This is a genomic window from Romboutsia sp., assembly GCF_056995035.1.
Genome location: NZ_JBXKIW010000083.1, coordinates 1 through 57,671, shown reverse-complemented (window position 1 = coordinate 57,671; position 57,671 = coordinate 1). Strand labels below are relative to the sequence as shown.

Sequence of the window (57,671 nt, the reverse complement as noted above, 5' to 3'; positions counted from 1 at the left end):
ACTTTTTTGTTCATATATAATTTAAACCTCCAAAACGAGTCTATTTTTATTCTTTATCTTTTTCAACAGTTTTTATAAACTCTTCTATATCTTTAATAACATTTCCTTTTGCAAATTTGATTCCTTGATTTATAGCATTTTTTATAGCTCTTGAGTCAGAAGTTCCATGTGCCTTTATAACACCACCATTAACTCCTAAAAGTGGTGCGCCTCCATATTCTGCATAATCCATAAAGCTTTTTAACTTTCTCAAATCATTTTTCAAAAGCATTGCTCCTATTTTTCCTTTTGTGCTAGCTAAAAATGCTTCTTTTAGCAAGCTCATAACAGACATTGCTACACCTTCTGCAGATTTTAATAATATATTCCCTGTAAATCCGTCACAAACAATTATATCTGTATATGCATTTATTACATCTCTTGCTTCTACATTTCCTATAAAATTCAAATCTATATTTTTAAGCTCTTCATAAGCTTTTTTTACTAAATCGTTTCCTTTACCTTCTTCTATGCCCACATTCGCTAATGCTACTTTTGGACTATCTATATTTAAAACTTTTTTTGCATATATATTACTCATAGCTGCAAATTCTACTAGATTTCTAGATTTACAATCTGCATTAGCTCCACCATCTGCTATAAGAGTCATCCCTCTTTCTACATTAGGTATAGCAGGACATAAACAAGGTCTATCTATACCTTTTATTCTACCTACTACAAATAATCCTCCTGCAAGTAATGCTCCTGTGTTACCAGCTGATATAATTGCATCTGCCTTACCTTCTTTTACAAGTTTTAAAGCGACAACCATAGATGAATCTTTTTTAGATCTAATAGCTTTCACAGGCTTATCTTCATTTTCTATAATTTCGGTAGTATGAACTATTTCTAACTTATTTCTATCAAATTCATAATTAGAAAATTCCTTTTCTAACATATATTTATCTCCAGTGATTATTAAATCAACATTGTATTCTTTTATGGCACTTATAGCACCCTCTACGTTAGATTTAGGTGCATTATCTCCACCCATACCATCTATTACTATTTTCATAATTCTTCCTCCTAATCTAATTCTTCAAATATAAATTTTCCTCTAAATATCTGTTCTTGTGCTTTATTATTAATAACAACTTTTATATAATGCTTCTTGTCAGCTTTTTTGTAAATTTCAGCCTTTGCTATAAGCCTATCTCTTTGTTCTATTAATTTCAAGCATTTTAAATTTGCAACTCTCATAATTACCTTTGGCGCATCTATTATAGCCATAGCTAATGAGTCTGCTAGAGAAAATATATATGTATCCTTTAAAGTATTAGTTTTAGAGTAAAGCATATCCTCTGTAATTTCTAACATAGATATTCCTAGTTGCCCTACTGATAAGTCAATTATTTCTCCTATAATTTCCTTAGCTCCTAAAGTTTTAACTTTTGAACTTTCTGTCTCTGCGATTGATTTAACTCTTTCTCTCAGTTCCGGTATATTTAAACTCATCCTATCTAATCTTATTGTCTGTATACTCACTTCAAACAAACTAGATAGTTCTTCATCTGTATAGAAAGGGTCAGCCTGTAGCATTTCAATAAGTTCTTTTTGTCTTTGGGCTTTGCTTTTCTTTCCCATATTACCTCCAAGTTTTTATAGCTGTAATTAGCACCAGCTACTAATACCAGTATATAATATTGCAATAAAATTATCAACACTTTTATTATTATTTTTTAGAATTGATATTTTATGAAACATTTTATTTAATTTAGATTTCTTTTAATATTAACTATATTTCTTTTTTAAACCAAAAAAACATGTAGATTACTCTACATGTTTTAGAAGCTATTAGTTAGATACAACTTCTTTACCTTTATAATATCCACAGTCTGGACATATTCTATGTGGTAATTTTGGCTCATGACATTGTGGGCAACTTACTATTCCAGTTGCTACCATTTTTGAGTTAGCTGCTCTTCTCATTTTTGTTTTTGATTTAGATGTTTTACGCTTTGGTACTGCCATTTACGCCACCTCCTTAGTCGTTTTTAAATATATCTTTTAATTTAGCAAAACGGGAATCTATAATCTCCTCGTCGTTCGCGATTTTATTGCAAGAACAATCTTGTTTATTTAAGTCTGCTCCGCATCCTGCGCAAAGGCCTTTGCAGTTTTCATTACAAAGAACTCTTGCTGGTACTTTGAAGTCTAATGTCTGTTCTATTATACTTGTAAGATTTATATATTCTCCATCATAAATAAACGCATCATCATCTTCAAAACTATTTTCGTCAAAGTCTTCTTTAACTAAAAAACCTTGTATAGAATATTCTATTGGTACTTCTACCTCTTCTAAACATCTTGAACAAGGATCAAGAAGTGTAAATTCTACTTCTACATCTAAGTAGAAACCACTTTTAGTAGTTGAGATTTTACCGTTTATACTTATTGGTGAAGCTAATTTGTAATTCTCATCACAATAATTAATAGTATCAACTTTTTGACAAAAATTCAAGTCTATTTCTTCAGTTTCTCTTCTAATTAATCTATCTAGACTTATTTGCATTAAATTCACCTCAATACATTACCAACTAATTATACAAATTTGTGGTTTATTTGTCAAGTATTTTTACTTGATAGATATTTTTGAAATAAAACCCAATATATATATTGGACATAATTCAAGGTAGGTTTTACCCTACCTCAATATATTATATCCATTTATAATTATTTTACTAAGCCTAATGTATCTCTAGCTATAACTAATTCTTCGTTAGTTGGTATTAATAATATCTTAACTTTAGAGTCTTCTGTAGATATTACTCTTTCCTTACCTCTAACCTTATTAGCATCTTCATCTATCTTCATTCCTAAGAATTCCATGTTAGAAGATATATCAGCTCTAATACCTATTCCATTTTCACCTACACCAGCAGTGAATACAACAGCGTCAACACCGTTCATTTCTGCAGCATAAGATCCTATATATTTCTTAACTTTTTGAACATATGCTACTAAAGCTACTTGTGCTAATTCATTTCCAGCAGCAGCTCCATCTTCTATATCTCTGAAGTCACTTGATATACCAGTCATTCCGTATACACCTGACTTTTTGTTCATTAAATCGCTTAATCCTTTAGCATCTAATCCTTCTTTTTCCATTAAGAATGGTAATATAGCAGCATCTATATCTCCACATCTAGTACCCATTATTAATCCTTCTAATGGAGTGAATCCCATAGATGTATCTACACACTTACCACCTTTTATTGCAGCTATAGAAGCTCCATTTCCTAAGTGACAAGTTATTATTTTAGTATCTTCTATATTTTTTCCTAACATCTCAGCAGCTCTTTGAGACACATACTTGTGAGAAGTTCCGTGGAATCCGTATCTTCTTACACCGTATTTAGTGTATAACTCATGAGGTAAACCATATAAGTAAGATTCTTTAGGCATTGTTTGATGGAAAGCAGTATCAAATACTCCTACCATTGGAACACCTGGAAGTATAGCTTCACAAGCTTCTATTCCCATTATGTTAGCTGGATTGTGAAGTGGCGCTAATTCAACACACTCTTGTAGTGCAGCCTTAACTTCATTAGTTATTACAACTGATCCTGCGAACTTTTCACCACCATGAACAACTCTGTGTCCTACAGCTTCTACTTCACTTATTTCTTTAACTCCACCAAACTTAGCATCAACAACAGCGTCTAATACTAACTTTATAGCATCTTGATGATTTTTCATTGGTTGTTCTACAACTAACTTACCTTCAACACCATCTTTTTCTTGCTTAAGTATAGAACCATCTATACCTATTCTTTCAACTAATCCTATACATAAAACTTCCTCATTTGACATATCGATTAATTGATATTTTAATGAAGAACTACCACAGTTTAATACTAATATTTTCATTAGTATACCTCCTTAAAATTGTATGAATAATATGTAACAAGCCTATTAGGCTTAATATTGTATACAGTAGACATTGTTTAACATAAATTAATATACCATTTTTTTTTATAAAAGTACAGTACTTATATATGTTTATTTAATTATATTGTTTAATGATCTATATTACTAAAAAAATAATATATTTTCCTTAACATAGATTATTTTTCTCTATTTGTTATAATATTATAATATAATTATTTAAATTTATTAATTATATTTTGTTAGAATATGTAGTTAGATTTCTATGTATATTTAATAAAACCTCTATTTTCGAATAAACCAAAGGAGAATTTTTATGAACATACTAGGATTAATAGTTGAATACAATCCTTTTCATAATGGTCACTTGTACCATTTAACTAAGTCTTTAGAAATAACTAATGCTACTCATAGTGTAGCTATAATGAGTGGTAACTTTCTACAAAGAGGTGAACCTGCTTTATTTGATAAATATACACGTGCTGAAATAGCTGTAAAAAATGGTGTTGATTTAGTTATAGAGTTACCAACTATGTTTGCATGTCAAAGTGCTGAACTTTTTGCTCATGGTGCTGTAACTACTCTTAACTCATTAAATTGTATAAATTCTATTTGTTTTGGTAGTGAAGAGGGCAATATTGACATTCTTTATACAATTTCAAAGATATTAGTTGATGAACCTGATGAATTTAAAGTTTTTTTAAGAAGTTACTTAGATGAAGGTATGCTTTATCCTACTGCTCGTAGTTTAGCTCTGTTTGATTATATTTATAAGCATGATTTATTAGATATTTCAAAGGAAAAACTTTTATCCATATTAAATTCATCTAATAACATTTTAGGCCTAGAGTATATAAAATGTCTACTAAAATTACAAAGTAATATAAAACCTTTTACAATTTCTAGAATATCAGCTTCTTATAACTCTGAGAATATAGATAGTAATATCTGTTCTGCAACAGCTATAAGAAAGTCATTAAAAGATTATAATGATTTATCTATTATACATAACGTAGTTCCTAAGACTACATATAATAGACTAGAATCTAGATTGAATGATAACTTTTCACCTATGTTTGATGATGAATATTTTAATCTAATTAATTCTATAGTACTCAGAGATATAAATATTTTAAATAAATACTTTGAGGTTAATGAAGGAATAGAAAATAAAATATATCAAAACGTTTTTACTGCTAGCACTCTTAGTGATTTACAGTTATCTATAAAATCTAAAAGGTACACATTAACTAAAATTAAGCGAACTCTTAATAATATCCTCTTGGGAATAACTAAAGCTAATATGGAAAAAGTTAAAAATATAAACCCTATACCTTATGTAAGGATTTTAGCTTTTAATGATAAAGGACGTGAAATTTTAAAAGCCATCAAAAATAATTCTGAAATAAGTATAGTCAACAAGTTTTCGAATGTATCTTTTGCTATGGATGATGATGATAAATTTAAGACAATGATTGATTACGATATAAAAGCTAGCAATATGTATAATATGATTTATTATAAAAATAATAAACATTTATTAAAAGGTCCTATGGACTATTATACATCCCCTATTTATGTTAGGAATACTAGTAGTATGGAATAATATGATTATCGTCTATTAGTTTAAACATATAAGTAGAGCGCAATTTTAAAGATGCGCTCTATTTTCATTATATAATTAGCATATCTTACCAGGATTCAAAATATTTTTAGGATCAAAAGCAACCTTTATATTTTTTATCAAATCCATATAAGACTCGCTTTGAGATTCATGTAAATACCCTTTTTTAGCATATCCTATCCCATGTTCTCCTGAAACCTGACCTCTAAGTTCTCTTGATTTTCTATACATATGATCAAAACTTTCTTTTAATTTTATTTCCCATGTTTCATCATTCATATCATCTCTTAATGTATATACATGTAGATTTCCGTCTCCTGCATGACCAAAACTTTTTATTCTTACATTTAATTTTTTTTGAAGGTCATGAGTATATCTTATAAACTCAGCAACCTTATCCCTAGGCACAACAACGTCACATTCATCCATTTCTGTTGTAGATGCTTTTATAGCTTCTAAGAATGCTCCTCTAGCTGACCATATAGATTCATTTCTTTCTTGTGTATCTGATATAAATACATCATACGCTCCATTTTCTAAACAAAGATGTGCTACATTTTCATATTCTTTTTCAATCTCTTCTTTACTATTTCCATCAAATTTCAATAAAAGATATGCATCTGATGTATTATCAGGGAATTTTTTACCTAAAAATTCTTCTGCTGCAAGTATTACGTCTCTCTCCATAAATTCTATAGCAGTTGGTATAGATTTTGATTTTATTATTTTAGGTACAGTTTCTATAGCCCCTGATAAATCGGGGAAAGGTATTAATAAACTTATATCCTTTTTAGGAAGTGGTAATAGTCTAAGTATTGCTTTAGTTACTATACCTAATGTACCTTCAGAACCTACTATTAAATCTTTTATACTATAACCAGAACTATTCTTAACTACTTTCCCTCCTATATTTACAATTTCGCCATTAGGAAGTACTACTTCTAATCCCCTTACATAATCTCTAGTTACCCCGTATTTTACAGCTCTCATACCACCTGCATTGGTATTTATGTTACCAGCTATTGTAGCACTTTTTTCACCTGGGTCTGGCGGATAAAATAAGTCTCTTTCTTGAACATATTGGCCTATTGTCATAAGTAGTACTCCTGGTTCTACTGTTAATGTTAAGTTTTCTTCATCTAGTTCTAATATTCTGTTCATTTTGCTTAAATTCATCATTATTCCACCATGTATTGCTACTGATGCGCCAACTAAACCTGTTCCTTGACCTCTTGGCGTTACTGGTATGTTATTTTCATGAGCATATTTCATTATTTTAGATATTTGATTTGTTTCATTAACAGTAACAAGCACTTCTGGATATTTTTCTACTCCTCCTAATTCATCATGTGAAAAATCTTCACTTATATCTTTACCTGTAAATATATTTTCTTCCCCACATACACTTATTAAAAAATCTATATCATTTTTATCTATTAACTTATACATAATTATCCCCCCTATTCTTCTACTGTTAGTGCTGTTTCTAATTGTTTTTGCTCTATCTTCTCTATTAGTTTAGGAATTATTTCATAAATATCGCCTACTAAAGCTACATGAGCAACATCAAATATCGGAGCTTTTTCATCTTGATTTATAGCCACTATATAATCAGAACCTTGCATACCTGCAACAAATTGAACAGCTCCAGATACACCACAAGTTATTATAAGTTTTGGTTTTACAGTTCTTCCACTAAGGCCTATTTGTTTTCTTGGGTCTATCCATCCTGCTTCTATTAACGGTCTTGTTCCTGCTACTTGTGCACCTAATGCATCTGCTAATTTATAAATCAGGTCCATATCATCTTGTGTTTTGATTGCTCTACTTGCAACTATTATAACTTCCGCATCTTCAAGGCCAACTTCTTTAGTTTTTGGTTTTATATCTAAAACTTTTATTTTAGAAGTTAATTCTTGTTTTTCAATATTACATAAAGTAACTTTTCCAGTTGGATCTTCAATCTGCTCAGGTGCTGAGAATATTTTATATCTAACTGTAGCAAATTGCGGTCTATTATTTGGTGTATGTATATGAGCCATTATATTACCGCCAAATGCCGGTCTAATTTGGTCTAAATCAGTATTCTCTTGTATATCAAGTATCGTACAATCTGCGGTAAGACCTGTTTTGAATCTTGCTGCAAGTCTTGGTGCAAGAGATCTTCCTAAAGTAGTTCCTCCAACTAGCATGATTGTAGGTTTTATGTTTTCTATAAAGTTTTCTACTGCTTTAGCATATGGTTCTATTCTAAAATTTTCAAATTCTATATCATCGTAAACAAATATTTCATCTACTCCATAAGATAACAATTTGTCACATTTATCTTTTATATCACTACCAACAAATACACAATAAACTGGATGATTTATTTTATCTGCCATTTCACGAGCTTTACCTATAAGTTCATAAGTTACAGGATGTATTTCACCTTCATGATGATCTACATATACTGTTATTCCTCTCCACTCATCTTTGTTTATTTCTTGTTTTACATCTTCTATAAATTCAAACACATCTTTTGGACCTTTTTTAACACATAACTTACACATTTTACATCCAGCATTTATTTCTAATTTATTGTTAACTACTTCTATTGCATTAAATGGACATACTTCCATAGCTTCTTTAAAATCTTTTACTTTTTCATGATTTATAACTATTTTAGACATTTGTTATTCCCCCCTTACACTAATTTTAATCCTTTCAATTTACCTACCAAAATATCAGTTACTTCTTCTGCACTTCCTCTTAGAACTTCTTTCTCGTTATTTGAAGTAGGAGGGAAGATCCTTAAAACTTGTGTTGGTGAACCATTCAACCCATAATTATCTTCATTTTTATCTTCAAAATCCGCTAGGCTATACATGGGTATTTCTCTATTCTTTGTTTTTAATCTCAATTTAAATGAAGGTAGTCTTGGTTGGAATATATCTTTTTCAACTGTTATTAAGCATGGATATTCTACCTCACACACTTCTAATGTATTTGGCATATCAACTTCTATTACTATACTTTTGTCTTTAACTTCTATTATTTTAGTTACATTAGTAACATGAGGTATATTTAAGAACTCTGCTATTTCTGGACCAACCTGAGCTGTATCCCCATCTGTAGTTTGCTTTCCACATATTATTAAATCAGGATTCCCTATTTTTTTAATTCCTTGTGATAATGTATATGATGTTGCAAGTACATCAGCTCCGGCAAACTTTCTATCACTTACTATGGCACCTTCATCTACTCCCATCATAAAACTTTCCTCTATTATTTGCTTAGCTTGCGGAGGCCCCATAGTTATTACTTTTAGAGTTGCTCCTTTTTCCTTTTTTATTCTTAGAGCTGTTTCTAGTGCATATAAATCATACGGATTCATTTTAGAATCTACACCATCTCTTTTTAATACACCTGTCTTTTCATCAACTTCTACTTCACTAGTTCCTGGAACTTGTTTAATACATGTTAAAATTTCCATAGATTCTCCCCCTTTATCTATTTAACTATTACAGATACTCCATCTGGAATAACTACTATTTTTGAATCATTACCTTTTATATCTAGTGCCATTTTTAAAGCCTCATTAAAGTTCGATGCATGCTTCATATGCATATTTTTTATTATGTCTGGATCACATTGATCTGTAACCATTATTACTGTATATTTTTCTAATATTCTAGCTAATATTTGAAATTCCCATTGATCCGGTGCAGTTTCACTTCTACTAACTTTCCTTACTGTCTCTAGTACTTGTGTGGGAGAATTCGCATAGGCTATATTATCATAAAAAGATTGACCACCATGACCATCATTACATGCAGCAATCATTATTATTACTCCACCTTCATTACAAGTAGCTTCTGCTGCTGTCATACCTTTTACAGCTTGATATATATTTTGATCTAATGGATAACCTCCATTAGTACTTACAACTATATCTGCTTTATGAGAATCTATCTTAGATAAACTTGTTACAAATTCACACCCTTTAGTATGTGCATCCTCCACATCTCCTGCAAAAGAAGCTATAACCTTTTTATCTTGGTCTATTACAACATTTACTATAAATGCTAAGTTAGCGACTTTAGCAGCATAAACCATATCTTCATGTATAGGATTATTCTTTAAATTCCCTGTTCTTGCATTTTTACTATCTATAAAGTCACTACAATGGTTATACATTATAGTTTTTGATGATGCTATTCCTGGTAATATACTTTTTCTTCCTCCTGAAAAACCAGCAAAGAAGTGAGGCTCTATAAAGCCTTCTGCTATTAAAATATCTGCTTCATATGCAAGCTTATTTAAATAAAAATCTCCTCCTGATGGTAATACTCCTGCCTTTACCATTTGAGATTCATCAGTAGATATATGCATTAATATCTCTTCATTGTTTACTATCTCTTCACCCATTTTATAAATTAATTCTTCTCTTGTGCTTGGTCTATGAAATCCAGTTGCTACTAAAATTTTTATATTTATATCGGGTTCTAATTTTCTTAATCTTCTTAAAATTATAGGCATTGTAACTTTGCTCGGTACGGGTCTAGTATGGTCACTTGTTATTATTACTACGCTTTTTTTATTTTTAACTAATTCTTCTAACTTTTGTGAACCTATCGGATTATCAATAGACTCCTCTACTATTTCTTCTTGGGTTTTATTTACTACATAATCATGCGCTTTTGATTGTAATATCTTTGAGAAATTTTCATCTGGAATATCTAAAATCATTCCATTCTTTGAATATGGTACAGTTAAAATAGGCATATTTTCCTCCCTAATACGTTCGTTTGATTAAAATGCAATAAATCTTCCAAAGTAAACTAGTATTCCTAATATGATTACATATCCTAAACAAAACTTAAGTGTTGCACTAAATATCTTACCTTCTTTTCCAATAAGACCTGTAGCCGATGCAGCTATGGCAATACTCTGAGGCGAAATCATTTTTCCAGCCGTAGCACCTGCAGTATTCGCTGCCGCTATCCAATATGGGTCTATGCCCAAAGATATCGCTGCTTCTGCTTGCAATCCTCCAAATAATATATTGGCTGATGTATCACTACCCGTTACAAATGTTCCTATTGAACCTAATAGTGGGGATATTAGAGGATAAAATGAACCTGTTATTGCGGTTATCCCAAAAGATATAGAACTTGTCATTCCACTATGGGACATAAGTTTTGATATTGCTACTATAGACGTTATTGTTATAAATGATTTACTTAATTGCTTGACTGTTCTTTTAAGGACATTTACCATTGTTGAAATTTTTACTTTCTGAATTAATCCTGCCACAAAAGTAGATATTATGATTACCATACCAGGTGTGTTTATCCATGTGAATGATGTTGGTGAAGCTCCTTCACCTGTATAGATTTGAATTTTACTACTAAAATTAGCTAAAAATTGATTTATTGATGGGAATAATGGGCTAGCGGCTAATATTAATATACATAAAAGCATATATGGAAGCCAAGCTAATACTCCTTCTTTAGTTGTAACTTTACTTTGAGATAATACTGATTGATCTTGTGATTGTTCATTATGTATTTCTTCATTGTTTATTTCTCCTGTATTTTTTCTTTTCATCGCTTTTGCCATAATAATTGTAACTAACATACTACATAAACTTCCTACAAGTGCTGGTAATTCAGCTCCTAAATATTTTGCTATAAATATTTGTGGAATAGCAAAAGCTACTCCTGATGCCAAAGTTATCCAAAATACTCCTTTTACTGCTTTTAAGCTTTTCTTAGTCAATATTACTAATGCGAAAGGTACTATTATTATGAATGGTGCTAGTTGAAGTGCTGTTAAATAACTTAGTCTCATTACGTCTAGTCCTGTGACTGCGGCTAATGTAGTCACTGGTATACCTATAGCTCCAAATGCTGTAGGTACAGTGTTTGCTATAAGACATATTATAGCCGCAAACACTGGATTGAATCCAATTGAAGCAAGTATACTTGCTGGAATAGCAACTGCCGTTCCATAACCTGCTACTGCTTCTAAAAATCCTCCAAATCCCCACGCTAGTATAAGCACTTGGATTCTGTCATCGGTAGTTATACTAGATAGCATAGTTTTCATAGTATCCATACTTTTGGTTTCAACTGCTAAATTATAAGTAAATAAAGCTGCCACTATAACTAAAAGTATAGGCCATAGCGCAATTGCAATTCCTTCTATAGATGCTGTAACCGCATCCATAAATGGCATCTTCCAGAATATAAGAGTTATTATAAATGTTAAAACAGCAGTAAAAAGACATGTTTTATGAGCTGGTAGTTTTATAACTCCTAAGGATACTATTAGCCATATAATTGGTATTACGGCTATTAAAAATAATACATATTCATTCATCAAGCTTCCCCCCTTCTTATTTTTTTATGATGGTCACTTGAATGATGGTAAGTGGTATTACCACTTATATCTAAATAATATTAGATACCATTATATTTATCAACTATTGTCTGAAAATTAACAATCTTCTTTCAATTTTATTTCTAAATAACTTTTTCTTATAGTATCCATATGGTCTTTCATTTTTTCATAAGCTAAATCTGGATTTTTATCTTTTATAGCTTCATATATATCATTATGCTTTTCAAATAATACTTCTTTACTCCAATATGTACTTATTATTTTTTCTCTAGCTTCTTCTATAAATACTTCAAATAATTTAGATGACATAGTAAAAAGACTCTCAATTAAATAGTTACTACTTATATTTGCTAATTTATTGTGAAATTTTTGATCTAATAAAACTATCGCTTTACTGTTATAAGTAACATTTGTTTCTTCTTTCATTTCATCTATTATATTTTTCAATTCCATACATTCTTTTTCTGTAGCTCTTATAGCTGCAATCTTTACTGTTTGCAGTTCTAATAATTCTCTGAATTCTAATATATTTTGCCAAGTTCCATCATTTAACTTAAATATCATAGATAAAGGCTCTATTAATGATTTTTCTATATTTGTACAAATAAAATTACCTTCGCCTTGCTTACTTTCAATAACACCCATAGTCTCTAATACCCTTATAGCTTCTCTTATAGATGTTCTACTAACATTCATTTGTTCTGATAGTTCTCTTTCTGATGGTAACTTATCACCTTTTTTAATTTCTCCATTTAATATTCTTTCTTGTATTTGCTCAATAACCTGTTCATAAACTTTTTTGCTTGAAATACTATTAAACATTTTATTTTCCTCCCAATAAAACTTTGTTACCTATGTATATTATATATCCTAATAATTTTTATTCATATATATTTTATAAAGTTAATATATTTATCTTATACTATATATTTTATTAGGTGGTAATATGAAAAAAAGTAAATTAGTGATTTTTTTTACACCTGTATTCATTGTTCTATTTTTAATCTTAGGGATAATAATATTTCCTAATGAGTCTATATCAGCTGCAAAAGAAGGTTTAAATATTTGGACTACCGTTTTAATCCCTTCTCTTTTGCCCTTTATAATTGGTGCCAACTTAATTGTAGATTTAAAAATAGTAGATATAATAGGTTTTATAATAAATCCTATTACAAGATTTATTTTCAATGTTTCAGGTAAAAGTGCTTTAGTTTTTGTAATATCAACATTTTCAGGCTATCCTGTTGGCGCAAAATTTGCTTCAGAACTTAGATATAACTCTCAAATATCTAAATCTGAAGCTCAAAGACTCGTATCATTTTGCTCTACCTCTGGCCCACTTTTTATAATAGGGGCAGTAGCAACAGGCATGTTTCAAAATTCATCCTTAGGTTATTTAATGATTACTTGCCATTACTTGGGTGCCATATCCGTTGGATTATTTTTTAGAAATTATGGTAAAGAAGTTATTCCTAAGTCGTCTAACTCATTAAGAACAAATATTCAAAATGTAATAAATACTAGACATTCTAGCGGTCAAGGATTCTTCGCTTTATTTGGAAATGCTGTTTTTAATGGTGTAAATACTCTACTTATGGTTGGTGGTTTTGTAATTATTTTTTCAGTTGTTTTTAAAATTTTATCTTTATTCAACATTGTTTCTTTAATGTCAAATATATTATATATTCCTTTATCTTTATTTGGTGTGACAAAAGAACTCTGTTATGCATTTATTAGTGGTTTATTTGAAATAACTATAGGTTGTAACAAAATAGCTAGCGTTACCTCTACCCCTGAGGTTCTAAGAGCTACTTTGGCAAGTTTCTTAATAGGATTCAGTGGTTTATCCATCTTAGCTCAATGTTGTGATTTTTTAGCTAAAACAGATATAAATATTGGCCTGTATATATTCAGTAAATTTTTACATGGTACTTTAGCGAGTATATTTACATTTTTATTATATCCACTGTTTAAATCAACAGCTTTTGTATCTAATTTTTCTAGTGTATATAATGTCTTTTACAACAACTCAGGTTGGAACTATTATATGTCAAACTATAAAATAATACTTCCTATACTCATAATAATTTACATATTAGTATCATTGGTATTTATAGAAAAAACAAGTTGCAAAACAAAAAAAGAAAGCTAATGCTTTCTTTTTTTGTTTTGCAACTTGTTTAAAATTATAACTTACTTATCTTTTTGGATTTAATTCTGCTTTATCCCTTGCAACTTCTTCTAATACACTTTTTAAATTATATTCAACACTTGAAAGTATATTCTCTGCATACTCTATAGAACCTATTCTAATTTCATTTGCTACTCTTTCAGCTTTATCAATTATAGCCTTGGCTTGTTGCTCCGCTTGTACTACCGGCTCACTAGCTTCTATCCATGCTTTAACAATATCATCGGAGTTTTTCTTTAATTCTTCTCTATTGTTGTTGTATTCTTCTCTTACTCTCTCAGACTCTTTATTAGCTTGTTCTACTAATTCCGATGCTTCTTGCTTTGCATCATTTATTATTTTATGTCTTTCTTTGTTTATCCAAGTAGCTTGTTTAACTTCTTCTGGAATCAATACTTTTATTTCACCTATAATTCCTAAAATTTCATTTTTATCTATACCTGATTTTTGAGAAAAAGGTATTGAGGAAGCGTTATTTATTATACTTTCTAATTCTTCAAATAACTCAATCATTTCTAAGTCTACATACATTTTTTATTCCCCCTATCTGCTTTTCTTTTTAATTCTTCTAAAACGACCTTTGGTACTAGATTTTTTATATCTGCATCAAAATTTAATACTTCTTTAATTAAAGATGAGCTTATAAATGAATACTTAGTAGCTGTAGGTAGTATAATTGTTTCTATATTTGGATTTAATTCTTTGTTCATATGAGCCATCTGTAACTCATATTCAACATCTGCCCCACTTCTTATCCCTCTTACTAAAGTGTCTACTCCATTTTCTTGACAATAATTTACTAGAAGCCCATCAAAACTTACCACCTTGATGTTATTTAAATGGCTAGTACACTCTTTTATAAGATGTACTCTTTCTTCAAAATTAAACATACCCTTTTTATTCGGATTATAAAGTACCCCAATTTGTAGTTCATCAAATATTTTTGACGATCTACAAATTATATCTAAATGTCCGTTTGTTATTGGATCAAAACTACCTGCAAACATAGCTTTTCTTATTTTCTTTTCCATTTCGTCTTATGGCCTCCACTTTATAAAGTTCGCTTAACTCATAATGTCAACAACTTTGTCCATTACTTAAAATTCACTTTACTCATACCATTAACAACTTTGCCCATTGCTCAGAATTTACTTTTCTTATATCATCAATGGCTCTGTTTGTTTATGTAGCATCTATGAATTTAAAAACTATAATTTGTAAAATGTTAAAGTTGTACTTCCATATTTTTTAGCTTTAGATTTATCTAATCGACCTATATTTTCAGGGAATTCATCCTTGCTATCATGCTCTATAATTATTATCCCATCTTCATCTAATAAATCTGCATCATCTATTTTTTCTAACGCGTCTATAAACATATTTTTATAATATGGTGGGTCCATAAATATAATATCAAATTTACTTTTTTGTATTTTAAGTTTACTTATAGCATCTTTAAAGTCTAAATTTAAAACTATGCTTTCATTTTCAACTCTTGCTTTTTTTATATTTGATTTTGCTATTGCTATACTATCTTTGCTTATATCTACAAAAACACATTTTTGTGCTCCTCTAGATAAACACTCTATACCTAAAGATCCAGTTCCTGCAAATAAATCTAGGACACTGCTTTCCATTATGTATGGGCTTATCATATTGAATAAAGATTCTTTAACTCTATCTGTAGTAGGTCTTACATCTTCATTTTGAGGAGTATTTAACTTTAATCCTCTTACTTTTCCTGATATTACTCTCAACGTGTCTTCACCTCATTGTATATTTTAACATAATTTTAAATTAATTTAACGAAATTTCTTTTACTAAGTACTCAAATTTATTTATAATTTCTTTTTTTAGCATTTGATTCTCAAAATTTTGTAATTTATAATCTTCACATACTATATATCTAGCTTCTTGTTGAGCTAATTTTAATATCTTCATATGCTTAAATATATTAGCTACTTTTAATTCTGGTAAGCCATGTTGCCTTGTTCCAAAGAATTCTCCTGGTCCTCTTATTTGTAAATCTTTCTCTGATATTTTAAAGCCATCATTGGTTTCCTCCATTATAGACATTCTTTGTCTACAAACCTCCGACTTAGATGCATAGATTAATATGCAGTATGATTTATGTTTTCCTCTTCCTACCCTTCCTCTTAACTGATGAAGTTGTGCTAGTCCAAATCTTTCCGCATTTTCTATTATCATAAGAGTTGCGTTAGGAACATTTACACCTACTTCTATAACAGTTGTAGATACTAGTATATCAATTTCTTTATTTTTAAAACTTTTCATAATAGTATCTTTTTCACTAGCTTTCATCTTTCCATGTAAAAGTCCTACTCTAAGATCGCTAAAGTATTCTAATTTTAATTCTTCTACTAATTCCACTGCAGCCTTTGCTTCTATTGCTTCACTCTCTTCTACTAACGGACATACTATATAAACTTGTCTACCTTGTTCAACTTCTTTTCTTACTAATGAATTATAAGCTCTATCTCTTTTTCCTTTATCAACAGCAATAGTTTCTATTGGCTGTCTTCCTGGTGGAAGTTCATCTATTATAGAAATATCTAAGTCTCCATATAGTATTAATGCTAAAGTCCTTGGTATAGGCGTAGCTGTCATTACTAGTATATCTGGATTATCTCCTTTTTCAGATAACTTACTTCTTTGTCTAACTCCAAATCTATGTTGTTCATCTGTTATTACTAATCCTAAATTATTAAATTCAACTTTGTCTTCAATTAAAGCATGAGTCCCTATTAATATATCTATTTCTTTGTTTTTGACTCTTTCTAATACCTTTTCTTTTTGTTTTTTAGTAAGACTACCTACTAATAGGTCAACATTCATACCAAAGGGCTCTAGAGTCTCTGTAAGAGATATGTAATGCTGTTCTGCAAGTATTTCAGTCGGAGCCATTAATGCTCCTTGATAACCATTTAAAACACAATCTGCAAGTGCTAAAAGAGCTACAACAGTTTTGCCAGACCCAACGTCCCCTTGAACTAAACGATTCATAGCTTTTTCAGATTCCATATTCTTAATAATTTCATTTAATGCTCTATCCTGAGCTCCTGTTAATTTAAATGGTAGTGATTTTAATACATCATCTAGTTTTTTATTTTCTTTAAACTTTATACCTTCTACTTCAGATACTCCGTTTTTAAACATAAATAAACCTAACTGCAGTATTAAGAATTCTTCAAATATAATTCTGTATAAAGCAATTTTTAAAACTTCTTTGCTACTCGGAGCATGAATGTTTCTTACAGCATAATCTATACTACATAAATGATATTTTTCTATAATTCTTTGTGGAAGATACTCTTTTATTTTTAATTCCTTATCAGCAAGTACTGTCTTTATTATGCTTATAATCTCTTTATTAGTTATTCCATATGTAAGTGGATATATAGGCATAACTTTACAAGTATTTTTAGGAGAATTGGTAAGGTGCTCGACTTCACAAGAACTTAATTCTATATTTTTAAACTCTTTTTTTATCTTACCAAAAACTAATATTGTATCTCCACATTTAAATGTGTTTTTTACATATGGTTGATTAAAAAATACTAATTTTGCGTATCCCGTTTCATCCCTCACATCCACCTTAGTTATATCCATTCCTTTTCTTGGGCTAGATGTGCTTACTCCTACTATTACTACTTTTATCGTAGCTTTTTCATCATTTTCTAACTGCATTATTTTCTTTAGATTGTTTCTATCTTCAAATTGTCTAGGAAAATAATATAATAAATCTCTTAATGTAAATATGTCTAATTTATTAAGCTTTGTAGCTTTTTTAGGACCTATACCTTTTACATACTGTATATCTTTTTCTAAATCTATCATTTTAATCACCTATTAAACAAAAGTCCTGCATAATCACCCCTAAAAAGTAGTAAGATTATACAGGACTTTTAAAATTTACTTATATTTATATTATCTAATAAATAAAGCTAGACTATTACCCATTATCTATAAATATATTATTCAACTGAAATTAAATAATAATAAAGAGGTTGACCTCCGTAGTATAGTTCTACGTCAATATCTTCAAACTTTTCTTCTAATTTATCACGAAGTTTATTTGCATCTTCTTCACTTACATCTTCTCCATAGAATAACGTTACTATTGCGCTATCTTCATCCACTAGCTTTTCAACAAGATTCGAAGTTATCTCATCAACTCCATCTCCTGCTCCTAATAATTTTCCTTCTGCTATTCCTATTATATTGCCTTCTTTAACTTCAACGTCATTCATAACTGTATCTCTAACAGCAAAAGTTACTTGACCTGATTTTACTAGTCCTAAAGAATTCATCATAGCTTCTTCATTTTCTTCTACAGTCGTATCTCCATTAAAGTTTACTAAAGCAGTAAATCCTTGAGGAGTATTCTTTGTAGGTATGACAATTATATTCTTTTCACTTAATTCTTTTGCTTGATTTGCAGCCATTATTATATTGCTGTTATTCGGGAATATGAATATATTTTTAGCATGAATCGTTTCTATAGCCTTAATGAAATCTTCTGTACTTGGATTCATAGTTTGACCACCTTCTATTATGTGATCAACTCCAAAATCTTTAAAGATTTGTGCAAGCCCATCACCCATAGAAGTTGCTATAAATCCAAATTCTTTTTCTTCAACTGAAGAAGCAGCTTCATCTTTAGCTTCTATTACTAAATTTTCATGTTGAACTTTCATATTTTCTATCTTTATAGTTACTAATTGTCCATATTTTAAAGCATCTTGTAATACTAGACCTGGATCATTAGTATGTACATGTACTTTTATTATACCTTCATCTCCTACTACAGCTAAACTATCTCCATATTTCATCATCATATCTCTTATTTGAGCATCATCTATAGCCTTGCTCTCTAATATAAATTCTGTACAGTAACTGAATTTTATATCATCTGTGTTTATTGGATTAGTTGATACCTCTACATTTGATACATCAACTGAACTAGGGTCTTTTATTTGTATAGGATTACCTTTTAATGCAGCATACATCCCTTCATAAATTAAAACTAGCCCTTTTCCTCCTGAGTCTACAACACCAGCCTCTTTTAATACTTTTAAAAGTTGTGGAGTTCTATTTAAAGATTCATTAGCTTCTTTTATTACCTTTTGGAAAAAGTTAGCTAAATCATTTTCTTTTTTATAAGCTTGTACAGCATATTCTCCACTTTCTCTAACAACTGTAAGTATTGTACCCTCTATCGGTTTTATAACAGCCTTGTATGCTGTGTCAGATCCATTTTTAAGAGCTTTAGCTAAGTCTTCTGTAGATATCTTATCTTTACCTTCTATAGACTTTGTAAACCCTCTTATTATCTGTGATAATATAACACCTGAATTTCCTCTTGCACCCATTAAAGATCCTTTTGATAATGCTTTACCTATATCTGTTATAACATCAGTTTCTACTTTAGATAATTCTTTCATTGCATAAGATATAGTAAGAGACATATTTGTCCCTGTATCTCCATCGGGAACTGGGAATACATTTAGTTTATCAACTAAATCTTTATGATTTTGAAGATTATTTGCACCTGATACAAACATCTCTCTTAATTGTTTTCCATGTATATATTGAATCATTTTTTTCCTCCTAATTACTTAACTCTAATTCCTTGCACATTAATATCTATCTTGCTTACTTTTATAGTTGTCATATTCTCAACTGTATATTTTACTTTATCAATTATATTATTTGCAACTGTAGATATGTTTGTTCCATACTGTAATATAACATATAACTCTATAGCTATAGTGTTATTTTCTAATTCTTCTACTAAAACACCTTTAAATGCGTTATCACCTTTTAATAGCTCTACTATTCCTTTAGATTTGTATGCTAAGCCTACTAATCCATAACTTTCTTTAGCCGCTCTACATGCTATTTGTGATATAACTTGCTTATCTATTTCTATACTTCCATATTGATTGTTTACTCTCGCACTCATGATTGACCCCCTTAAGTTCATTTTTTTATTATTTTTATTTTGCTCAAAAAAGGATAAAACTTTCTATTCTTTATATTATAGAAATTTATATATCCTATAATACTATAAATATGGTATAATTTAAACCTGCTCAAATTTATTTCAGTAAATATTTTGTAAAATTGGATGATTTAAAAAAAGAAACTATTAACATTTCTTTTTTTAATATTTACTTTATACAAAATTATATATATAATTTTATATGATAACAAGACATTCTTCAATACGTGTAAAGCAAATATATATTTCTATTGCACGTTTTTAATATTTATGTTAATATAAATATGTTTTTAGTCTTTAATTATAGTTATCATTTAAGGAGGTGTACGTAATGGCAAAAATATGTAGCGTATGTGGTAAAGGTAAGGTTGCAGGAAACCAAGTATCACATTCAAATAGACACAGCAGAAGAACGTGGTCAGCGAACTTAAGAAGCGTTAGAGCTATAATCGATGGTACTCCTAAGAGAGTAAAGATTTGTACTAGATGTTTACGTTCTGGTAAAATAGAAAGAGCTTAATTGCTTTTTTAAAAGCCTACTTTTCAAGTAGGCTTTTATTTTTATGATTTTTTATTTTTTCATGAAGCGTAAAACTATATTAGAAATCCACTTTGGTAGTTTTATTGTTATCATCTTCATAATCTATTCCCCCTATAATTTTATTTTTATTTCTAATGATACAGTATATTTTTTTATAGCTAAAAAAATCATTTTTACTTATTAGAATTTTAATTAATTATTGACTCCTATTAAATTCTACTCAATATAAAAAAAATAATACCCCACATCCAATAAGGACTAATGCCGTAAGTGCTGTCCATATCCAGCTAGGCAGTATCATAGATAAAATTACAGCACTCCCTGTTGCTAGGCATAAAATACCTAATAATCCTTTAGAATTGTTTCTCATTAAAAACACCTCCCTGTGTGCTTTTATTAGCCTACTCGTTACTTCTATACTTTAAATTTATGCAAAATAAGATATATTTAGACCTGTCCTACTTTTTTTATTTAAAATTAGCTTCACTTACATTGCTTAAGTGATTTAACCACATACGTCTCAAAATACCTATAAAAAATATTAGTTGCTAAAACTTATCTGTTAAAACTAAAAAAAGATGCATCATAGACACATCTTTTTTGTATACTACACACTCTCTACTAATATATCAATAGCTTTTTTATCACATAAATCTACTGATTGTTTAAATCCTTCTAATATTATTTTATCATCTTCGGTTAAATCTCTAATACTTTTTTCTGAAATACTCTTTTTCAATCCTTTCATTAATAACTTATCAATTAAATTTAATTGTCCATAATCAAATGCACCCCTAAAACTAAACAAACCTATATTATTTATTAATTCTTCATCAAAATTTTTATCTATAATTTTTTTATTTAAGTCATTATTTTCCGATTCCATGCCCACTGAAAATACTATAACTTTTTTATTTTTAATTCTGTCATAGTTCTTAGTTAAAAATTTTAATCCATTTATATTTCCAATGTATAGTCCTCCTCCATATATTATGGTATCATATTCATCTAAGTCCCTTGACCTTATATCACTTACCTCATATAAATCAGCGTCTAATCTAAGTGCTATCCATCCAGCATAACGTTTAGTACTTCCATATTTAGATTTATATATAACTGCTATATCTTTACTCATAAATACCCTCCTTATTTGAAATTTATCTTAGCTCATGCTCCAATAATCTGTATTCTAAATTCATTACATACACTTATGAATTCAATTCAAAAATTCTTATATTATATCTATATGACTAATACATTAACTTTCCCTTTTACATTTTTTGATTATGAGTAAAATAACTAAAAAATTTTATTTATTTCACTCATAGTTTCCATTAAAAAAAGATGGCTAATCGCCATCTTCTATATGTTTCTTATTATAATTATACTTCCATTTTCTACTTTTAGTTTACATTCTTTATTTAACATAACATTTGAAATGCCTATAGGTAAATAAAATTTCATATCATAATTATTAAGTGGATACTCTAGGTTAGTGAGTGTTATCCCTCTAGCATCTCCATTTATAGGTATAACAGAAATTACATCCCCCTCATTTCCATATATTGTAATTTCTTCATTTGTAGCTATGTATACTTGCTCTTTCTCTGAAAAGATTTTAGGCACTATATTCATTTGCCTTACATAATAAAGTAAATTAATATTGGCAATAGTATGATCGATTCTTCCTCCTAAGGCTCCTATAAAATGAATTTCCTCAGCTTTTAATTTATCTGCTAAATAAATACATAACTCTGTATCTGTTTCATTTTTCTTACTTGGAAATTTCTCAAATCGAACTCCACAATTTTCATAATAATTAACTATTTCAACCTGTACAGAATCTAAATCTCCTATTATATAATCAGGAACAATATTCATATTATATGTATGATTAGCTCCTCCATCAGCACATATTATGTAGTCATATTGTTCTTTTATTAACATGCTCTTTATAGCCTTGTACTCTTTTATTTCTCCATTTAAAATAATGCAAACCTTCATAATAGTAATCTCCTACAAAGATGCGTTCTTTCTAAATAAATTTACTGTTGTTTGTATATCATCACTATTAAATATTGCCGACCCTGCAACTATTATATTCGCACCTGCTTTAACAACTTTTTCTACATTATCTGGCTTTATACCACCATCTACTTGTATATCTACACTAAGATTTTGGCTATCTATAAGCCCTTTTAACTCTTCTATCTTAGGTATCATACCTTCTATAAATGATTGACCACCAAATCCTGGATTTACAGTCATTATAAGCACCATATCAACATCTTGTAATACATGCTTAATTGTTTCTATAGATGTAGCAGGATTTAATGCCACTCCAGCCTTTATACCATAAGACTTTATATTTTGTATTGTTCTGTGTAAATGCCTACACGCTTCTTGATGAACTACTATTAAATCACACCCTGCATCTACAAAATCTTTTATATATTGGTCTGGATTTTCTATCATAAGATGTGCATCAAATACCATATTAACGTCTTTTCTTAATGATTTTACAATTCCAGGACCTAGAGTTATATTAGGAACAAAGTTTCCATCCATAACATCTATATGTAAATATTCACATCCTGCCTTTTCTACTTTTTCTACATCTTCTAATAATCTTGCAAAATCTGCAGATAGTATTGATGGTGCTAATTTAATCATTTTAGTATCTCCTTTTCCCTTGTCTTATTTCATTTAATAGCTGTAGATAACTTTTGTATCTTTCCTTTGATATTTCCCCATTTTCTACAGCATCTTTTACAGCACAACTCGGCTCTTTTTCATGTATACATCTTGATCCAAATCTACAATCATCAAACTCATCAAATTCTATAAAGTATTTTTTAAGCTCACTTTCTAGTACATCATTAAGCGTTAAAGAACTAAATCCTGGAGTATCGGCTACCATACCTCCACATTCTAGTTTTAGAAGTTCAGCATGACGAGTAGTATGTTTACCTCTTTGTATCTTCTCACTAACCTCACCTGTCTGTAGTTTGAAGTTTTTATCTATTTCATTTAATAAGCTAGATTTTCCTGCTCCTGATGGTCCTGCAAATACTACCACATTACTTCTTAGTTCGTCTTTTATTCTTTCTATATTTAATTTTGTTTTGTTACTTACTGGAATTACCTTGTATCCACTAAGCTCATATATTTTTTTTAATTCTTCTAATTTATTATCTTCATCTAAATCTGCTTTAGTAAGTACTATAACTATTTCTAAATTCTCTTTTTCTGCTAATACTATAAATCTATCTAATAGGGATAAATTAGGGTTAGGATTTTTTATCGCAAATACTATTAGTGCTTTATCTACGTTTGCTATAGGAGGTCTCACAAGCTCTGTATCCCTGTTCTCAATAGTTTCAACAACGCCCTTTTTAGTTTCTTCATCAACTACACTTATACTAACTCTATCTCCAACTAAAGGTGTTACTTTTTGTTTTCTAAATATTCCTCTAGCTCTACACTCATAAAGTCCATTTTCTGTATCTACGTAGTAAAATCCCCCTATCCCTTTTATAATTTGTCCATTTAACATTTATTACCTCCTCTAAATTTTTACTGATATAAATATTGTATCCTATTTTTATATAATATCATAATAAGTTTATAATTTATCATAATTTATTTTCATTATACAAAAAGCCCACCTAATCTAATTAAGTTGGGCTTTCATACTATTCTTGAACTTGTGGAGTTTCTGGTGTTGGTTCTGGTGTTGGTTCTGGTGTTGGTGTTGGTTCTGGCGTTGGTTCTGGTGTTGGTGTTGGTTCTGGTGTTGGCTTTGGTTCTGGTGTTGGTTTTGGTGTCGGTACCACTTCCGGTGCTTCCTTTTCTTCCACAGGAGGCGCTACAGCCTTTGGACCTTTGCTTACTACTACAGCTATTCTATCTGCTTCTTCTACACTTCCTAATCCTGATTTAGGATCTTGTCTTAATACTATGCCTTGTTTAAAAGAGTCACTAAATTCATAAGTTATAGTCCCTAACTTTAATTTATTTTCTTTTAGTATATTTTCTGCTTCTCCTAAGCTAATTCCAACTACATTAGGTACTTCAGCTTCTCTTGATCCTTTACTTATCGTTATACTTATCGAATCTCCTGCTTTAACTTCAGTTCCTGCTACCGGTGCCTGAGATATTACATAGTTTTTTTCTATATCAGAATTAAATTCTTCCCTTAAAGTAACTTTTAAACCTAATTTTTCAATTTGTTTTTGTGCATCATATAAAGAAATATTTTGTACATCAGGCGTAACCACCGACTCTATATTATCTTTATTACCGCTAGCGAAGAATTTAACTGCTAAATAAAATTGTGTACTAAGTACTACTATTAATATAACCAATGCAGCTATCCATAATTTTTTTGCTGTAGGGCTATCTTCTTTAGCCTGGTTTTTTTTATTTTTCTTTCTATCACGTCTTTTAGGTTTTTCTTCTGGCTCTTCATAGTCATCGTCGTCTTCTACATTTGTAACAATAGAAGCTTTCCTTGTAGGCTTATTTAATTCTTTCTCGTCTATTTTTTGCGTTGCATAGTTATCGTATTCTTTTATAAAATCTAAATCTATATTTTTCTCTATATATTCTATATCCTCTATTAACTCTTCTGCACTTTGATATCTCTCAATACTTGATTTTTCAGTTAATTTTTTTATTATAGTCCTTACGCTCTGTGGTATACTTACTTTCTCATCAGGTGTAAATTCTATATCATCATTTATATGTTGAAGAGCTATAGATATAGGACTATCCCCTCTAAAAGGCACCTTACCTATTAACATCTCGTATAAAACTATTCCTAGAGAATAAAGGTCTGCATTACTAGTTACAAATTTTCCCTTTGCTTGTTCTGGCGAAAAATAATGTACAGAACCTATTATACTTCCAATATTAGTCATAGTCGAATTTGATACAGCTTTAGCTATACCAAAATCTGCAACCTTAACTATTCTACCTTCATTGGATATAAGTATATTATGTGGCTTTATATCTCTATGCACAATTCCTTTTTTATGTGCTGCACTAAGAGCCATAGCTATTTGCTTTGCTATATCAAGAGCCGTATACTCATCTAATGTTCCTTCATTTTTTATTATTTCCTTTAGATTTTGTCCATCAATAAATTCCATAACTATATAATGAACTTTTCCATCTTCTCCTACATCATATACATTTACTATATTAGGGTGAGAAAGACTAGCTACCGCTTCTGCTTCTCTCTTAAATTTGCCTAAAAATTCTTCATCATCTACAAACTCCGGTCTAAGAACTTTAACTGCTACAGTTCTGTTTAATAACCTATCTTTGGCTTCATATACGAAAGCCATTCCTCCATCACCAATTTTTCTGATGATTTCATATCTATTTCCTAAAACAGTATCTCCCACTTTATCACCATCCTATTTATCCTCTATTAGTATAACTGAAATATTATCTCTTCCAGCTATATCATTAGCTATATTTATTAATTTCTTAGTTAAATTTACAAGGGGTTCACACCCTATTATTATTTCTTTTATAGTCTTATCTTCAACAAAACTTGTTAATCCATCACTTGCTAGAAGTACCCTATTACCTCTATTTATCTTATGCTTAAATATATCTACTATAACTATTTCATCTGTTCCCATTGCTCTAGTTATATGATTTCTTCTAGGATGCGTTTTTGCTTCTTGCTCCGTAATAACATTAGCTCTAATAAGTTCTTCTACTACAGAATGATCTATTGTAACTCTAGAAAGATTATTTTCATTTAATAAATAACATCTACTATCTCCAACATTCGCTACATATAAATTATCCTTGTATAATATAGCGGTTGTTAATGTAGTTCCCATACCTTCACACTCTTTATCCTTAGTTGATTTATCATAAATAATAGTATTAACACTGTTGTAAGCTTGTTTAATTATATCATCCACATAATCTATCTTTATATTGTTACTTTGTAATAAATTCTCTTTTAAAAAACACATAATATTTTCTACAGCCAGTTTACTTGCAACTTCGCCCTTTTTATGTCCACCCATTCCATCCGCTAAAGCAAATATTCCTATAGATCCAAAATCTGTTTCTATAATTTCCCCCTTACAATAGTCTTCGTTATTTTTTCTAACTTTTCCTATGTCGGAGGCACAACTATAAATCATACGACTTCCCCCTTAAGCTACTTATGCTTTCTTCTTAATTGTCCACAAGCTCCACTAATATCAGAGCCCATAGATATTCTCACTGTAGCTGGTATATTATTTTTTTCTAAATTATCTCTAAATTTATAAACAAATGTTTTATCAGGTTTTTCAAAATCTCTTTCTTCTACTTTATTTATAGGAATTATGTTTACATGGCATAACATACCTTTTAATAACTTTGATAAAGCTTGAGCATCTTTTTCTGAATCATTAACATCTTTTATTAAAGCATACTCAAATGTAACCCTTCTATTCGTCTTTGCTATATAGTATCTACAAGCATCTAGTATTTCTTTTATAGAATATGCATTAGCTACTGGCATGATTTCTTTTCTAGATTCATCATACGGTGAATGTAGTGAAAGAGCTAAATTTATAGGTAAACCTAAATCTGCTAGTTCATGCATCTTTGGAGCTATACCACAAGTTGATAAAGTTATATGTCTATATCCTATATTTAATCCATTTTCGTCATTTACAACTTCTAAAAACTTCTTAGTATTTTCAAAATTATCTAATGGTTCTCCACTTCCCATTAAAACTATATTTGATACTCTTTTACCTGTATCTTCTTGTATTTTCATTATTTGATCTAATATTTCCCAAGGTTCTAGATTTCTTACTAATCCATCTATAGTAGATGCACAAAATTTACATCCCATTCTACAACCAACTTGGTTAGAAACGCAAACTGTAACTCTACTTTCATAATCCATCATTACAGTTTCTATTATATTTCCATCTTTTAACTCAAATAAGTATTTTTTAGTTCCATCTTTTTTAGATTCTAGTTTTAATTCCATTTCTATATTACCAATGTAGGATACTTGTTCTAATTTGTCTCTCAACCCTTTTGGTATATTATTCATATCATCAAAACTTTTAGCTCCCCTATATATCCATGAAAAAATTTGACTACCTCTAAATGGCTTTTCACCTATAGTTTTCATAAAATCCTTCATTTGGGCTTCTGTAAAGTTTTTTAATGCTACTTTATTTTGATTCATATTATCACTACCTTACTCTTATTAATTTCGCTATAAAGAAACCATCCATACCATGAATATGTGGATATATTTTTAAATATCCCTTATCTTGATTGTCTACATCTACATTAACTGCATCTATTGGAACTAATTCAAAATCATCGTTTTCTTTAAGGAAATTCTCAACTATATCTATATTTTCAACATCTTGAATAGTACATGTACTATATACTAAAACTCCGCCTACTTTAACATACTTTGAAGCATTTTTTAATATCTTACTTTGTATAGATGGTAATTCCTTAAGATCTGCTTTTTCTTTATATTTTATTTCTGGTTTCCTTCTTATTATCCCAAGACCTGAACAAGGAACATCTGCTAGAACATAATCAAATTTATCTATACTATCATTATCTAGCATAGCTGCATCAAAGCATTCCGCTTCTATATTTGTAAGTCCTAATCTATTTGCAGTAGCATTTATAAGTTTTATTTTATGTTCAAATATATCCCTAGATACTATATGTCCAGTATTATTCATAATTGTTGCTAAATGAGTAGTTTTTCCACCTGGAGCACTACATATATCTAGTACAAGAGAATTTTCTTTAGGATTAACTATTTTTCCTACGATCATAGAACTTATATCTTGTACCGTAAATAATCCATCTTTAAACAACTTATTATTTTCTATATTCTTAAGGTTTTCTACTCTTATTGCTTCTTCTAATGTAGATACTTTAAAACATTTTATATTCATTTCTGATAACTTACTCATAAGTTCATCTCTAGTAGTCTTTAAAGTATTCACCCTTATATAAATGCTTGGTTTTTCATTATTTGCTTCTAGTAAATCTTCAGTAAATTCTTGCCCAAAACTTTTAATCCAATTTTTTATCATCCATGGCTTGTATGAATACTTTGTAGATAAGTACATTATATTATCTTCTATATCTACCTTTGCTATAGTATCTTTTTGTCTTATTACATTTCTAAGAATTGCATTTACAAATCCTGATGATTTTTTATCATGGTTATTAACTAAGTTTACAGTTTCATTTACTGCTGCATAATCTGAAACACTATCTAAAAATAGGATTTGGTAAATTCCCATTTCTAAAAATATTCTAACATGCATCTGCATCTTTTCTGATTTCATTTTTGAAAGTTTGTCCATAATATAATCTAGATAATTTCTATTTTCTACCACTCCATATATTAATTCAGTAGTAAACCCTCTATCTTGATCCTTTATTTCTAAATCTTTAAAATGTTTGTTTATTGACATATTAGAATAATTTTTATTTTTTTCTATGTCAGTTAGTACTTTAAATGCTATTTCTCTTGCGTTCATATAATTTTCTCCTCGAATATCTATATTCTATTTAGATTTCCGTAGAAAAAGTCCTAGAAGTACTAGGACAATCTACTTTAATCATTATCTCTATTTGCTATTGCTAATAATCTTAATAATTGAAGAATTGATGTAAGAGCTGCTGCTACATATGTTAATGCAGCTGCCGTAAGTACTTTTCTACTTTGGTTAGCTTCTTTACCCTCAACAATTCCTAAGTTAGAAAGTTGAACTACTGCTCTATTTGATGCATTAAATTCTACTGGCAAAGTTATTATTTGGAATAATACCGATGCTGAAAATAATAATATACCAATTTCTAAAAAAGGTCCTCTCATCATAAACCCTATTGCTATTAAAAACCACGACATACTCGATGAAAAGTTTACTACTGGAACTAAAGCACTTCTTAAATTAAGAGGTACATATCCTTTAGCATGTTGCATCGCATGACCACATTCATGTGCTGCAACTGCAATTGATGTTATAGATGTTCCATAATAAATATCTTGAGATAATCTAACTACATTGCTTCTTGGGTCATAGTGATCACTTAAACGACCTCTAACCATTTCTATTTTAACGTTATATAAACCATTTGAATCTAATATCTTTCTAGCTACTTGTTCTCCACTATATCCTCTACGTGCATTTACTCTTAAGTATCTACTTGTTGTAGATGTAACTTTAAATTGAGCATACATCGTAAATAATATTGCAGGAAGTAATATTATAAGTGTAGGATCGAATCCAAATCCATAATAACCAGGATACATCATGTAAAACACACTCCTATCTAAATTAACTTCTTTAGTCTTTGACTCTATAGATATTACAAATATATTGAGTAAATCTTTATTCTACACCAAACTATATTAATTGATTAAGCATCATTTCAGTAAAGTATTTTTATTATCTATAGTTTCTAGTTTTATCTAACATAAAAAAATTTATTGCTTCTTCTACTTCATCTACATCTATACTTGTATCTACACAAGGTCCATTAGGTCTTTTATTAAATACCCCTAAAACTGGTATATTTCTAACATCCTGAACTCCTGCTGTTAAATCTCTTTCGCAAGCAACCGCTATAACAGCCTTAGGTTTCTTATCTATTATAATCTTCCTAGCTAGTGTACCTCCTGTAGCTACAAAAATATTTACATTTATTTTTTCTTTTAATTTAACTAAATCACCTATATTACATAAACCACATCTAGCACATGTTTCTATATTAGTAGTTACTTTTAATTTACAACTATTTTTTTGAACACAATGTGGTATAAGTATAAGTATTTCTTCTGCTTTAATGCTATATTTATTGCTATATATATATTTATTATTTAACTTCACATATACTTTTCTTATTTCATTTTTAGATATTCCAATTAATTCTGCTACAAAAGTTATTATAGGAAATAATATGCTAACTATTTTAAAGTTCACTTTCATTGCTAAAGGATTAACTTCCTTATCCTTAATTATATTATGTGTAACCACTATAGAAAATACTATTGCTACTGCTACAATAACTACTATAATATCTATAAACATAGTAAATATATGAGTTAAACTAGATATAAAAATATTAATAGCTACTCCTGAAATTAAAAGTATTACTAAAAGTATACCTATAGTTGTCATATATTTTTTTGTATCTATCATATATTTCACCTAACCTAGTACTTTATCAGATTCTATACTATTTCCTTTTATATATTCTGATACTAATACTCTTTTCTTTCCTGGCATCTGTAATTCTTCTATTAAGATAACATTATCTTTTGTACTTACTCTCATACCATCTTTATCTACCTTAAGTATAGTTCCACAAGCTTTATCACTAGTTTCACTTAATACTCGCGTCTTCCATACTTTCATAGTATTATCGTGATATTTCGTATAAGCACTTGGCCATGGATTTACACCTCTTACAAGGTTATGTATTTCTTTAGCACTTTTATTCCAGTCTATGTTTCCTAAAGCTTTATTCATCATTGGTGCATAACTAAATTCATCGTGATTTTGTTTTTTTCTAGGTGCACATCCTTTTTCTATTAAATCTAGTGTTTCCTTTAAAGTTTGTGACCCTATCTCCATCATCTGATCATGAAGTTCTCCAGCTGTTATTTCATCATCAAGATTAAACTCAGTTTTTAGTATCATATCTCCAGTATCTAGACCTTCATCCATATACATAGTAGTTACACCTGTTTTTGTTTCTCCATTTATTATAACCCAATTTATAGGAGCTGCTCCTCTGTATTTTGGTAATAGCGAAACATGAACATTTATACACCCTAACTTAGGTATATCAAGTATATCCTTAGGAAGTATTTGACCAAATGCCACAACCACTATCACATCAGGATGAAGTTCTTTTAAAGTTTCTACAAAGCTTTCTTCTCTAGCTCTTACTGGTTGATATACTGGTATATCATATTTTAATGCAAGTTCTTTTACAGGTGGCATCCCTAATTTTTTACCTCTATTTTGAGGTTTATCAGGTTGAGTTACCACACCTATAACTTCATATTTTTCATCTATAATTTTTTGTAAACATCCAGTTGCAATTTCTGGAGTTCCCATAAATACTATTTTCATTTTCTCAACTCCTACTACTTCTCTATTTTGTCTACGAATAATATTCCTTCTAAGTGGTCTATCTCATGGCAGAATGCTCTAGCTAAAAGTTCTTCACCTTCTATTTCAAATAATTGTCCTTTTCTATTGTATGCTCTTACTTTTACTTTATAAGGTCTTTTAACGATTCCAACTTCACCTATAACACTTAAACATCCTTCATCATCTATTTGTTCTCCAGATGCTTCTATTATTTCAGGATTTATTAGTTCTATTATTCCATCCCCTATATCTATAACTGCAACTCTTTTTAATATTCCAACTTGAGGCGCTGCAAGACCTACACCATCTTCTTGATACATTGTATCTGCCATATCATCCAATAATTGTATTATTTTTTCATCTATTTTTTCTACTTTTTTTGATTTCTTTCTTAATACTGGTTCTCCTATTTGAACTATCTTTCTTAATGCCATTTTAATTCTCCTCCTGGTTTTATAATACGCTGTTTGGGTTAATATCTATTGATACGTTAACTTCTTTATTAAATACAACATCTCTTTTTGTTATACATATATATTTTATTATACCCTTTAATAAATTAATTTCAATATTATCATCTTTAAATAATATTTGCCATCTATAATTTTGATTTATTTTGGATATTGAACACGGATTTGGCCCTAATATGAATTCAAAATTATTTATACCCCTATTTTTCAGTAAATAAATAATTGAATCATGCATATTTTGAGCATTTTGTTTTACTATTTTTTCATTTTCTCCGCTTATTACTACACTTATCATATTATTAAATGGGGAATATCCAAAAGCTTTTCTTATTTTTATTTCATCCTCATAGAAACCTTCATAATCATAATTTATAGCCCTTCTTATTGCATAATGGTCAGTATCATACGTCTGTAGTATTACTTTTCCTTCTTTATCAGATCTTCCCGCACGTCCAGAAACTTGGGTTACTAGTTGGAATGTAGTTTCAAAACTTTTATAATCTGGGAAATTAAGTATCATATCAGCTGATAGAATACCTACTAAAGTAACATTATCAAAATCTAATCCTTTACTAAGCATTTGAGTTCCTATTAATATATCAGCTTCTTTATTTTTAAATTTATTTAATATTTCTTCTAAAGAACCCTTTTTAGATGTAGTGTCTTTATCCATTCTAAGCACTCTAGCTTCTGTAAATATACTTTTTAGCTCTTCCTCTATTTTTTGTGTTCCAACTCCAAATGGTTTTATATAATGACTACTACATTCCGGACATTCTTTTGGAATTTCTTTTTCGTATCCACAGTAATGGCATCTCCCAATATTTTTTCCTTTATGATAAGTTAATGATATATCACAATTTTCACATTGAAAAACATATCCACACTTCCTACAAGATACAAAACTTGCATATCCTCTTCTATTTAAAAACAATATTACTTGATTTTTATTTTTAATTGTTTCCTCTATTTCATTTTGTAATGTAGTACTAAATATACTTTTATTTCCATTATTCAACTCAGATTTCATATCTACAACTTCTATCTTAGGAAGTGGCTTATTATTAGCTCTAGATTTTATTTCTATAAGTTCATACTCTCCACTTTCAACTTTATAGTATTCATCTATTGATGGAGTTGCCGATCCTAGCACTAAGGATATACTATTTTTCATAGCCATATACTTAGCTACTTCTATAGCGCTAAACTTAGGATTTTTTTCTGATTTATATGAAGTTTCATGAAATTCATCTATTATTATTGCTCCTAAACTATTAAATGGTGCAAATAAAGCTGATCTTGCACCTATTAAAATTCTTACCTTACCAGCCTTTATAGCTTTATATACATCATGTTTTTGCCCTTCTGATAATTGACTGTGGAATACTCCTACTATATCTCCAAATCTATTTTTAAACCTGGATATAGTCTGTGGTGTAAGTGCAATTTCAGGAACTAAAACTATACTATCTAGCCCTTGATTCAAGGTATAGTCAATAACTTCCATATATACTTCTGTTTTTCCACTTCCTGTTACTCCATGTAACATATATGGTTTTTTACATTCTTTAAACATTTCTGATGTTATTTTATTTATTGCATATTGTTGCTCAGAATTTAATTTTATATTTTTATATGTTGAGCTATAAATACTTTCTGGATTCCTATAATAATCTTTTAATTCCAATGTAATTAAATTCTTATCATGTAAGGAGGTAATACTTTTCTTAGATGCACTTAATAACTCCATTACATCATTTATTTCTACATTTTGATTATTTTTTAAAAACTTTACTACTTCTTTTTGCTTACTTCCTAAGCTTATTTTATTATCTTTTATATACTCATCAACTTCATCACTATCCATGGTTAAAGCTACATAGCATATTTTTTTTTCATTTTTATGGTCTTTATATTCCCAATACAAATTAATAATCTCTTTTTTAGCCATTCTATCTAGCAAACTATTAAGATTTTGAATATATTTTAACTTCTCGACTTTAACTTTTCCTTTATTACTTACTATAGCATCTAGTATTTTTTGTTGTGATTCATTTAATGTTGATAAAAATGATTTAAATTCATACTCACCTAATTCATCTATTTTCTCATGTAATCTTACCATTTTATAGTTATTTAATTTATAACCTTTAGGATATATTAAGTTTATGCAATCTATATATGTACATAAATATCTATTTTTCATCCAATTTACTAACTCTAAATCTTCAACTTTAAATATAGGATTTTCATCTAATACATCAACAATTTCTTTTATTTTTATATTTTCATCTACTGTATCTATAATTTCAAATACAAAGGCCTCTGTTGGTTTATTTCCTCTTCCAAAAGGAGCTAATACCCTATGCCCTATACTTATTTCACTTATTAAAAAATCTGGAACTTTGTATGTAAATAAGTTGTCTGTATATATAGTGTTACTTCTTACTACTACTTTTGCATATTTTTCCATATTATGACCTCTATTTTTATACAAGCTAGTTAATTCATTTATTTTGAATTATGTCCAATTTACTTCAAAAATAAAGCATCTATATTTAATAGATGCTTATCTTTTAAGTAGTATTTTAACCTTATCTAAAATAACATTAGCTACTTCTTCTTTTTTCATTTTCGGGTATTCTGTTATATTACCTTCTTTATCTATAATCTTAACTATGTTAGTGTCAACGCCAAAGCCTGCACCTTCCTTAGTTAAATCATTTGCTACTATAAAGTCTAAGTTTTTCTTTTTTACTTTACCTTTTGCATTTTCTATAAGGTCATTGGTTTCAGCTGCGAATCCAACTAGTATTTTATCATTTTTAATTTTACCTATTTCATATGCAATATCTTTATTTCTATCTAATTCTATAGATAAATCATCATCAGACTTTTTAATCTTTTTATTAACGTAATTTTTAGGTTTATAATCTGCTACGGCTGCACTTTTTATAACAACTTGATTTTCATCTAAGTTTTCTATCACTGCATCGTACATATCTTTAGCACTTTCTATTCTAATAAGTTTCTTAAGATTTTGTGGTGGTGTTAAGTTTGTAGGCCCAGATATTAAAGTTACATCCGCTCCTCTGTTTATAGCTTGCATAGCTATTGCATAACCCATTTTTCCACTGGATCTATTACTTATAAATCTCACTGGATCTATACTTTCCATTGTAGGTCCAGCAGTAACTATTATACTTTTTCCTTTTAAATCCTGATTTGCGCTAAGTAGCTTAACAACTTCATCAACTATAGTTTCTGGAGTAGCTAACTTTCCTTTTCCCGTGTCTCCACAAGCAAGTCTACCGCTTTCAGGATCAACAAAATTATATCCTAATTCTTTTAATATATTTATATTTCTTTGAACTATCGGATTTTCATACATATTAGTATTCATAGCTGGTGCTATTAAAACCTTAGCTTTAGTAGCCATAATTGTTGTTGTAAGCATATCGTCTGCTATACCATTAGCCATCTTACCTATAACATTAGCAGTTGCAGGTGCTATTAAAAATACATCCGCTCTTTTTGCTAGAGATATATGTTCTACATCCCAAGTTTTAGGGTCTTCAAACATATCACAAACTACATAATTTTGACTTAAAGACTGAAATGATAATGGCGTAACAAATTCTGCTGCTGATGCAGTCATTATAACATTAACATTTACGCCTAGTTTTCTCAATCTGCTTATAATATCTAAAGTTTTATACACAGCGATTCCACCGCTTACACCAATTACAACAGTTTTATCTTTAAACATAGAAAATTACTCCTCTTCTATAGTTTTTTGTTGTTCTGCATGATGCTTAGCTTCTGCTATTTCTATCTCCTCTTCAGTTAATAGTCTATAAGTGATTTCTCCGTCTACAACTTCTTGAGTAGCTAAATTAACTGGCTTAGTTTCTTTGTTTCTGTTTGCAACATAGATTTCAGCACCATCTACTATTTCTCTTGCTCTTTTTGCAACAGTTCCAACTAAGTAGTATCTGTTGTCTATTTTGTCTAGTACTTCATTGATTGATGGTTTTAACATATTATAATTCCTCCTTGAATTTTTCTATTATATTATTTTTATATCTAGTAACCTTATTCTTTTCAGATAATATTATGCTTTCTACTTCTTTAACTGATTTATTTACATCACCATTAACTACAAAATAGTCATAATTTACTATCTGATTTATTTCCTCAAATGCACAACTAAATCTCTTTTCTATTTCTTCTTTAGTTTCAGTTCCTCTTCCAACTATTCTATTTTTTAGTTCTTCAAGAGATGGAGGTAATACAAATATAAATACTCCCTCAGGATATACATCTTTTATTTGTCTTGCTCCTTGCATTTCTATTTCTAATATAACATCTTGCCCATTTTCTAAGCATTCTATTATAGCAGCTTTAGGAGTTCCATAGAAATTATCATAAATTTGAGCATATTCTAAAAACTCGCCTTTTCCTATCATATCTTGGAATTTTTCTTTCTCTAAGAAGAAATAATTCACTCCATCAACCTCACCATTTCTTGGCTTTCTAGTTGTAGCTGATATAGATAATTTTATTTGATCATTTTGTTTTAATAGTTCTTTGCATATTGTACCTTTTCCAGCGCCAGATGGACCTGATACAACTAATAATAGCCCTTTTCTCTTAAGCATTACTATCTTCCTTTCTAATTATACAAATGTTTGTCATTTTATTGAAATCTATGTTATATTTTTCTACTCTATATTTTGAATTTGTTCTCTTATTTTTTCTAACTCAGATTTAACTTCAACTACTAAATTAGTTATATTTAAATCTGACGATTTTGAACCTATAGTATTAGTTTCTCTATTCATTTCTTGAATTAAGAAATCTATTTTTCTTCCGATTGATTCATTTTTTACAACTGTCTTTTTAAGCTGTTCTATATGGCTTTCAAATCTAACTATTTCCTCTGTTATACTGCTCTTATCAGCATATATTGCTACTTCTTGAGCTAATCTATTTTCATCTACTAAACTTGGATTTTCTAATATTTCAGTTATTCTATTGTTTAGCTTTTCTTTATAGTCAATAACAACATTATATGAGTACTTTTCAATTTCTTCAATATAATTTTTAATAAGATCACATCTCATTATAACATCTTCTGCTAATTTTTTACCTTCTTCGCTTCTCATTTCTTTTAACTTAACTAAAGATTCTTCTAATGCTCTCTTTAACATTGACCATAAAAGATCTTCATCTTCTTCTTTTTCTTCACTTTTTATTATATCTGGAAACTTAGCTATATTCATAGCACTTATATCGTCTACTAAATCAAATTTATCTCTTATTTGCTTTAGTATGCCTACGTATTGACTAGCCAACACGTCATCAAACTTTAAGTTTACATCCTCATTACCTAACAAGTCAAGCTTTATGTATAAATCCACTCTTCCTCTTTTTACATAGTCTTTAATTAAATTTCTTGCTTTGTCTTCTAAAAATGCTATTTTTCTTGGTAGACGAATATTTATATCTGCATACTTATGATTTATAGTTTTACATTCTATTAAAAAACAATAGTTATCATCTTTATATTCTCCTCTTCCAAAACCTGTCATACTTATAGCCATATTATACCTCCAAATTTCCTTCACATATTTTTATAGAGGTCTTGTCATATAAACAAAATCTTCTATTTCTATTTTTACGCATCCAACGTTGGATGCTACATTTTAAATTTTTTACCATTAAATCTTTCGTCTATAGTAATAAAGTTATTTCCTATTTCTATACAACTTCTAAAATTTCATAATTCTGCTCTTTTTAATTTTAAATCTCTAACTTAACATTATACAATATATTAGTTAGAAAAGGAAATTATATAGATAATATTTTTATAATTTTATATAAATATTATACATTATAGAAACTTAATATTAAATTTTATATAAAAACTTGATTATACAAAGCTAACTATTCACAATATATATATTATGTGCAATAATTAATTTACTGACATTTATATGTCCAAGAAAGGAGCAATTATTATGGCTTTAGATGGTTTAGTTATACACTCTATAGTAGATGAATTACATGCAAAACTTTTAGGCGGTAAAATCGATAAAGTTCATCAACCAGAGAATGATGAAATTGTTTTACATATACGTAATAATAAAGAGAATTTCAAATTAATTTTAAGTGCTAGTGCTTCAAACCCTAGAGTTTACTTAGCAAATAATTCTAAGAAAGAAAATCCTATTACTGCACCAATGTTTTGTATGTTATTTAGAAAGCATATCCAAGGTGGGAATATAGTTGACATCTGTCAAGTTGGCTTTGAGAGAATGATAAAAATTAGTGTTGAGTCTTTCGATGAATTAAAAGAGAAAACGACAAAGGATATTATTATAGAAATTATGGGAAGACATAGTAATATAATTCTTACCCATTCATCTGATAATAAAATAATAGATTCTGCTAAGAGAATTCCTCCTAGTATAAGTAGAGTTCGTCAAATACTACCGGGGCTTACTTATACGCTACCTCCAAAACAAGATAAAGTAAATCCACTTGATGATATATCTCTTAATAAATTTATAAATACTTTAAATACTTTTGAAGGCAATATATTTAAGTCTATTTATTCTAAATTTTTAGGTATAAGTCCAATTATTGCCAAGGAAATTTGTTTTAGAGCTAAGATTGATGAAAAAAGTAATATAAAAGATTGCTCATCAAATGATTTTGAGTCATTATATAATGCATTTTCTACTTTATTTAGCGATATTAGAAATAATAGCTATTCTCCATGTATAGTTATTGATGAAAACATAGACAGAGTTGTAGATTTTAGTTGTGTTAATTTAAGTCTATTTAATGATTTATCATTTATAAATGATGACAGTATGTCTAAAATACTAGAAGATTATTATAAAACTAAAGATATTAAAGACAGAATTCACCAACGTTCTTCTGATCTAAGAAAAAGTATATCTATTAAATTAGATAGACTTTATAATAAATTGAAAAAACAACAAGAAGAGCTTATTGAATCTGAAACTGCAAATATTTATAAGGTTAAAGGTGAGCTACTTACATCATCTATCTATATGATTGAAAAAGGAATGGACAGTATTGAAGTTGCTAACTTCTATGATCCTGATTATAAAAATGTAACTATATCTTTAAATAAGAATCTTACTCCTTCTGAAAACGCTCAAAAATACTTTAAGAAGTATTCTAAAATGAAAACTGCTAAAATAGAATTAACGCATCAAATAGATATAACTAAAGAAGAAGTAGATTACTTAGAAAATATTATTTTAAGTATAGAAAACTGCGAAAACCTTGCAGAACTACTTGATATAAGAGAAGAGTTAGGAAAATTAGGATATTTAAAAATCAAAAATAAAGGTAATAAAGAAGCTAAACTTACTACAAAACAAACTAAGCTTACTACAAAGCCACATGAATTCATAAGTTCTGATGGATTTAAAATTCTTGTTGGTAAAAATAATAAGCAAAATGACCATCTTACATTAAAAATTGCAGACAATAATGATATATGGATGCACACAAAGAATATTCCTGGTTCTCATGTTATTATAAAGTGTGAAGAAAAGGAAGTTTCTGAGCAAACTATATTTGAGGGCGCTATGCTTGCTGCATACTTTAGCAAAGGTAAATTATCATCTAAAGTTCCTGTCGATTATACTAATAAGAAGAATATTAAAAAACCTAACGGTTCAAAACCTGGTATGGTAATTTATGAAACTAATAGTACTATTTATGTAGATCCAACAGAAGAATTAGTAGCAAAATTAAAAATTAAAGATTAATATTTTTACTAAAAAGGAAGTGTCTCAAGATAATTTTAATAATTAAGAGATGCTTCCTTTTTTGTTTAATTCTATCTATTTAGTTACAACATAAAACCCCTTTTCCAGATTTATTTTCATCATCTAAAAAAGGGGCAATTTAATCATTATATTTAATTATACAATAGTAGCTTGTGCTGCTATTTTTTCTTTATTGTTCTCAACTTTAAAGTCTTGATTATTTAAAATTCTGTTTAATATAATTCCTACTATTGCTGCTAAACTTAATCCTGTTATTGTTACACTTTGAGTTATAGGTATTCCTATTACTATTCCTTTATTATTTAAGTATGTCGTTCCTAATCCTATTATCATTATAGTAGCTATTATAATGATATTATTTTTATTTTGTGTACATTCACTATCTTTTACAGTTTTAAGTCCTACAAAAGTTATCATAGAGAATAGTAATATGCTTATTCCTCCCATGACAGCTACGGGTATACTTTGTAAAAATCCTCCAAACTTACCTATGCATGCAAAACCTATCGCAAACATCGCTGCACGTCTTAATAATGATGGATCATAATTTTTAGTTATTGCAAGTACTGCTGTATTTTCTCCATAAGTAGTATTTGCTGGTCCGCCTAAAAATCCTGCTACTATAGTAGCTAATCCATCTCCAAGTAAAGTTCTATTTAACCCTGGATTTTCTATGAAATTTTTACCTACAACTGCTCCATTAGTAGTCATATCGCCTATGTGTTCCATAAATACTGCTATAACCACTGGTGCTACCATAACTATAGCTTCTAAGCTGAACTTTGGTAATGTAAACTTTGGTATTTCAAGTAAACTAGCTTGTGTTATCGTACTAATATCTACTAATCCCATTGCCAAACATATTGTATATCCTGAAAATACAGCTATTAATATACCTAATTGCTTTATAAATCCTTTACCAAATTTATTTATAGAAAGTGCTATTGTTAAAGTTATCATTGCTATTAGTCTATTTGCTGATGCCATATCAAATGCTGTTGGTAATAAGTTTAATCCTATAACTCCAATCATAGCTCCAGTTACTTGTGCAGGGAAATATATTTTTATTTTATCTACTCCTACTGCTTTAACTATAAATGACATGATTACATATAATAAACCTGCTACCATAATACCACCTTGCGCATAAGCTAAATCACCATTAGAAGCTTCTTTAGCCATTAATATTACTGGAATAAATGCGAAACTTGATCCTAAGAATACTGGTACTTTTCCTTCTGTACAAAAATGGAATATTAAAGTTCCTAGTCCAGCACAAAATATTGCAACTGATGGGTTAGATCCTGTTAGTATTGGAACTAATACTGTAGCTCCAAACATTGCTAGTAAATGTTGTATTGACATTATTGTTTTTTTCATAAAAAAACCTCCCTTGAATTTTTAGGGAGAAATAATTCTCCCTTTTTCAGTATCTCTGCACTGAATTAAAAGGTACTACAAACTCTGTATAGTGTATGTTATTATTCTTTTATTGTTACTGAATCTTCTTCATCAATTTCTGATAATTTTACTGATATAACTTCATGTTTTGATGTTGGAACATTTTTTCCTACATAATCGGCTCTTATCGGTAATTCTCTATGACCTCTGTCGACTAAAACTGCAAGTTGTATTACTTTTGGTCTTCCTATATCTATTATAGCATCTAATGCTGATCTTACAGTTCTACCTGTATATAATACATCATCTACTAAAATAACTATCTTATCATTTATATTGAAATCTATGTTTGATCCATTAAGCACTGGGTCTACATCTATTTTCTTTAAATCATCTCTATATAAAGTTATATCAACTTCACCTATATTAACTTTAGTACCTTCTATTTGTTCTATCTTTTTAGATATTCTGTTTGCAATAGGTACTCCTCTAGTTTTTATTCCTACTAAAACTATATCTTCTATACCTTTATTTTTTTCTATTATTTCATGGCTTACCCTTGTTATTGCTCTTGATATTGCTTTTTCATCCATTAATTGGGCCTTTTCTCTCATCGTTGACCTCCTAATAATCTACTTAATTTTCTTAATTAAATTTTTGATTAACTAATATTGACACAGTTAAGCTTATAAATTATTCACAAACCAGATAATTTATAAACCTTTAGATATTAAAAAGCTTCTTATCATAAGACAAGAAGCTAGCATGTACTAAAAAATTCACCAGCTCATATCTTCATCAATTTTAAAATAGTTATATTATTTTAAAAACTTGCTGACAAATCAATTTAAGCTTACATGGCTTTTGCCTTACGATATCTCCGTATCATTTAAAGGTATTTTATTTTTTTATTTTGTTATTACTCATTATATAACCTTACGACAATTTTTGCAATACTTATTTAAGTTTGCTAATTATATCTTTAAAATATTTAGGTAACTCTGAATCAAACTCTATATATTCTTTACTACTTGGGTGTATAAATCCTAATTTTTTAGCATGTAATGTTTGGCCATTTGTTTTAAATTTATTATTTTTAGGACCATAAACTATATCTCCTAAAAGCGGATGATTTATAGATAGTGCATGCACCCTTATTTGATGTGTTCTACCAGTTTCAAGCCTAGCTCTCATATGTGTAAAGTTTTCATATCTTTCTACAACTTCAAAATGAGTGACCGCATTTCTTCCATCTTTTACTATTGCCATCTTTAATCTATCCTTAGGATTTCTTCCTATTGGCTTATCTACGGTTATTTTATCTTCTTTCACTACACCGTGACATATAAACTCATACTCTCTAGTTATAGAGTGGTCTTTTAACTGCTCAGCTAAGCTGTTATGAGCATTATTATTTTTAGCTATCATTAACAACCCTGATGTGTCTTTATCTATTCTATGAACTATTCCAGGCCTTATAATACCATTTATAGATGATAAATTATCTCTACAATGATATAGTATTGCATTAACTAAAGTATTTTCATAGTTACCAGGAGCAGGGTGAACTACCATATCCTGTTGTTTATTTATTATAAGTAAATCACTATCCTCATAAACAATTTCTATTGGTATATCTTGAGGTGTAACTTCTAATAATTTTGGAGCTGGTATTTCTATTACTACTTTGTCATCTTCTTTTACTAAATATTTTGCTTTTTCTTCTTTATTGTTAACTTTTACTTTTTTATCTTTTACTATCTTTTGAATATAGCTTCTTGACATATCTCCAAGTTGAGATGATAAGTATACATCTAATCTATCTCCTTCTTCTTCTTCAAGAACTAAAAATTCTCTTATTTCGTCCATTACTTCACCTGCTTTTCCTCTTCAAAAAATATTATATATATACATAGTACTATAGTTCCTACAACTACAAAAACATCAGCTACATTGAATACATATTCCCAAATAAATCTAAAATCAAAATAATCTACTACAAATCCAAGCCTAACTCTATCTATTAGATTTCCTATTGCGCCTGCTATTATAAGTATAATTCCAGTTTTGCCTAATATATTTACCTTCTTAGTATGTAAATAGTATAAAGCAAAAACTGATGCTGTTAATGCAACTATTATAAATATGATTTGATTATTTTGCAACATTCCAAATGCAGCACCTCTATTTTCCACATATGTAAGATGAAATACATTTTTAATTATAGGTATACTGCCCATCTCTTTTAGAGAACCGAGTGCCCATACCTTAGAAATTTGATCTATTCCTATTAATAAAACTATTATTAGCTCGTATAACAATATATTTTCCTCCAAACTTATTATATATTACTATTATACAAAAAAAAGCTTCCTAATTGGAAGCCTATTATTTTTTATATTAAATAAAACTGATTTATTATTTTTGGGTAGGATGACATTTATCCATATGATCTATGAGTTGAGATACAGTTACAAACTTATATCCCTTTTCCTTTAACTTAGGTATCACAACATCTAATGCTTGTATAGTTTGTGATTTTGAATTTCTTAAATTATTATAGTCATGTAAAAGTATTATATTTCCATTTTCTACTTTTGACGTTATTGTGTTAGCTATATAATAAACTCCTGGATTAGACCAATCTCTTGGGTCTAGATTTGACCATAAAATTATATTCATATTTTTTTGTTTTACAATACTGCACATTTCCTTGCTGAGTGCTCTGTATGGAGGTCTAAATAATTTAGGTTCTTGTCCTATTACTTTTTTTACAGCTTGCTGAGTGTCGGTTATTTCTTTTTCTATTTCTCCATACCCTCTCTTTGATACATTTATATGAGTGAACGTATGATTCCCTATTTCATGACCCTCATCATATTCTCTTCTTAGTAATTCTGGGTTCCAACCTACTTTCTCTCCAACTACAAAAAAAGTTGCTTTAACATCGTGTTTTTTTAATATATCTAAAATCTGTGGTGTGAAATCTATATCTGGACCATCATCAAAAGTTAATGCTATTATCTTTTCATCATCATTTCCTTTTCTAATGATTATATCTTCATAATCATTTATTATATCTTCACTTAAATCCATAACTTCTTTATTATTTAAGTTTTCTTGTTTATATGAGTACATACCTATTACTAAAAGCAACGCTACAGATACTGTATATAATATTTTTTTCATTTACAGGACCTCTTTTCTTATTATTAATCTAGATCTGACTCATCATGAGGCATCTTATTCATTTCATTAAGTCTTAATGATACCTCATCATAGAAACTCGGACCTTCATTTATAAGATTTTGATTAAATGTTCTACTTGTTATAGGTTCATCTGGTTGATGTTTTGCACAACAACTACATAAATTAGTTTCTGGAAGTATGTCTAGTCTATCTTCATCTATTTGGTTCTTGCATTCATCACATATACCGTAACTTCCATTTTCTATTTTATATAAAGCATTTTCTATATTATTAAGTTTTCCTTGTTCATGAATAGTTAAACTATTTTGCATATCTTGCATATATACTTCAGTCCCCATATCTGCTGGATGGTTATCATAGCTTGATAATTCACCTGATGTATATTTCTCACTAGTGTGTTCTGTAGTATTTCCAAACACTGTATTATCTTTCATTTCGCCTATTAAACTTACTATCTTTTGCTTATCTTCTAACAATTGTTGTTTATATTTATTTACATTCATATTTATCTACCCTTTCTATATTGATCTACTATATCCATTAATTTAGCTATGTATTCTCCTATTACAGGCAAATCCACCCAACTACTTAATAAATAAAATAATAACCCTGCTAAAACAGTAAACCCTATAGCTTGCCCAAATCCTTTCCCTATGCCTGCTACGAAGTTTATTAAAAATAATCTTCTTTTACTGTCTGTTAACATCATATAGTCTCTAATTCTACTTCTTTCTATTATTAACGTTAGCCTTTCTAAATATCTCCTTATTAGTCCTAAATCCTCTGTTGTTTTTTCACATAAATTTAATTCATTCATAGCTTTATCAAGATCTTTCATATTTATAGGATTTTGTTCGTCTAAATTATTATTCTCATTATGTCTAATATATATCACACCCTTTTATGAAACACTTTTTATATAGCTATTATGTGAAGAATCTTTAATAAAAATACAAAAGGATTATATAGAAATTTAACTTAATAAATTTCTATATAATCCTAATTATTGTAATTACTATTATATTATCTTATAAAAACTTTCTTTCTATTAACCCTACTTTTTTGTATACTTTTCTTAATGTTTTTCTAGCTTGTTTTTCAGCTTTATCTGCGCCTTTAGCATATGCATTTTCTAAGTAGTCTTTATTATTTAAAAGGTCATTGTATTTTTCTCTTATTGGTCTTAAAGTTTCTACAAGTACTTCTGCTACATCCTCTTTGAATATTCCATATCCTTTACCTTCATACATAGCTAGCAGCTCTTCTATTGACTTATTATCTAATTTCGAATAAATATCTAATAAGTTCTTTATTCCTGGTTGTTCGTCTGTATAATTTACAATACCTAGTGAATCAGTTACACTTCTTTTTATTTTTCTTCTTATTGTATCTTCATCATCAACTAAAAGAATAAATGAGTTTTCATTAAAATCTGATTTACTCATCTTCTTATTTGGCTCTTGTAAACTCATTACTCTTCCTGCTTCTTTAGGTATATATGGTTCTGGTATCTTAAATGTTTCAGAATATCTATTATTAAATCTAGCTCCTAAATCACGAGCTAACTCTAAATGTTGCTTTTGATCTTCTCCAACTGGCACTAAATCTGTTTGATATAATAATATATCAGCAGCCATAAGGACTGGGTATGTGAATAATCCTGAATTTAAGTTAGCTTCACTTTTTTGTGATTTATCCTTAAATTGAGTCATTCTACTTAATTCACCCATGTAAGTCATTGTATTTAATATCCACATAAGTTCTGTATGAGCACTTACATGAGATTGTATAAATATAGTATTTTTTTCAGGGTCTAATCCACAAGCTAAATATTGAGCAAGTAATTGCATAGTATTGGCTCTTAAATCCTTAGCTTCTTGAGGTACTGTTATAGCATGTAAATCAACCACACTGTAAAAACAATTATACTCATCTTGAAGCTTAGTCCAGTTTTGTATAGCCCCTAAGTAATTTCCTAAAGTCATTTTTCCAGACGGCTGAGCTCCACTAAATATTATTTTCTTTTCACTCATTTATTTCACCCCTATATTGATTTTAACATATTAAGTACTATGTCCTTAGAGTTATGAGCTGCATCTTGTACAAATTCTTCATATACTACATCTGCAGTTCCATCAGCTTTATCAGACATCGCTCTTATTATTACAAATGGTACTTTATTTAAAGAACATACATGAGCAATAGCTGCTCCTTCCATTTCTCCACAGTATGCATCAAATTCATTTACTAATTCATCTTTTAATTCTTTAGAACTTATAAACATATCACCTGTAACTACTCTTCCTTTAACTATCTTATGAATTTTAGTTTCTTCTAATGAAGATTCAAATGCTGCTTTTACAAGCCTTTCATCTGCCACAAAAGTCGAGTTTTCCATTCTTGGTATTTCGCCTTTTTTATGTCCAAATACAGTTGTATCAAAGTCATATTGTATTGCATCTGTTGATATTACTATATCATATACATCTAAATCAGAATGTAGCGCTCCTGCAACTCCTGTATTTACCACTGCATTTACATCAAATTCACTTATTAATATTTGAGCACATAATGCTGAATTTACTTTTCCTATTCCACATCTTACTAAAACTATATCTTTTCCTTCTAATGTTCCTTTGTAGAACTTTAAACTAGCTTTTTCTATAGTTTCTTTAACATCCATTAATTGTACTAATATATCTACTTCTTCGTCCATTGCTCCTATTATACCTATTCTGTTCATGAGAGCCTCCTATGTTTTTTATATTAAAAAATCCGCCCTATATTGTAATATAGGACGGATATATTTTCCGCGGTACCACCTAAATTATATGTACTAAAATACATATCTCTTAATATCTGCTATAACGTGCAGTCACGATATTGGCTAATCTACAAATGCATTTCACCTTATTCCTCCAAGGTCCATTCACTAAATTCTTTATGTTAAGTTCTCACCACCCTTAACTCTCTGTATTAAAGTTATTTTAGTTACTAATCCTTTTCTTAGGATTTGATTATTAATTTCTTATTTTATAATATGCTTTACACTAAAATTTGTCAACCACATAATTATATAAATATTATAACCATATTAGATCAAAAAAAAACAAGAAGATTTAAATTATAAAGGCATATTAAATACACCTCCATAATTTAAACCTTCTTGGTTTTTGATTTAATTTTTATTAATGAATATGATTACTTTCATGCTCATTAATATCACTACCGTAACAATTTATTCCCCCACTTTTGCAACATCCATTTATATCTGGATTATGTTAAAACCTTACATTACTTATCCCTAACATATTACACACCCCTATGTATATATGTTATTTCTTATCCCTTATTTCATTATATATTTTTACATATATCGTGTAAAGGTTTTCTTAACTTTACAGAAAATTCAATTTAGTCTACTTTTCTACATCTTTTTCAGCAAAATAAGATTTTTTCAATATATTCGTAATATGTAAAAATCCCTATAATACTTTCAGTATCATAGGGATTCATTTAAATTATTTTCTTACAACTTTTATTCCTGTCATATGATCATTTAAATTATGTTTTTCTAAATTTTCATCTTCAACTCTGTTTATTTCTAAAGCTAAAGTTTCAGATTTTATATAATCTTTATAATTACCTATAGCATTTGCTATTTCATCATCTGAACAGAAGTCTATGTTTATGTTATCTAATACTTCAAAATTACTAGATTTTCTTATTTGTTGTATTTTAGATATGAATTCTCTTGCATATCCTTCTTCTATTAACTGTGTAGTTAATGTAGTATCTAATATAGCGAATAAGTTGTTCTCCATAGATACATTAAATCCTTCTTTAGCAGATATATTAACTAATACATGCTCTTTATTAAATTCAAAGTTTTCTCCATCTACTTCAGCAATTAAACTTTCCCCATTTTCTAATTTTGGAACAACTTCACTTGGGTTTAATTTATTTAACGCTCCAGCGAAGAATTTCATCTTAGCACCTAATACAGGTCCTAATACTTTGAAGTTTGGCTTTAAGCTAAAGTTCATATATTCTCCTAAGTCTTTAGCAAACACTACTTCTTTAACGTTAAGTTCTTCTTTTATTAAATCAACCACATCACTTATAGTAGCTTCAAACTTACCATCTACTAATACTTTTTGTATTGGTTGACGTACTTTTATTCTAGTAATTTCTCTTGATGCTCTACCTAAAGTAACTAAGTTTTTAACTAAGTCCATCTTTTCTTCTAATTCATTGTCTATTAACTCTAAATTAGCTTTCGGGTAAGCACTTAAGTGAACTGACATCTCTCCAGTTAAGTTTCTATATATCTCTTCAGATATATGTGGAGTAAATGGTGCTATTAATTGACATAACTCCGTTAATATTTCATAAGTTGTATTGTAAACTGATTTCTTATCTTCTGTTAATTCAGTTGCCCAGAATCTTCTTCTTGAACGTCTTATATACCAGTTAGATAAGTCTTCATTTATAAAGTCTTGTACCATTCTTACTGTTTTATTTAATTCAAATATAGCTAAGTTTTCTTCAACTTCTTTCTTTAAGTTGTTAAACTTAGATAATATCCATCTATCTAATTCTGGTCTTTCTTTGTATTCTACAAAGAATTCAGTTGGGTTTACTTCATCCATATTTGCATATAATGTGAAGAAGTTGTATACATTTTTAATAGTTCCTAAGAACTTACTTTGAACTTCTTTTAATCCATCTACGTCAAATCTAGTTGGATTCCATGGTGGTGACACGTATAATAAGTACCATCTTAGAGCATCTGCTCCATGTTGATCGAATAACTCAAACGGATTTACAGTATTTCCTCTTGATTTACTCATTTTCTTTCCTTCTTTATCTAATACAAGGTCATTAACTAAAACCTTCTTATATGGAGCTTTCCCCATAACAAATGTAGATATAGCAAGTAATGAGTAGAACCATCCTCTAGTTTGATCTATACCTTCACAGATATAATCTGCTGGGAATAGCTCTTCAAAATTTTCTTTGTTTTCAAATGGGTAGTGATGTTGAGCAAATGGCATTGCACCACTATCAAACCAACAGTCTATAACATCCGTTACTCTTGTCATTGACTTTCCACAACATTCACATTTTAAATGTATATCATCTACATATGGTCTATGTAATTCTACTGTTTCTGGATCTACATCTTCTATAGCTTTTTCAGCTAATTCTGCTCTTGAACCTACAGAATCTTTATGTCCACATTCACATCTCCATATGTTAAGTGGAGTTCCCCAGTATCTACTTCTTGATACTGCCCAGTCATTTAAGTTTTCTAACCAGTTGCCAAATCTACCTTCACCTACGAAAGATGGGTACCATTCAACTGTTTTGTTATTTGCTATTAATTGGTCTTTTAACTTAGTCATTTCTATATACCAGCTTGGCTTAGCATAGTATACAAGTGGAGTTTGACATCTCCAGCAGTGTGGGTAGTTATGAGCTACTTTCTCTTTACTAAATAATTTATTTTCAGCATGCAACCATTTGATTATCTCAACATCTAGGCCTTCTTCCATAACGAATTTACCAACCCATGGAGTAGCTGTAAACTTCCCAGCTTCATCAACTGGTTGTAATACTGGTAAACCGTATTTTCTACCTAAGTTGTAGTCATCTTCACCGAATGCTGGTGCAGTATGTACTATACCTGTACCATCTTCAGTTGTTACGTAATCTCCTAAAGTTATGAAGAATGCTTTTTCATCAGTTTCAACAAATGACATTAATTGTTCATATTGTATATGTTCTAAATCTTTACCTTTCATTTCTTCTAATACTTCATAATCTTCACCTAATACTTTGCTAGCTAAAGGCTTCGATACATAGTAAACTTCGTCATTTTGCTTAACTTTTAAGTAGTCTATTTCTGGTCCTACAGTTAATGCAACATTTGAAGGTAATGTCCAAGGAGTAGTTGTCCATGCTAAGAAATACTCATTTGCATCTTTTCTCTTAAACTTAGCTATTACTGTATTATTCTTTATTTCCTTATATCCTTGAGCAACCTCGTGCGAAGCAAGACCTGTTCCACATCTTGGGCAGTATGGAAGTATCTTATGCCCTTCATATATATATCCTTCTTTATTAAATTTGTTTAATATCCACCATACTGATTCTATGTAGTTATTATCTAAAGTTATGTATGGATTATCTAAATCTATTTCATAAGCCATTCTTTCAGTCATTTCTCTCCATTGTTTTTCAAAAGAGAATACTGATGCTCTACACTTTTCATTAAATTTATCTATACCGTAAGCTTCTATTTGTTGCTTATCTGATAAACCTAATTCTTTTTCTACTTGTATTTCAACTGGTAATCCATGAGTATCCCATCCAGCTTTTCTTTTTACTTGATATCCATTCATAGTTTGATATCTACAAACAGAATCTTTTAATGTTCTTGCTATAACGTGGTGTATTCCAGGATTTCCATTTGCTGTTGGAGGTCCTTCAAAGAATACAAAACTTGGATCATTTTCACCTTTTTCTAAAGTTTTCTTAAGTATGTCTATTTCATTCCAATACTTAGAAACTTCTGCCTCTGCTTGTTTAACAGAACTATCTACTAATGGCTTAAATTTTGCCATAATATCACCCTTTCATATAATTATATATTATGATTGTTATCTAAATTAACCTAGGCTATAACTAGATATCTAAATAATGGATATCTAATTTTTTGTATCAAAAAACTCGCCCCAATAAAAGGGACGAGTATTAATCGCGTTACCACCCTAATTCTACATACAAAATTCACTTCGTTCATTTCAGCAAATAGCATATTTCACATTTGCTAAAATTCTAGTAAGTGTATGTAGCACTCTATAGTATAGTTTAACGGCACTAACCGGCTCAGCTTAATTGATTTTAATCTTTCAGCTTGCAGCTTAGGAGTGATCTTCCACTTTATAAATTTATTGGTTCTCAGCATACCCAACTCTCTGTAAAATTATTTAAAGCTTACTGTCTCCATCATTGCTTTTAGTTTTTTAGTTATAATATGAGATTGTATAACAAGTTGTTAGAATAGTCAATATTTTTTTATACAATATTGACTTATCATTATAGCAATTAGTCTATTGTTACAGCAACTTCTGCTTCTTTTTCTAAGTTAAACATTGTTTTAGTTTCAAATCCACTTATATTACCATCATCTACATTATAAAATATTTCATCTATACTTCTTATTTCATCTTCTAATAATGACTTAAATTTATTTCTAAATATTTTAAATTCTTTAACCATTGTGTCATACTCTTTTCTTATTTCTATGACACGACTATTAGCTAGTTCTATGATTTGTCTTGATTTTAAGTCAGCTTCTTCTACTATTACTTTAGCTTTTCTATTAGCCGCACTGCAGGTATCCTCTGCTGCACTTTGAGCTGTTATTAATGTAGCTTTTAAAGTTTCGCCTATATTGTCGTATTTATTCATTTGATCTTGGTATAATGTTAATTTTTCTTTAAGTTCTAAATTTTCTCTATATATTTGTTCAAAATCTTCTTTTACTATATCTAGAAATTCATCTACTTCTTCTTCTTTGTATCCTCTTATCGCTTTTTTAAATTCTTTATTTTCTATTTCAATTGGAGTTAGCATATATTTCCCCCCTATACTATTAACTTAGCTTGAACTTTCATTCTGCCTTTTTTTGTAATATCTCCTACTTGAATCACTATTGCTCTTCCTTTGCCTCTAACAGAAATTAAAGATTCACTTTTAACTTCCTTCGATGGCGAAGTTATCTTTTCATAATTTACTGCTACTCTCTCTCCATTTATGTATTTCATACTTTCTTGCCTAGATATATTATATAAACCACTTATTATACAATCTAATCTATCTGAAGATACTGTAAATGATATATCTTTATAATTTGGAGGATTGTATACAATTTCATTTCTAGAAATCTCAACTAGACTTACATTATTTCTTGATACTTTATTTAAGTTCATGATTATAAAATCACAAATATCATTACTAACTATAATTTGGCATAAATTATCATGAATAATAATATCTCCAATTTTTTCTCTTTTTATACCTAGGTTCATAATTGCACCTAAATAATCCTTGTGAGAAATACTTTTAAATTTGAAGTTACCTTCTATCTGGATAAATCTAAGATTATCTTCTATTTCTTCGTATTCCATATAATATGGATATATGAATATAGTATTTCTTTCGGCATTGTCATAGCCACCCTCAACAGTATATTTTATATCACTATTTGAATTCAGTATAGCTATAGCATTTTTAACCTCATAAGGATTTAAAAAATCTGTTTGTTTAACGTCATAGTTTTTTATAGTACTATTCGCGTTATCTATAATTCTAAACATTTTGTTTTTTAAGTCTATATCTTTAATATGATTAGTCAATCTTAATTTGTCCATCTAGCTCTCCTTAAAGGAATATTATTAATGCAACTCTTTTTAATAACATTAATAATAATATTGCTATCATTGGAGAAAAATCTACTGGCCCACTGCTATATTTATACATTACAGATCTTATAGGTGCTTCTATTGGATCTGTTACTCTACATAAAAAATTATATATACTACTTCCTAAATCACTTGACATTATACTTGGAACCCATGTCATAAAACTCCTAATAAGTATGACCCAAGTTAATATCTCAAATAGATAATACAAGGCAATTCCTATTGTACTCATATAAAAAACCCTCTATCTTCTCTTATATTTTATTACTTGCTATTTTGCCAAGGAAAAAGCGTCTTACTATTTTCTAATTCCTTTTTTATGCTAGCATCTATATCTACATTATTTGGTGCTAATATAAATATAGCTTTAGATACTTTTTGAATAGTCCCATCTAATACATATACTGCTCCATTCATAAAATCAAATATTGATTTACGAGCTATTGCATCATTTAAGTTTTCTAAGTTGACTATAACTGCTCTTTTATTTTTTAGATGATCTGCTATAGTTGTAACCTCATCATATTTCTTAGGTTCTACAATTACAACCTTCATTTGGCTTGTAGTGTGTAATTTCACAATATTAGTATTTCTAATTGCATTGCCAATATCTCCATCTATTTCTGTTTCTTCATCAATAGCTTCTTCTTCCTCTTCAGCATAATCTTCTTCTTCAACTATCCAGTTTTTGAATTTAGATAATATTCCATCTCCCATTGTTAACATCCTCCTTAATATTTATTCATTGGTTTATAATTTATTATAGTTTCTTTCTCCAAATATTGATGTTCCAATTCTGACAATATTAGAGCCTTCTTCTATAGCTATTTCATAATCGTTGCTCATTCCCATAGATAAACTTTGCATCGAAACATTAGGTATATTCATTTTATCTATTTCTATAGATAACTGTTTAAGACCTTTAAATACTTTTCTCACTTCTTCTTCATTTTCACTAAATGGTGCCATAGTCATAAGACCTTTAATTTGTATATTTTTATAGCTAACTGATACATGATTGATAAATTCTATGACATCGCTTTCGTCTAGCCCATGTTTACTTTCTTCTTTTGACATATTTACTTGAACTAAGCAGTTTATTGTTTTATTTATTTGCTCTGCACGTTTTTGTATTTCTTCGCATAAAGCTTGTCTATCTAAAGAATGTATCATATAAACTTTATCTATTATATACTTCACTTTATTCGTTTGTAAACTTCCTATTAAGTGCCAGTTTACCTTATCCCCTATCGTTTCGTATTTTCTAGATAATTCTTGTGGTTTATTTTCACCCACATCTGTTACTCCATTATCTATAGCTTCTAATACAGCATCTACATCTACAGTTTTTGTAACTGCTAATAACTTAATTTTTTCACTATCCCTATTAACTTTTGTTGCACAATTTTTTATACTATTTCTTATACTACTTAAATTTTCTTTGATACTATTCATTTTTTCACCTACTTCATTTTAATATTTTTATTTATATTATTCGGTTTCAAAATAATTTCATCGCATAAACTAACAGTTTTTGTTCCATCTATATTGTTACTATAGTAGTCTATAAATACAAATTCATCATTTTCATATTCTATACCTTTTAATTCAACGAAATCTATATCTTGCGTTTGCTTATTTACCACATATACACCTTTTTTATCATCTACCGTTTTTATAGAACTTTTAGGTATTTTTAAACCTTCTATTTGCTTATATATTATATCAAATTCTTCTACTCTTGTATCGTAAATTTCCACATTTTGATTAGTTATTTTAAATATAATTACAATATCTGATTCATTTTGATATTTTTTATATACTTTTCCATCTATTTCTTCATCATTAAAACTTATTTTAATATCATTCCCTATATCAAAATGCTTAGATTCTTTTTCGCTTACGCATATAGCTAAGTATGTCACATAGTTATTTACAACTTTAGCAACAGGGTCACCCTCTTTTACAATATTATTATCTTTAGCCACGTCCTTATAATTATTAGTTGTTTTTTCTATATCTTCTTTAGTTATTTTACCTAAACTTTCTAAATTATATTTTTCTTCATTTCCATCAAATTTATATAAAATTATTCCTGATATGTCTGTTTTTAAGTATGATGTATGTTTTTCTTTTTGAGTTTCTAGTATCTTCTTTTGTTGTTTTTTTGTTTTAAGTTGATTTTCAGCTACTTCTTTACTTAACTTATTAGAATTTTTTTCTAATTCTAGTTTCAAATCTTTGATCTCTTTATTTAAGATTTGTATTTCTGAATTTATTTTATTAATTTTATTATCTTTATATATATATGCTATTTCTTGAGATTTTTTTACTTTTTCACCTTCATCGTATATTGTCTTTACAGTTCCTTCCTCATTTGATTTTATAAGATATTCTTCTCTTATAAAAATACCTTTAGTAGTTATTTTAGCTTTTAATTCTTCTGACTCTAATGCTAAAGTTTCTGTATTTTTACTTATTAATACTAATCCAATCTGAAATATAAGATATATAAATACTCCTAATATTAATATCTTCGAACGTTTAATCTTTTTCAAGTTTATATCTCCTTTCTATAAATAGTACTTTATACTACTTCTTCAAATTGCATTGTATTTCCTTTTATTGTAATTCATAAAAGCATTACATATTTTTTATATTTCCTACTAAAATCGTTTTGTATTTGCAGTATCTATCATAAACTAATTATATTCATTAAATTATAAAGGAGTTACTTTAAAAAGTAACTCCTTTATAATTTCCAAATATTATTATCGTTTATTTTATGCTTTATCTTTTAATTTTTCTACCCAGAAGTCTGCATTTTTTATTCCTAGCTTAATAGGATCAAACTTAATATCTTCTCTTGGTATATTAGCTTTCTTTTGATTTTCATAGTCTTTTAATGCTACTAATGCTGGTTTTGCTATTATTAATATAGCTATTATATTTAACCATGCCATCATACCTACGCCTATATCACCCATTGCCCAAGCTAATGTTGCTGTCTTAACACATCCATAATATGTTGCTCCTAATAATGCAATCTTTAAACCTGTAATAACAAATTTTTTAGATGATTCTTTTCCTTTAAATACTTTCTTATATAAATATGCTAAGTTAACTTCTGCTATATAGTAGTATGCCATTAAAGTTGTAAATGCAAAGAAGAATAATGCTATTGCAACGAATGCTCCTCCAAATCCTGGTACTAAAGTATCAACTGCTGTTTGAGTAAATGCTGGACCAAATTCTATACCTGGAAGATTTTCAACTATCATTTTTCCGCCATTATCTAACACATTATAACTTCCTGTCATTAATATCATAAACCCAGTTGCTGAACAAACAAATAATGTATCTACGTATACTGAAAAAGCTTGAACAAAACCTTGCTTAGCTGGATGACTTACTTCAGCAGCCGCTGCTGCTTGTGGTCCTGTACCTTGCCCTGCTTCATTTGAGTAAACTCCACGTTTTACTCCCCACGCTATTGTCGAACCTATTATTCCTGCAAATGCTTGTTCTCCACCAAATGCTGATTTAAATATTAATGATAATACATCTGGCAATTTTTCTATATTAACAGCTATTATAACTAAAGCCATTAATATATATGCTGCTCCCATAAATGGAACTATTAATTCTGCTGCTGAACTTATTCTTTTTATTCCACCAAATATTATTAGACCTAATAATGCTACTAAAAATACTCCTGTTATCCAAGAATCTAAACCAAATGCATTTTGCACTCCTATTGCTATTGAGTTAGATTGAACTCCTGGTAAAAAGAATCCCGTTGCTAAAACTGTTGCTACTGCAAATAAAGATGCATACCATTTTAATCCCATACATTTTTCAATATAATATGCTGGACCTCCACGATATTGACCATCATCTACTTCTTTGTAAATTTGAGCTAATGTAGATTCAACAAATGCTGAACCTGCACCTAAAAATGCTATTGTCCACATCCAGAATAATGCTCCTGGACCTCCCATAGCTATAGCTGTTGCAACCCCAGCTATATTTCCAGTTCCTATACGTCCTGCTAAAGCGGTGCATAGAGCTTGAAATGAAGATATTCCTTGTTCTGATTTTTCACCCTTTACTAATAACATTATCATTTCCTTAATATGTCTAACTTGTAAAAATCTTGTTCTAAATGAAAAATATAAACCAGTACCTAAACAAAGTGCTATTAACCAATTACTCCATATTACACTATTAATGGTATTAACTACAGCTTCCATAAAATACCTCCCTAGAAAAAAATTTAAAAAATAAAAAATAAAAAAACAAAAGTTAAATCTTATTGACTATTTAATTTTACAAATTATATCATTAATAGGTTTAACCTCTGTTTAATACTAATTCAACAAAATATA

At 29.0% G+C, this 57,671-nt stretch carries 57 protein-coding genes and 2 other annotated features (1 of these 59 running past the window's edge); of the genes, 4 read left to right on the top strand and 53 right to left on the bottom strand.

Annotation, left to right across the window (positions count from 1 at the left end; all coding sequences use genetic code 11):
* The 6 genes from AC11VW_RS13305 to AC11VW_RS13280 all read right to left on the bottom strand — a co-directional run.
* Positions 1–14: the start of a beta-ketoacyl-ACP synthase III gene (locus tag AC11VW_RS13305; protein ID WP_484301912.1), read on the bottom strand. It extends 991 nt beyond the left edge of the window; only the first 14 of its 1,005 coding nucleotides appear in the window; it begins with the start codon at positions 12–14; its stop codon lies off the left edge, out of view.
* Between the two features lie 32 nt (positions 15–46).
* Complete coding sequence (gene plsX, locus AC11VW_RS13300; RefSeq protein ID WP_484301911.1) at positions 47–1,054, bottom strand: phosphate acyltransferase PlsX; 1,008 nt, start codon at positions 1,052–1,054, stop codon at positions 47–49.
* An 11-nt stretch (positions 1,055–1,065) separates the two neighbouring features.
* On the bottom strand, positions 1,066–1,623 hold the full coding sequence (fapR, locus tag AC11VW_RS13295) for a transcription factor FapR (RefSeq protein ID WP_484301910.1): 558 nt from the start codon (positions 1,621–1,623) through the stop codon (positions 1,066–1,068).
* Between the two features lie 210 nt (positions 1,624–1,833).
* The gene (gene rpmF / locus AC11VW_RS13290; protein WP_484301909.1) at positions 1,834–2,010 is read right to left on the bottom strand and encodes a 50S ribosomal protein L32; all 177 of its coding nucleotides are present in this window, start codon (positions 2,008–2,010) and stop codon (positions 1,834–1,836) included.
* 13 nt (positions 2,011–2,023) lie between these two features.
* Positions 2,024–2,551 carry a YceD family protein gene (locus tag AC11VW_RS13285; protein WP_484301908.1) on the bottom strand — a complete coding sequence of 176 codons (528 nt, stop codon included), beginning with the start codon at positions 2,549–2,551 and terminating at the stop codon, positions 2,024–2,026.
* Positions 2,552–2,712: 161 nt separating this feature from the next.
* Positions 2,713–3,909 carry an acetate/propionate family kinase gene (locus AC11VW_RS13280; RefSeq protein WP_484301907.1) on the bottom strand — a complete coding sequence of 399 codons (1,197 nt, stop codon included), beginning with the start codon at positions 3,907–3,909 and terminating at the stop codon, positions 2,713–2,715.
* A gap of 334 nt (positions 3,910–4,243) precedes the next feature.
* Here AC11VW_RS13280 and AC11VW_RS13275 point away from each other — a divergent pair, with 334 nt between their 5' ends.
* The gene (locus AC11VW_RS13275; protein WP_484301906.1) at positions 4,244–5,533 is read left to right on the top strand and encodes a nucleotidyltransferase; all 1,290 of its coding nucleotides are present in this window, start codon (positions 4,244–4,246) and stop codon (positions 5,531–5,533) included.
* Positions 5,534–5,608: 75 nt separating this feature from the next.
* On the opposite strand, the gene AC11VW_RS13270 is transcribed toward AC11VW_RS13275, so the two are convergent.
* The 6 genes from AC11VW_RS13270 to AC11VW_RS13245 form a co-directional block, all read right to left on the bottom strand.
* The gene (locus AC11VW_RS13270; RefSeq protein ID WP_484301905.1) at positions 5,609–7,000 is read right to left on the bottom strand and encodes an FAD-binding oxidoreductase; all 1,392 of its coding nucleotides are present in this window, start codon (positions 6,998–7,000) and stop codon (positions 5,609–5,611) included.
* An 11-nt stretch (positions 7,001–7,011) separates the two neighbouring features.
* A complete protein-coding gene (locus tag AC11VW_RS13265; RefSeq protein WP_484301904.1) occupies positions 7,012–8,223 on the bottom strand; it encodes an FAD-binding protein in 1,212 nt (403 codons plus the stop codon).
* Positions 8,224–8,237: 14 nt separating this feature from the next.
* Complete coding sequence (locus AC11VW_RS13260; RefSeq protein WP_484301903.1) at positions 8,238–9,026, bottom strand: electron transfer flavoprotein subunit beta/FixA family protein; 789 nt, start codon at positions 9,024–9,026, stop codon at positions 8,238–8,240.
* 17 nt (positions 9,027–9,043) lie between these two features.
* Positions 9,044–10,318 carry a nickel-dependent lactate racemase gene (larA, locus tag AC11VW_RS13255; protein WP_484301902.1) on the bottom strand — a complete coding sequence of 425 codons (1,275 nt, stop codon included), beginning with the start codon at positions 10,316–10,318 and terminating at the stop codon, positions 9,044–9,046.
* Positions 10,319–10,345: 27 nt separating this feature from the next.
* Complete coding sequence (locus AC11VW_RS13250; RefSeq protein ID WP_484301901.1) at positions 10,346–11,917, bottom strand: L-lactate permease; 1,572 nt, start codon at positions 11,915–11,917, stop codon at positions 10,346–10,348.
* A gap of 117 nt (positions 11,918–12,034) precedes the next feature.
* Positions 12,035–12,760, bottom strand: a complete 726-nt coding sequence (locus AC11VW_RS13245; protein WP_484301900.1) for a FadR/GntR family transcriptional regulator — start codon at positions 12,758–12,760, stop codon at positions 12,035–12,037.
* A 124-nt stretch (positions 12,761–12,884) separates the two neighbouring features.
* Between AC11VW_RS13245 and ylbJ the strand changes: the two genes are divergently transcribed.
* Positions 12,885–14,090, top strand: a complete 1,206-nt coding sequence (gene ylbJ, locus AC11VW_RS13240) for a sporulation integral membrane protein YlbJ (protein WP_484301899.1) — start codon at positions 12,885–12,887, stop codon at positions 14,088–14,090.
* Positions 14,091–14,135: 45 nt separating this feature from the next.
* Here ylbJ and AC11VW_RS13235 read toward each other — a convergent pair whose 3' ends face one another.
* The 6 genes from AC11VW_RS13235 to AC11VW_RS13210 all read right to left on the bottom strand — a co-directional run bounded on the left by AC11VW_RS13235 (position 14,136) and on the right by AC11VW_RS13210 (position 20,115).
* Positions 14,136–14,660, bottom strand: a complete 525-nt coding sequence (locus AC11VW_RS13235) for a hypothetical protein (RefSeq protein WP_484301898.1) — start codon at positions 14,658–14,660, stop codon at positions 14,136–14,138.
* The gene (coaD, locus tag AC11VW_RS13230) at positions 14,651–15,160 is read right to left on the bottom strand and encodes a pantetheine-phosphate adenylyltransferase (protein WP_484301897.1); all 510 of its coding nucleotides are present in this window, start codon (positions 15,158–15,160) and stop codon (positions 14,651–14,653) included. The genes AC11VW_RS13235 and coaD overlap by 10 nt, the downstream gene beginning before the upstream one ends.
* Positions 15,161–15,337: 177 nt before the next feature.
* On the bottom strand, positions 15,338–15,886 hold the full coding sequence (gene rsmD / locus AC11VW_RS13225; RefSeq protein WP_484301896.1) for a 16S rRNA (guanine(966)-N(2))-methyltransferase RsmD: 549 nt from the start codon (positions 15,884–15,886) through the stop codon (positions 15,338–15,340).
* A 40-nt stretch (positions 15,887–15,926) separates the two neighbouring features.
* Entirely contained in the window at positions 15,927–17,987 is a 2,061-nt protein-coding gene (recG, locus tag AC11VW_RS13220) for an ATP-dependent DNA helicase RecG (protein ID WP_484301895.1), read from the bottom strand.
* A gap of 137 nt (positions 17,988–18,124) precedes the next feature.
* Entirely contained in the window at positions 18,125–19,750 is a 1,626-nt protein-coding gene (locus AC11VW_RS13215) for a DAK2 domain-containing protein (RefSeq protein ID WP_484301894.1), read from the bottom strand.
* A gap of 14 nt (positions 19,751–19,764) precedes the next feature.
* On the bottom strand, positions 19,765–20,115 hold the full coding sequence (locus AC11VW_RS13210) for an Asp23/Gls24 family envelope stress response protein (RefSeq protein WP_484301893.1): 351 nt from the start codon (positions 20,113–20,115) through the stop codon (positions 19,765–19,767).
* A gap of 370 nt (positions 20,116–20,485) precedes the next feature.
* Here AC11VW_RS13210 and rpmB point away from each other — a divergent pair, with 370 nt between their 5' ends.
* On the top strand, positions 20,486–20,674 hold the full coding sequence (rpmB, locus tag AC11VW_RS13205) for a 50S ribosomal protein L28 (RefSeq protein WP_484301892.1): 189 nt from the start codon (positions 20,486–20,488) through the stop codon (positions 20,672–20,674).
* Positions 20,675–20,915: 241 nt separating this feature from the next.
* On the opposite strand, the gene AC11VW_RS13200 is transcribed toward rpmB, so the two are convergent.
* The 18 genes from AC11VW_RS13200 to AC11VW_RS13115 all read right to left on the bottom strand — a co-directional run bounded on the left by AC11VW_RS13200 (position 20,916) and on the right by AC11VW_RS13115 (position 37,951).
* The gene (locus AC11VW_RS13200) at positions 20,916–21,065 is read right to left on the bottom strand and encodes a 2-oxoglutarate translocator (RefSeq protein WP_325276720.1); all 150 of its coding nucleotides are present in this window, start codon (positions 21,063–21,065) and stop codon (positions 20,916–20,918) included.
* A gap of 237 nt (positions 21,066–21,302) precedes the next feature.
* The gene (locus tag AC11VW_RS13195; protein WP_484301891.1) at positions 21,303–21,830 is read right to left on the bottom strand and encodes a flavodoxin domain-containing protein; all 528 of its coding nucleotides are present in this window, start codon (positions 21,828–21,830) and stop codon (positions 21,303–21,305) included.
* Between the two features lie 227 nt (positions 21,831–22,057).
* Positions 22,058–22,699, bottom strand: coding sequence for a thiamine diphosphokinase (locus tag AC11VW_RS13190; protein WP_484301890.1), 642 nt, complete (start codon positions 22,697–22,699; stop codon positions 22,058–22,060).
* A 12-nt stretch (positions 22,700–22,711) separates the two neighbouring features.
* Positions 22,712–23,368: a ribulose-phosphate 3-epimerase gene (gene rpe / locus AC11VW_RS13185; RefSeq protein ID WP_484301889.1), complete on the bottom strand. Its 657-nt coding sequence runs from the start codon at positions 23,366–23,368 to the stop codon at positions 22,712–22,714.
* Between the two features lies 1 nt (position 23,369).
* Entirely contained in the window at positions 23,370–24,251 is an 882-nt protein-coding gene (rsgA, locus tag AC11VW_RS13180) for a ribosome small subunit-dependent GTPase A (protein ID WP_484301888.1), read from the bottom strand.
* A gap of 139 nt (positions 24,252–24,390) precedes the next feature.
* A complete protein-coding gene (pknB, locus tag AC11VW_RS13175; protein ID WP_484301887.1) occupies positions 24,391–26,106 on the bottom strand; it encodes a Stk1 family PASTA domain-containing Ser/Thr kinase in 1,716 nt (571 codons plus the stop codon).
* 12 nt (positions 26,107–26,118) lie between these two features.
* Positions 26,119–26,868 (bottom strand): Stp1/IreP family PP2C-type Ser/Thr phosphatase, encoded by a 750-nt coding sequence (locus AC11VW_RS13170; protein ID WP_484301886.1) that lies wholly within the window; start codon positions 26,866–26,868, stop codon positions 26,119–26,121.
* Positions 26,869–26,885: 17 nt separating this feature from the next.
* Positions 26,886–27,917 carry a dual-specificity RNA methyltransferase RlmN gene (gene rlmN, locus AC11VW_RS13165; RefSeq protein WP_484301885.1) on the bottom strand — a complete coding sequence of 344 codons (1,032 nt, stop codon included), beginning with the start codon at positions 27,915–27,917 and terminating at the stop codon, positions 26,886–26,888.
* A 7-nt stretch (positions 27,918–27,924) separates the two neighbouring features.
* Positions 27,925–29,250 (bottom strand): 16S rRNA (cytosine(967)-C(5))-methyltransferase RsmB, encoded by a 1,326-nt coding sequence (gene rsmB, locus AC11VW_RS13160; RefSeq protein ID WP_484301884.1) that lies wholly within the window; start codon positions 29,248–29,250, stop codon positions 27,925–27,927.
* Between the two features lie 77 nt (positions 29,251–29,327).
* Positions 29,328–30,026 carry a zinc metallopeptidase gene (locus tag AC11VW_RS13155; RefSeq protein WP_484302008.1) on the bottom strand — a complete coding sequence of 233 codons (699 nt, stop codon included), beginning with the start codon at positions 30,024–30,026 and terminating at the stop codon, positions 29,328–29,330.
* 136 nt (positions 30,027–30,162) lie between these two features.
* On the bottom strand, positions 30,163–30,915 hold the full coding sequence (locus AC11VW_RS13150) for a DUF116 domain-containing protein (RefSeq protein WP_484301883.1): 753 nt from the start codon (positions 30,913–30,915) through the stop codon (positions 30,163–30,165).
* A gap of 9 nt (positions 30,916–30,924) precedes the next feature.
* Entirely contained in the window at positions 30,925–31,854 is a 930-nt protein-coding gene (gene fmt / locus AC11VW_RS13145) for a methionyl-tRNA formyltransferase (protein ID WP_484301882.1), read from the bottom strand.
* Between the two features lie 14 nt (positions 31,855–31,868).
* Entirely contained in the window at positions 31,869–32,309 is a 441-nt protein-coding gene (def, locus tag AC11VW_RS13140) for a peptide deformylase (protein WP_484301881.1), read from the bottom strand.
* 19 nt (positions 32,310–32,328) lie between these two features.
* Positions 32,329–34,818: a primosomal protein N' gene (gene priA / locus AC11VW_RS13135; protein ID WP_484301880.1), complete on the bottom strand. Its 2,490-nt coding sequence runs from the start codon at positions 34,816–34,818 to the stop codon at positions 32,329–32,331.
* A 96-nt stretch (positions 34,819–34,914) separates the two neighbouring features.
* A complete protein-coding gene (gene coaBC, locus AC11VW_RS13130; RefSeq protein WP_484301879.1) occupies positions 34,915–36,114 on the bottom strand; it encodes a bifunctional phosphopantothenoylcysteine decarboxylase/phosphopantothenate--cysteine ligase CoaBC in 1,200 nt (399 codons plus the stop codon).
* A 6-nt stretch (positions 36,115–36,120) separates the two neighbouring features.
* On the bottom strand, positions 36,121–36,387 hold the full coding sequence (gene rpoZ / locus AC11VW_RS13125; RefSeq protein WP_484301878.1) for a DNA-directed RNA polymerase subunit omega: 267 nt from the start codon (positions 36,385–36,387) through the stop codon (positions 36,121–36,123).
* Position 36,388: 1 nt separating this feature from the next.
* The gene (gene gmk, locus AC11VW_RS13120; protein ID WP_484301877.1) at positions 36,389–37,006 is read right to left on the bottom strand and encodes a guanylate kinase; all 618 of its coding nucleotides are present in this window, start codon (positions 37,004–37,006) and stop codon (positions 36,389–36,391) included.
* A 63-nt stretch (positions 37,007–37,069) separates the two neighbouring features.
* Entirely contained in the window at positions 37,070–37,951 is an 882-nt protein-coding gene (locus AC11VW_RS13115; RefSeq protein WP_484301876.1) for a YicC/YloC family endoribonuclease, read from the bottom strand.
* A gap of 417 nt (positions 37,952–38,368) precedes the next feature.
* On the opposite strand from AC11VW_RS13115, the gene AC11VW_RS13110 reads away from it, so the two are divergent.
* On the top strand, positions 38,369–40,159 hold the full coding sequence (locus AC11VW_RS13110; RefSeq protein ID WP_484301875.1) for an Rqc2 family fibronectin-binding protein: 1,791 nt from the start codon (positions 38,369–38,371) through the stop codon (positions 40,157–40,159).
* Between the two features lie 156 nt (positions 40,160–40,315).
* Here the strand turns inward: AC11VW_RS13110 and AC11VW_RS13105 are convergent, their stop codons facing one another.
* The 17 genes from AC11VW_RS13105 to AC11VW_RS13025 all read right to left on the bottom strand — a co-directional run bounded on the left by AC11VW_RS13105 (position 40,316) and on the right by AC11VW_RS13025 (position 57,536).
* Positions 40,316–41,560 (bottom strand): uracil-xanthine permease family protein, encoded by a 1,245-nt coding sequence (locus tag AC11VW_RS13105; protein ID WP_484301874.1) that lies wholly within the window; start codon positions 41,558–41,560, stop codon positions 40,316–40,318.
* A 101-nt stretch (positions 41,561–41,661) separates the two neighbouring features.
* Positions 41,662–42,195, bottom strand: coding sequence for a bifunctional pyr operon transcriptional regulator/uracil phosphoribosyltransferase PyrR (gene pyrR / locus AC11VW_RS13100; protein ID WP_484301873.1), 534 nt, complete (start codon positions 42,193–42,195; stop codon positions 41,662–41,664).
* A gap of 343 nt (positions 42,196–42,538) precedes the next feature.
* Entirely contained in the window at positions 42,539–43,450 is a 912-nt protein-coding gene (locus AC11VW_RS13095; protein ID WP_484301872.1) for an RluA family pseudouridine synthase, read from the bottom strand.
* Positions 43,450–43,902 carry a signal peptidase II gene (gene lspA / locus AC11VW_RS13090; RefSeq protein WP_484301871.1) on the bottom strand — a complete coding sequence of 151 codons (453 nt, stop codon included), beginning with the start codon at positions 43,900–43,902 and terminating at the stop codon, positions 43,450–43,452. Before lspA ends, AC11VW_RS13095 begins: the two co-directional genes overlap by 1 nt.
* Positions 43,903–43,999: 97 nt before the next feature.
* Positions 44,000–44,770, bottom strand: a complete 771-nt coding sequence (locus tag AC11VW_RS13085; RefSeq protein WP_484301870.1) for a polysaccharide deacetylase family protein — start codon at positions 44,768–44,770, stop codon at positions 44,000–44,002.
* A 23-nt stretch (positions 44,771–44,793) separates the two neighbouring features.
* Positions 44,794–45,294 carry a TraR/DksA C4-type zinc finger protein gene (locus AC11VW_RS13080; RefSeq protein WP_484301869.1) on the bottom strand — a complete coding sequence of 167 codons (501 nt, stop codon included), beginning with the start codon at positions 45,292–45,294 and terminating at the stop codon, positions 44,794–44,796.
* Positions 45,295–45,296: 2 nt separating this feature from the next.
* Complete coding sequence (locus AC11VW_RS13075; protein ID WP_484301868.1) at positions 45,297–45,686, bottom strand: DUF5665 domain-containing protein; 390 nt, start codon at positions 45,684–45,686, stop codon at positions 45,297–45,299.
* A gap of 133 nt (positions 45,687–45,819) precedes the next feature.
* A complete protein-coding gene (gene trpS / locus AC11VW_RS13070; RefSeq protein ID WP_484301867.1) occupies positions 45,820–46,824 on the bottom strand; it encodes a tryptophan--tRNA ligase in 1,005 nt (334 codons plus the stop codon).
* 11 nt (positions 46,825–46,835) lie between these two features.
* Positions 46,836–47,534: a 5'-methylthioadenosine/adenosylhomocysteine nucleosidase gene (locus tag AC11VW_RS13065; protein WP_484301866.1), complete on the bottom strand. Its 699-nt coding sequence runs from the start codon at positions 47,532–47,534 to the stop codon at positions 46,836–46,838.
* A 47-nt stretch (positions 47,535–47,581) separates the two neighbouring features.
* Positions 47,582–47,808, bottom strand: a binding site (T-box leader).
* A gap of 504 nt (positions 47,809–48,312) precedes the next feature.
* A complete protein-coding gene (gene ileS / locus AC11VW_RS13060) occupies positions 48,313–51,420 on the bottom strand; it encodes an isoleucine--tRNA ligase (RefSeq protein ID WP_484301865.1) in 3,108 nt (1,035 codons plus the stop codon).
* 116 nt (positions 51,421–51,536) lie between these two features.
* Positions 51,537–51,818 (bottom strand) — a binding site (T-box leader).
* Positions 51,819–51,904: 86 nt separating this feature from the next.
* On the bottom strand, positions 51,905–52,435 hold the full coding sequence (locus AC11VW_RS13055; RefSeq protein ID WP_484301864.1) for a DivIVA domain-containing protein: 531 nt from the start codon (positions 52,433–52,435) through the stop codon (positions 51,905–51,907).
* An 11-nt stretch (positions 52,436–52,446) separates the two neighbouring features.
* The gene (locus tag AC11VW_RS13050; RefSeq protein ID WP_484301863.1) at positions 52,447–53,232 is read right to left on the bottom strand and encodes a YlmH family RNA-binding protein; all 786 of its coding nucleotides are present in this window, start codon (positions 53,230–53,232) and stop codon (positions 52,447–52,449) included.
* A gap of 10 nt (positions 53,233–53,242) precedes the next feature.
* Positions 53,243–53,515, bottom strand: coding sequence for a YggT family protein (locus AC11VW_RS13045; protein WP_484301862.1), 273 nt, complete (start codon positions 53,513–53,515; stop codon positions 53,243–53,245).
* A 32-nt stretch (positions 53,516–53,547) separates the two neighbouring features.
* The gene (locus AC11VW_RS13040; RefSeq protein ID WP_484301861.1) at positions 53,548–54,000 is read right to left on the bottom strand and encodes a cell division protein SepF; all 453 of its coding nucleotides are present in this window, start codon (positions 53,998–54,000) and stop codon (positions 53,548–53,550) included.
* A gap of 33 nt (positions 54,001–54,033) precedes the next feature.
* Entirely contained in the window at positions 54,034–54,738 is a 705-nt protein-coding gene (locus AC11VW_RS13035) for a YggS family pyridoxal phosphate-dependent enzyme (protein ID WP_484301860.1), read from the bottom strand.
* 8 nt (positions 54,739–54,746) lie between these two features.
* The gene (locus AC11VW_RS13030; protein ID WP_484301859.1) at positions 54,747–55,841 is read right to left on the bottom strand and encodes a biotin/lipoyl attachment domain-containing protein; all 1,095 of its coding nucleotides are present in this window, start codon (positions 55,839–55,841) and stop codon (positions 54,747–54,749) included.
* A gap of 225 nt (positions 55,842–56,066) precedes the next feature.
* The gene (locus tag AC11VW_RS13025) at positions 56,067–57,536 is read right to left on the bottom strand and encodes an alanine/glycine:cation symporter family protein (RefSeq protein ID WP_484301858.1); all 1,470 of its coding nucleotides are present in this window, start codon (positions 57,534–57,536) and stop codon (positions 56,067–56,069) included.
* Positions 57,537–57,671 lie beyond the last annotated feature (135 nt).

Excerpts from the sequence above, each read along its gene's own strand:
- plsX (WP_484301911.1), bottom strand. The coding sequence starts at position 1,054 with ATGAAAATAGTAATAGATGGTATGGGTGGAGATAATGCACCTAAATCT.
- fapR (WP_484301910.1), bottom strand. The coding sequence starts at position 1,623 with ATGGGAAAGAAAAGCAAAGCCCAAAGACAAAAAGAACTTATTGAAATG.
- rpmF (WP_484301909.1), bottom strand. The coding sequence starts at position 2,010 with ATGGCAGTACCAAAGCGTAAAACATCTAAATCAAAAACAAAAATGAGA.
- AC11VW_RS13285 (WP_484301908.1), bottom strand. The coding sequence starts at position 2,551 with ATGCAAATAAGTCTAGATAGATTAATTAGAAGAGAAACTGAAGAAATA.
- AC11VW_RS13280 (WP_484301907.1), bottom strand. The coding sequence starts at position 3,909 with ATGAAAATATTAGTATTAAACTGTGGTAGTTCTTCATTAAAATATCAA.
- AC11VW_RS13275 (WP_484301906.1), top strand. The coding sequence starts at position 4,244 with ATGAACATACTAGGATTAATAGTTGAATACAATCCTTTTCATAATGGT.
- AC11VW_RS13270 (WP_484301905.1), bottom strand. The coding sequence starts at position 7,000 with ATGTATAAGTTAATAGATAAAAATGATATAGATTTTTTAATAAGTGTA.
- AC11VW_RS13265 (WP_484301904.1), bottom strand. The coding sequence starts at position 8,223 with ATGTCTAAAATAGTTATAAATCATGAAAAAGTAAAAGATTTTAAAGAA.
- AC11VW_RS13260 (WP_484301903.1), bottom strand. The coding sequence starts at position 9,026 with ATGGAAATTTTAACATGTATTAAACAAGTTCCAGGAACTAGTGAAGTA.
- larA (WP_484301902.1), bottom strand. The coding sequence starts at position 10,318 with ATGCCTATTTTAACTGTACCATATTCAAAGAATGGAATGATTTTAGAT.
- AC11VW_RS13250 (WP_484301901.1), bottom strand. The coding sequence starts at position 11,917 with ATGAATGAATATGTATTATTTTTAATAGCCGTAATACCAATTATATGG.
- AC11VW_RS13245 (WP_484301900.1), bottom strand. The coding sequence starts at position 12,760 with ATGTTTAATAGTATTTCAAGCAAAAAAGTTTATGAACAGGTTATTGAG.
- ylbJ (WP_484301899.1), top strand. The coding sequence starts at position 12,885 with ATGAAAAAAAGTAAATTAGTGATTTTTTTTACACCTGTATTCATTGTT.
- AC11VW_RS13235 (WP_484301898.1), bottom strand. The coding sequence starts at position 14,660 with ATGTATGTAGACTTAGAAATGATTGAGTTATTTGAAGAATTAGAAAGT.
- coaD (WP_484301897.1), bottom strand. The coding sequence starts at position 15,160 with ATGGAAAAGAAAATAAGAAAAGCTATGTTTGCAGGTAGTTTTGATCCA.
- recG (WP_484301895.1), bottom strand. The coding sequence starts at position 17,987 with ATGATAGATTTAGAAAAAGATATACAGTATGTAAAAGGTATAGGTCCT.
- AC11VW_RS13215 (WP_484301894.1), bottom strand. The coding sequence starts at position 19,750 with ATGATTCAATATATACATGGAAAACAATTAAGAGAGATGTTTGTATCA.
- AC11VW_RS13210 (WP_484301893.1), bottom strand. The coding sequence starts at position 20,115 with ATGAGTGCGAGAGTAAACAATCAATATGGAAGTATAGAAATAGATAAG.
- rpmB (WP_484301892.1), top strand. The coding sequence starts at position 20,486 with ATGGCAAAAATATGTAGCGTATGTGGTAAAGGTAAGGTTGCAGGAAAC.
- AC11VW_RS13200 (WP_325276720.1), bottom strand. The coding sequence starts at position 21,065 with ATGAGAAACAATTCTAAAGGATTATTAGGTATTTTATGCCTAGCAACA.
- AC11VW_RS13195 (WP_484301891.1), bottom strand. The coding sequence starts at position 21,830 with ATGAGTAAAGATATAGCAGTTATATATAAATCTAAATATGGAAGTACT.
- AC11VW_RS13190 (WP_484301890.1), bottom strand. The coding sequence starts at position 22,699 with ATGAAGGTTTGCATTATTTTAAATGGAGAAATAAAAGAGTACAAGGCT.
- rpe (WP_484301889.1), bottom strand. The coding sequence starts at position 23,368 with ATGATTAAATTAGCACCATCAATACTATCTGCAGATTTTGCAAGATTA.
- rsgA (WP_484301888.1), bottom strand. The coding sequence starts at position 24,251 with ATGTTAAATGGACAAATTATAAAAGGGATAGGGGGATTTTACTACGTA.
- AC11VW_RS13170 (WP_484301886.1), bottom strand. The coding sequence starts at position 26,868 with ATGATTTATAGTTGTGCCTCCGACATAGGAAAAGTTAGAAAAAATAAC.
- rlmN (WP_484301885.1), bottom strand. The coding sequence starts at position 27,917 with ATGAATCAAAATAAAGTAGCATTAAAAAACTTTACAGAAGCCCAAATG.
- rsmB (WP_484301884.1), bottom strand. The coding sequence starts at position 29,250 with ATGAACGCAAGAGAAATAGCATTTAAAGTACTAACTGACATAGAAAAA.
- AC11VW_RS13155 (WP_484302008.1), bottom strand. The coding sequence starts at position 30,026 with ATGTATCCTGGTTATTATGGATTTGGATTCGATCCTACACTTATAATA.
- AC11VW_RS13150 (WP_484301883.1), bottom strand. The coding sequence starts at position 30,915 with ATGATAGATACAAAAAAATATATGACAACTATAGGTATACTTTTAGTA.
- fmt (WP_484301882.1), bottom strand. The coding sequence starts at position 31,854 with ATGAAAATAGTATTTATGGGAACTCCAGAAATTGCAACTGGATGTTTA.
- def (WP_484301881.1), bottom strand. The coding sequence starts at position 32,309 with ATGGCATTAAGAAAGATAGTTCAAATAGGAGAACCAGTATTAAGAAAG.
- priA (WP_484301880.1), bottom strand. The coding sequence starts at position 34,818 with ATGGAAAAATATGCAAAAGTAGTAGTAAGAAGTAACACTATATATACA.
- coaBC (WP_484301879.1), bottom strand. The coding sequence starts at position 36,114 with ATGTTTAAAGATAAAACTGTTGTAATTGGTGTAAGCGGTGGAATCGCT.
- rpoZ (WP_484301878.1), bottom strand. The coding sequence starts at position 36,387 with ATGTTAAAACCATCAATCAATGAAGTACTAGACAAAATAGACAACAGA.
- gmk (WP_484301877.1), bottom strand. The coding sequence starts at position 37,006 with ATGCTTAAGAGAAAAGGGCTATTATTAGTTGTATCAGGTCCATCTGGC.
- AC11VW_RS13115 (WP_484301876.1), bottom strand. The coding sequence starts at position 37,951 with ATGGCTATAAGTATGACAGGTTTTGGAAGAGGAGAATATAAAGATGAT.
- AC11VW_RS13110 (WP_484301875.1), top strand. The coding sequence starts at position 38,369 with ATGGCTTTAGATGGTTTAGTTATACACTCTATAGTAGATGAATTACAT.
- AC11VW_RS13105 (WP_484301874.1), bottom strand. The coding sequence starts at position 41,560 with ATGAAAAAAACAATAATGTCAATACAACATTTACTAGCAATGTTTGGA.
- pyrR (WP_484301873.1), bottom strand. The coding sequence starts at position 42,195 with ATGAGAGAAAAGGCCCAATTAATGGATGAAAAAGCAATATCAAGAGCA.
- AC11VW_RS13095 (WP_484301872.1), bottom strand. The coding sequence starts at position 43,450 with ATGGACGAAATAAGAGAATTTTTAGTTCTTGAAGAAGAAGAAGGAGAT.
- AC11VW_RS13085 (WP_484301870.1), bottom strand. The coding sequence starts at position 44,770 with ATGAAAAAAATATTATATACAGTATCTGTAGCGTTGCTTTTAGTAATA.
- AC11VW_RS13080 (WP_484301869.1), bottom strand. The coding sequence starts at position 45,294 with ATGAATGTAAATAAATATAAACAACAATTGTTAGAAGATAAGCAAAAG.
- trpS (WP_484301867.1), bottom strand. The coding sequence starts at position 46,824 with ATGAGTGAAAAGAAAATAATATTTAGTGGAGCTCAGCCGTCTGGAAAA.
- AC11VW_RS13065 (WP_484301866.1), bottom strand. The coding sequence starts at position 47,534 with ATGAACAGAATAGGTATAATAGGAGCAATGGACGAAGAAGTAGATATA.
- ileS (WP_484301865.1), bottom strand. The coding sequence starts at position 51,420 with ATGGCAAAATTTAAGCCATTAGTAGATAGTTCTGTTAAACAAGCAGAG.
- AC11VW_RS13055 (WP_484301864.1), bottom strand. The coding sequence starts at position 52,435 with ATGCTAACTCCAATTGAAATAGAAAATAAAGAATTTAAAAAAGCGATA.
- AC11VW_RS13050 (WP_484301863.1), bottom strand. The coding sequence starts at position 53,232 with ATGGACAAATTAAGATTGACTAATCATATTAAAGATATAGACTTAAAA.
- AC11VW_RS13045 (WP_484301862.1), bottom strand. The coding sequence starts at position 53,515 with ATGAGTACAATAGGAATTGCCTTGTATTATCTATTTGAGATATTAACT.
- AC11VW_RS13040 (WP_484301861.1), bottom strand. The coding sequence starts at position 54,000 with ATGGGAGATGGAATATTATCTAAATTCAAAAACTGGATAGTTGAAGAA.
- AC11VW_RS13035 (WP_484301860.1), bottom strand. The coding sequence starts at position 54,738 with ATGAATAGTATCAAAGAAAATTTAAGTAGTATAAGAAATAGTATAAAA.
- AC11VW_RS13025 (WP_484301858.1), bottom strand. The coding sequence starts at position 57,536 with ATGGAAGCTGTAGTTAATACCATTAATAGTGTAATATGGAGTAATTGG.